This is a genomic window from Gemmata algarum (assembly GCF_034097035.1).
Taxonomy (GTDB): Bacteria; Planctomycetota; Planctomycetia; order Gemmatales; family Gemmataceae; genus Gemmata; species Gemmata algarum.
Genome location: NZ_JAXBLV010000189.1, coordinates 1 through 57,671, shown reverse-complemented (window position 1 = coordinate 57,671; position 57,671 = coordinate 1). Strand labels below are relative to the sequence as shown.

Below are 57,671 nucleotides of genomic sequence, written 5' to 3'. Positions count from 1 at the left end.
CGTGCCGAGTACGCCCGAATCATCGCCGAGTTGGCTACCGGTCAGCTTTCTGCTGGGGCGGTGCCCGCGGCCGGTCAGACCGTTGACCAAGTGATGCTGGCATTCTGGGAATGGGTGCAGCAGCGTTGCCGCCGGCCGGACGGTACCCAAACGAACGAGGTCGTTGAGTACAAGTACGCGCTGTGGCCGCTTCACGAGTTGTACGGCCCGTACCCAGACCGCCGAGTTCGGCCCGCTCGCGTTAAAGGCGGTTCGCACAAGAATGGTGGCGACCGGTTGGTGCCGGTCCGTCGTCAACGCTCGGGTGAACCGCCTCCGGCGCACGTTCAAGTTGGCCGCGTCGGAGCGGCTTGTTAGGCACGTGCCCGTCCGGATTTTTTGTGAAAGAGAAATGAAGGGGTGGGTTTGCGTCGGACGCTCATCCTGCGGTTCCTCTCCGCGATGTGTGAAACGATTCCACGCACCACTCGGTTTGGAGCCGCACCCAGTGAAGGCTGGGGGTAAGCGTAAAATTCTTCGGCTAAAGGGTTTCGATCGAGTGGGCAGTCCCGGGGTTGAACCGGGGACCTAGCGATTTTCAGTCGCTCGCTCTACCAACTGAGCTAACTGCCCGATGCTGACTGAGTTTTTATAAAAGCCCGGTGAAGGAACGTCAACAGGGCGGCTGCGTTCTTCACAAAACGAAGTGCCGGCCCTACTCAGCCTCAGACCGCAAGCTAACTAATAGATTCGCTGCACGGTGGCGTAGATTCGACGCAAGTTGCTGTAAAAATGAATTTACGGCGGATTTGCTGCTGTGGCTTTTCGATCGTTAAGTCAGATATGGCAAGAATTACGGGTACTTGTGCATCGACTCCAATGGACGGAGACTGCGACCGGATAGTTCGCCTTCTTGCCCAGAGGTCCGCCGCACTGCCGCGGAACGCCGACGGAGTGAGTTACCCTGCTTGGGTAAGGAAACGTTATCGAAGAGAGGCCCTCCAGGCTGGCGAACGTCTGGACGAGGTGAGTCCGTATCGCGTGCGGACGGCCTTTGCATCCAGGGACCCTGATAGACGAACTGGTGGAGGGCTTGCTCGTGATCGGTACTGGTGAGCCCCTCCGGCCGTGCGATGTGGCGGAAGAGCGGTGCGACAGACTTGCGCTCTCCTTCGAGCAGAAACTCCTGGAGGTAGGTTCAAGCGCAGAGGGGCGACTTGCGCTGGGGAGCTCGTTCGCGGACAGGGGCGCGGGCCACAGAGACGATCAAAGACCGCAGAACCGAGAGTTGGTGCGTCGGCCTTGATGCAACGTTATAGCTCCGAATCTCTTGAGGCGATTCCTTCCAGGTCATTCACGATAGTGTTCGTATGTTTAGGAGGCTCAAGGTGAAGAATCCTCGGGAAATTGAGAATTCCTGATTGAGGGCCAAGTCAGGTACCGCGCAAATATCTACCAATATCGAGCGATCGCTAGGTTCGCAAGTGGTTGCCTAACAATTACTTGTGTTGGTGCCGTGAATGACTTGGTCGATTCCCTCCCCCTAACGGAGTGGTATTAGCGCGCGATGGCGGCCACCACACAGGATGCACGCGACGCGCTTGGTGTTATCGCGAATGTGCCAGGAGTGGTGATAATCCCGGTCAGTTGACGGAACATGTCCGGCATCTGTCGTAGGCTGTTCATGTAGCTCACGCACCCATCCGATGAACTCGGAATCTATTGTGCGACGGATATGTTAATAAGTTTTGACATGTTAAGATATATCAATTTGAGGCCCTGTCGATCCTGTCAAAATCGATCGCTGTAACACACGGTCCGCGTAGGCCGAAACGGAGCCGCCGATTCGGCCACCGGGTTCCAATCTTGCGGAACAATCGGACCGGCGGCGGTGGCTGATGACTCAACCCGGGGCGATGCCTGCGCTCACGCACCGGCACTTGGGCTCAGCGTCGCGGGCTGCGCGATTCGCCGATTCGGGGCCGCGAACCGGCGCGCGTCTGGAACGTGCCCCGGATTTCCGGGTGCGGTCATTGCTTCCCGACGAGCGCGGGCTCTTTCGTGGGGCCGAAACCCACGTTCCACTCCGGTTCGACCCGCACCTCGGCCCCGGTGAACTTCAACCGGAGGGTCAGGACGAACGGGGTCTCGGTGAAGCACACCTTCGCCGTAAACGTGTCGTCTGCGGTCCACGCCCCGGCCGCAGCCGCCGGTTGTTCGGGCTGCCGGCCCCAGGCCACGCGCCCCGACTTCCACCCCGTGCTCGCGCACTCGATTCGCCGCTCGGCGCCCGCAACCTGAGCCACCAGCGTCACCTCGTCGCCTGCTCCGCGTTCGAGCGTCAGCGCCGCGAGCTTGCCGTCGTTGGCCGGGAACATGTACTTCTTGCCCGTCACCTTGGGACCCGGTCCCTTGCCCTCGGGCCGCCGGACCGAGAGGGCTTTCAGGGCGCCCGCGAGTTTCTGGGCGGCCCCTTCGTCGGCCGCGAGCGGAGCGTCTTTCAAGGCCGGGAGGAGCTTGTCCCACACCAGGTTCAGCACGGCCTGCATGTCGCGCACGCCGGCCGTGATGGCGACGACCGCGTCCTGTTCGGGCAGCACGATGCAGTACTGGCCGAACGCGCCGTCCCCGCGGTACGCGCCGTGCCGGCAGCGCCAGAACTGGTAGCCGTACCCTTGGTCCCAGTCGCTCTTGGGGTTGCTCCCGTTGGACGTTTGCCGGGCGGTCGCGGCCGAGACCCACGCTTCGGGCACGAGTTGCTTCCCGTTCCACTTCCCCTTCTGTAGGTACAACTGGCCGAACTTGGCGATGTCTTCGGTCCGGACGCTGAGCCCGTACCCGCCGGTCGAGATCCCCTGCGGGCTGAGCTCCCAGGTGGGGTTCGCGATCCCGAGCGGCTCGAACAGGCGCGGCTTGAGGTAGTCGAGGGTGGTCTGCCCGGTCGCCTTCTGCACCGCGGCCGAGAGCATGTAGGTGGCCGAGGTGTTGTACAGGAAGTGGGTGCCCGGCTTGAACGGCACCTGCTGCGCCAGGAACGTTTTGGCCCACGGCTCGGTCGGCTTGCGTGCCGGCTCGGCCTGTTGCCCGGTCGACATGCGGAGCAGGTCGCTCAGGCGCATCGCCTTCAGGTGGGCCGACGGGTCCGCCGGAGCGTCGTTCGGGAAGAACTGGAGCACCGGGTCATCGACGCTCAGCTTCCCCTCGGCCGCGGCCAGACCCACCGCCGTGGAGGTGAAGCTCTTGCTGAGCGAGAACAGCATGTGCGGCGCCCCGGCGGTGTACGGCGCCCACCAGCCCTCGGCGACGACGCGGCCGTGGCGCACGAGCATGAAGCTGTGCAGCGCGTCGATGTCCTTGTCGGCCGCTTCGACGAACGCTAGAACCGCCGGTGACGAGACGCCCTGGGCTTCGGGGGCACTTCGAGGCAGGTCGGCCCCGGCGGCGGTGGGCGCCACGAGAGCGAGTAACGTGAGTGACAGCGGTCTCATGGCCGGTCCTCTGGAAAATGGGACGTGGTCCAGAGGTCACGATAGCGTGTGGTGACGTGCCGACAAATCCTGTGTGGGGCCGAACCGCGACCGGAGACGGGTCGCGGGAAATGCCGGTTCGGCGACGGGCTTTTAGGACGGCGGGACAAACAAGGGTGTGATAATGAACGATGGGCCGGAGGACGACGATGAAGACCGCTACCGCCCGCGGGAGCGGCGCCGTGACGACGACCGCCGTGGCGGTCGCCGCCCGCGCCGGCGACCGCCGGCGGACGAATTCGAAGCGACCGAACTGATCATCCCGGGCGGCAGCGCGTACGCCATCATCTCACTGTACGCGGGGCTGATCGGGCTGTGCCTCCCGATCGTCGGACTGGTGTTCGCCGTCCCGGCGCTCGTCTGCGGCGTCGTCGCCGTCCGCCGGTGGAAGAAAACGGACACCTACGGGGGCGTCACGAGCAACCTCCGCGCGCTGTTCGGTCTGATCCTGAGCAGTCTGGCCGTCCTGCTTTGGGGAACCATCGCGATAATACTCGCCTTCAAGTGACGCCTAACCGCACTGCGCCTCGCGCCGCGGGGCGTACTCACGGCCGGGCCGATGGGGGCTCCATTCGGCCCCGGGGATTTGAAGGAGGATGGGCGCGGGCACTTCGATGTGAGGCATTCTTACCGGTTGCACGCGGCAGGTGCATGTAATCAGACGGAGGGCGAGCCTGTTCGGTCCGTGTGCTCACGTGTCGCGCGCGGGCGGGCCCTTCGGCCGGAACAGGTCGCTCTTCCAGCCGAACTTGTTGAGCCAGTAGCGGCCCACGGCGGTGAGCGTCTGGAGGCCGTACTTGGTGCTGCGCCGGAAGTTGATCTGGCTCGCCTCGTCGAAGTAGCGGACGGGAACGGGGATGTCGCCGAGGCGGAACCCGAAGTGGACCGCCTGAACCAGGAACTGCGTGTCGAACACGAAGTCGTTACTGTTCCGCTCGAACGGGATCGTTTCCAGCACGCTGCGGCGGTACACCCGGAAGCCCGAGTGGAACTCGCCCAGGTTCTGCCCCAGGAACAGGTTCTCGAACGCGGTCAGCCCGCGGTTGCTGACGTACTTCCACCACGGCATCCCGCACTTCAGCGCCTCGGCCCGGCTGCGGACGCGGTTCCCGAGGATCACGTCGCATATGCCCAGCTCGATCATCCCGACGGCGTGCGGGATCACCCGGGCGTCGTACTGGTAGTCCGGGTGGATCATCACCACCACGTCGGCGCCGTTGTCCAGGCAGTACTTGTAGCACGTCTTCTGGTTGCCGCCGTAGCCCGTGTTCTTCTCGTGGACGATGACCGTCAGCCCCATCTCGCGGGCGATGGCGACGGTGTTGTCCTTGCTCCCGTCGTCCACGAGCAGGATTTCGTCGACGCACCCCGCCGGGAAATCGGCGATCGTGGCCGCGAGCGTCTGTTCGGCGTTGTAGGCGGGCAGCACCGCAATGATCTTGTGCTTGCGCTGCGGCCCGGTTTCGCTCGGCCGCAGGACGCGATCGACGTGAAAGACCTCGTGAACGGGGTTCAGCGGCGGTTCGGCGAGCAGGGTGGAAGGCATGGTGTGGCGCACGGGGTGAATGGCGGAACCGACGGTCCGTTCAATATATGATGCAGAACCGGTCGCCAGATTCCCGAAATCCGGGCCGCTCAGCGGAGCCGGTACGGCACCTCCAGCCCGTGGCGCTCCATCAATTCCGGGTCCGCCAGGAGCTTTTCGGCGTGGCCGTCGGCCGCGATCCGGCCGGCGTCCAGCACCAGCACCCGCGGGCAAGTGTCCAGAACGAGGTCGAGGTCGTGGGTGGCGATGAGCTTCGTCCCGGGGAGGTCACGCACCAGCCCGATCAGCTCGCGCCGGCTGCGCGGGTCGAGGAACATGCTCGGCTCGTCGAGCAGCAGCACGGCGGGCCGCATCGCGAGCACACCGGCGAGCGCGGCCCGGCGCTTCTCCCCTCCGGAGAGCTGGAACGGCACCCGCTCACCGGCCCCGGACAGCCCGACCGCGCCGAGCGCGTCCGCCACCCGCGCCCGCACTTCCTCGGGCGGGTGGCCCATGTTCAGCGGGCCGAACGCCACGTCTTCGGCGACGGTGGGGCTGAAGAGCTGATCGTCGGGGTTCTGGAACACCACCCCGACCACCTCCGGCAACTTTTTCCGGTGTTCCGGGATCGCGGGGTCGAGCCCGCTGACGGACGCCTGCCCCGGTTTGCCGTTCAGCACGCCGCACAGCCGCAGGAACAGCGTCGTTTTGCCGGCGCCGTTCGGCCCGACGATGGCGACGCACGCCCCGGGCTCCAGATCGAACGAGACGCCTTCGAGTGCCGGGCGGCCGTCCGCGTATCGGTGTGACAGTACGGACGCGCGGAGTGCGGGGGGCAGAGCGCGAGGAGCCAAGCCGGCGGGGCGTTCGATCGTTTCGGTACGGGTAGCGAGTTCCGCGTTCCGCATTAAGCGCGGTCCCACAGCACAAGGGCGACGGCCGCGGCGACGAGGGCCGCAAAGGAGATGATATCGCTGGCGGTAGTACGAAATCCTAAAAGTGTGTGAAATGTGCCGTCGAACCCGCGGCACCGCATCGCGGCGGCCACGTGGTCGGCGCGATCGGCCCCGCGCACGAGCAGCGCCCCGGTCGCGTGCCCGAGCGCGCGGTAGCCGTGGCGGTCGGCGCTCACGCGGAACCCGCGGGTGCGCATGGCGACCCGGAGCCGGCGCAACTCGTCCGCCAGCAAGAAGGTGTAGCGGTAGGCCAGGACCGTGAGTTGAACCAGCAGCCCCGGCATCTTGAGCTTGTGCGCCGCGGCGAGCGTGTGGTGGAGCGGCGCGGTGCCCACCAGGAGAAGTGCGAGGCTGCCGATCGCGAGCCCCCGGCACAGCACCGCGAGCCCGACGAGCAGCCCGCGCTCGGAGACGTGGACCGGGCCGACATCCCAGCCGGCGCCGTCCAGGGTGAACGGCAGCACGAGGAGGAAGGGGAGGGCCGAGGCCGCGAAAACGAGCAACCGGGGGCGGACCCAGGAGCCCGGGAGCCGGGCCAGTGCGAGCAACCCCAACCCCAGCCCCAGCGCTGCGGCTGCGGGAGCCAGCCGGTCGAGCGCGGCGATTGCGGCCACGGTGAGCAGGACGGCGGCGAGCTTCCACCGGCCATCCCACCGGCTCAGCGGGGAGGGTGGGACCGGACGGTGGCGGAACGCGAGCGTCATCGGGGCTTTCGCGGCGACGGTTCAGGGTGCGGGCGGGCGGCGAACTCGGTCCGCAGTTCGGCCTCGGCCTCCATCCAGTTCTGTACGTCCTGACCGTGTGGGCGTCCCTTCCGGTCCCAGATTTCCGCCGCGCGGGCCGCGATCTTGTCGTGCGGAATGTCCACCGGTGCCGGATCGGTCAAGACGGCGGACGCAGCGGACTTGGCGAGCCGCCGCCTGATCCAGTTCAGCATGAGGCCGTCCTCCGGAAGGTGGAAGTCAGTTTAATATGCGTGCGATTCGGACGGAATTGCAGTAGGGGAGCAGCCTCTCACAGAATCTTCATCTGTCATCAACCATGCCCAGCAGGCCCCGGTACACGTGCGGGGCGGTGAAGGTACTTGTTGCCCCTCACCGCCCCCGCACGCGTACCGGCAAAATCACACTCTGAACGCTGATCAGTAGATGCGGCCGTGAATTCGCTCCGGCGTCGGCTCGCTCGGCCGGTCGTCGAACCAGAACCGGCGCCACTCGTTCTGGATCTGGTGGAGGTCACCACTTTCCGACCGGAACAACAGCCCGCTAGTATTCGGGTTAAACGTCCCCTTTGTTCTCGATTCTTCGCCCTCGATCACCGGCCGTACCGGCCCGGGTTTGGCTGGCGGGGCCATCGGGGGCACCCACGAGTCCTCACCGCTCGACGGGATCACCCGCGCGGGCGGGGCCGACGGGATCTGCTGCGGTGGGAGCAGGTCGCTGTTCGACGACGGGAGCGGTGGGGGGAACGCGGGTCCGGTGGCCGGGTACGCGCTTCCCGGGGGCGGTAAGAACCCTCCGGGGGCGGCGAGCGGTTGCCCGAGCGAGGAACCCGGGTTGCCCCCGACCGGCAACCCCGGCGGCGGGCCGTTCGGCACGAACGCCCTCGGCTCCGCCGGCATCTTGGTCGGTTTCGGTTTCGGCAACTTGTCCCCGGCGGCCTTGTACCGTCCGGCCATGTACCCGGCCGGTTGCGCGTCCAACCGGTCCGACGCCGACGGCATCCGCACGTTCCCGATCACCAGCGAGTCGCCGTAGGTGCGGAACGTCAGCGCGAGAGGCTTGTCTTCGAGGGACTTTTGCAGGTCGCCGAGCATCTCGAAGAACGGCTTCGAGTCGTCGGCCGGGAAGTCGCCCTCGAAGTTCACGTCCACGCTCGTGATGAGCCCCAGCGCGGTGATCCCGTCGCGGGTGAGGTGGTAATCGGCCGTGATGACGAGGCTGGCGGTCGAAACCTTGCCGTCCACCTCTTGCGCGTCGTGGACGGTGAGGGTGAGGTGGTCCGGGGTCACCTTCACTACGCACTGCTTACCCGCGATGTCGCGGTACCACGTCCCGACCGGCCCGGTCTTCGGTGCCGCCAGCGGGGCGACCGTGGCCTGTGTGGCGACGGAGTCGCAGGGGACGGTGTTCTGCGGGCAAGGTTCACACCGTCCCGAGGGCACCGTCACCCCGCCCGTGCCCGTGACCATCCCACCGGTTGGGCACACCACGCCGCTCTGTTGGAGTAGTTGGCCGAAAGCCTCCAGCGCCATCTGCTTGGTGCTGTCTTCCGAGACCCCCGGCTGGCGCGCCGGCGCGGGAGGCGGAACGGCCGGAACCGCTTGCGGACTGTACGGGTCCAGGCCCTTGATCTTCGTCAGGAACGGCGGCCCGAACGACGCAGCGTCAGTCGGCGTGGGGCACGCCGGAGGGGCGGGGGGCGCCTTCGCCGGCGGGGCGGCGCTGAAATCGACCCCGACGCGCTCGCCCGGTTCCAGCGACGGCGGATTTCCGAGCGCGGCACCCGTCGGCCGACCTATCAGGGCGCCAATGGCCGCCCCCAAAATCGGTTCCCCGCGAGCCTTGTCGGCCTTCGGCTTCAGCTTTGCGAGCGGGGGCACCTTGCCGTCCTTCGCGGACTTGAACAGCCCGCCGAACGCGACCTGGAACTCCTCGGACTCGCGCCGAGCCATCAATAGCCCGTATTTCAAGCCGCTCACCATCAGTCCAGCGGACGTTATCTTGGTGCGGCACGAGAAGGGCATGTCCGCGAGCCCTTGAACGGTCAGCGCCAGTTCGGCAAAGTCGGCGTCGGGTGAACCGGCTTTCGTGCCGCTCTTCGTACTCACATCGGCGCTGGTGACGACACCGAACACCAACCCATCCGGCGTGAGCGTGTAGTGTACGGTGGCGGTGACCGTGACCGTGTGCCCGTCCACGGTCTGGGTTGCACGCAACTTCAACTCGTCGGGTGCGAAGGTCGCGACCACTTGCAAACCCGCGGCGGGCACGTCGCGGTACCACGTTCCCAGGAGCGGGTTCGGGGCGATCTTCGGCAGCGGGCACGGGGGGCACGTCGGCGGCGTCATCACCGCGTCTTCGACGGCCGCAACGGTGCGAATCACGCCGGGCGGCGCCGGCGGAAGCGGCCGGAACGTGGGCACCACTTCGGCCGGAACGGAGGCCGCCTTATCACACGTTTTTTCTGACGGAGTTGCGTCCCTCTGGCTGCCGAACAGTCCCAGATGGCAGCCGAACAGTTGCCGGTGATCATACGGGTTTGTCGGCGGCGGCGGGGCCTGTATTCCCGGATCTGAGAACACCAGCACGTCTTCGGCCGGCGCGAGGTGGACCCGCCCCCCCGCGTCGTGGACCAACAGCACGCGCTGTGGGCCAGTAACAACGGACCGCGGAAGCAAGACCGCACAGTACGAACCGAAACCGCCTTTCGTGGCCCGGGGCAAGTTGCCCGTGCCGCAGGTCGCGGCCCGGGTCAGGAACTCGCTCCACGAACCAAACGCGCCGAGCACGTCTTCAGGTTCGAGTTCACGGTCGAGGGGCGGGAGGAGACACGCACAGTACGAGCCGAACCCGCCGGTCGTGATTTGCGCGAGGCTTGGGACGACCGGTTGGATCACCTGCGCGATGTCGTCCAGGGGCGCTGCGGCGGAGAATACGGTTGTTCCGCCCCAGCCGATCGAAAGCCGGGCGCCCCATTTCTGAGCCGCGTCTTCGTGCGGCACCCATTGCTCCCGCTCCGCAATGGCGCCAGCGACCAAGCTGCCCACGTGCCGGAACTTGGGTTGGCCGCGCTCAGCGGTCACGCGGGGCGACGGGCCGAACTGCAACCCCCTGGGGGCGCGTGTGCTTGGAGCGTTCTCGGGAGCCGGCACCACCCCCTTCGGCGGTCCGTCCTCCTGTTTCACTTGAAACTGGCTCGCGCAGTATGAGCCGAAACCGCCGGTTGTGACCCGCGACAGGTCCTTGCAAGCCGGAGTGATCGCCCGTGCCTGAATGATGAAGGCGTAATCACCGCTCTGGTAAACGCCACCGTCTCCGGCGCGCACGACAGTGCCCTCGCCGTTCGTGGTCCCGCTGTTGAGGGGCGTTTGAAACGGCTCTTGGGCCGCCGCGCCGCCGGCCGCTCCGACGAGCAGCGCGACCGCGAGTGTGAGCGTGGACGTTCTTCGACCCGACATGGACGCCTCCTGGGGGAAGTGGCGAACCGCGCCGGATCATGCCGTTGCGGGACCGAACGCACAACCCCAACGGCGGCTATGATGAGCGCATGTCAACCGCACTCACCGGCCGACTGGCCCCCTCGCCGACCGGCGCGCAGCACGTCGGGAACGCCCGCACGTACCTGGTCGCGTGGCTCGCGGCGCGGGCCGGCGGCGGAACCGTTCGGGTCCGCATCGAGGACATCGACTCGCCGCGGGTCAAGCCCGGCGCGGCGGAGCAGGCGCTCGACGACCTCCGCTGGCTCGGGCTCCACTGGGATGGTGAAGTTGTCACCCAGACGACGCGACTCCCGCTCTACGAAGCCGCGCTCGAAACCCTGAAGCAGGCCGAACGGGTTTACCCGTGTACCTGCACGCGGTCCGACATCGCGTCGGCGGCCAGTGCCCCACACGCCGGAGAAGAGGTCACCTACCCCGGGACGTGTGCGCACCGTTCTGCGATGGACGCGGTCGTACTCCAACGCGACGGCAAACCGTTCGCGTGGCGGTTTCGTGTCGCCGACAGCCCGGCGTTCACCGACCTGTTTGCGGGCGAACAGCACATCGACCTGAAGCACGCGGGCGGCGATTTCGTGGTGTGGAAAAGCGCCGGCACGCCGGCTTATCAGCTCGCGGTCGTGGTGGACGACGCCGCGATGGGCGTGACGGAAGTGGTGCGCGGCGACGACCTCATCCCGTCCACACCGCGGCAACTCCTGCTGTACCGCGCGCTGGGGCTGGCCCCGCCGGCGTTCGCCCACGTCCCGCTGGTGGTGGGTGCGGACGGACGACGGCTCGCCAAGCGCCACGGCGACACGCGGCTCGCGGCGCTGCGTTCCGCCGGCGTTAAACCGGACGCTCTGCTCGGGTTGCTGGGTTGGTCGTGCGGCTGGCTCGATCGGCCGGAACCGGTGCGCGCGCGCGATTTGATTGCGCGGTTCCGGCTGGAAACGATCCCGAAGCGCCCGTTCGTGCTGAGCGCCGAGTTGCTGCGCGCGATCGGGTACGCGGGCTGATGCCGAGACCCGTCCGCGCTTTTCAGGCGGATCGTAACGACATGGGATGCACGCCTCGTATATGAAGGCCGTTTTTGACAGGATCGACAGGATAAACAGGATGAAGACAGATCAATTTTAAATCCTGTTTATCCTGTCGATCCTGTCAAAAACGGCCTTCGCATCCCCATCGCGCGTTTGTACCCTGCTCCCGAGCGGCCGCGGCTCGTCAAGAAATGCGACACGACCACCGATCACGTGTATTTTGACAGGATCGACAGGATAAACAGGATGAAGACAGATCGGTTTTAAATCCTGTTTATCCTGTCGATCCTGTCAAAACTGCCTTCGCCCATCGCGATTAAGCGCCGCATGGCCCTCGCCCTGGGCGGGCAACGTCCCCCGAGAAGGCTTCATACCGCGGCGCGGTCTGGAGATTTCAGACGCCGGTAGTGCGTTCTTTCATCCGGTCGGTCCGGTCAGGCACTGCTACATGAACAGCGCCGCCTCGGCTACCAGCCCGGGGCCGAACCCGAGCGCGACGCAGGGCCGCGGGGCGCCGGCCGCGCGCAGCTTTTCGAGGATGAATAGCACGGTCGGGCTGGACATGTTGCCGTTCGACGCGAACACGCCGAGCGACGGCGCCAGCGCCTCGGCCGACAGCCCCAGGCACTCGCCGACGGCGCTGACGATCTTCGGCCCGCCCGGGTGGACCGCCCAACTCCCGACATCCGCGAGCGCGAGCCCGTTGTCGGCCAGCCACGCTTCGAGCCACGGCCGCAGGTGCGCCGCAATCTGCCCCGGGACGCGCCGCGACAGGGACATCTCGAACCCGTGATCGCCAACCGTCCAGCCCATATCGGCGGCCGAGTCCGGGATCAGGCAAGAACCCGACGCGACGAGCGTCAGTGGGAAAGGGCTTCCCCCCACGCTCCCTCCGACCACCGCCGCCGCGCCGTCCGCGAAGATCGCGTTCGCAATCAGCTTGTCCGCGGCGCTGCCGTAGTAGTAATGCAGGCTGCTCAGTTCCACCGCGCACACGAGCACGCGGGCGGCGGGGTCGGCGGTCGCGAAGGCGTTCGCCACGCGCAGCCCATTCAGCGCCCCGTGGCACCCCATGAAGCCGACGTGCGTTCGCGCCACCGTTGGCTTCAGCCCCAGCCCGGTCATGAGCGCGAAATCGACCCCTGGCGCGACGAAGCCGGTACACGACACCGTCACCAGGTGCGTGATCGATTCCGGCGCGAAGCCCGACTCCGCCAGTGCGCGCTGGGACGCGCGTAGGGCGAGTGGCCCGGCCTCGCGGGCGTAGATTGCCATCCGCTGACCGGTAGTCGGTCCGACGCCGTCGTTGGCGGTGGTGGGGAGAAAGGGCGAGTTCGTGTGCGTGGTGCCGTTCAGCACGTCGCGCACCACCGGCCCGCCGATCACCTGGAAGCGCTGCGTCACCCCGGAGTTCGCGTAGATCGGGCCGAGCCACGTCGAGGTGCGCACGTCCGGCCCCGCGAGGGCGCGTGCGAGCCCGAGCCCCTGGTCCGCGGTCACCGGGTCGGGCGGGTGCGCGGTGCCGAGGCCGTGAATCGCAAAGCTCATGCGGGTGTACCGTGAGGGCACGGGGCAGGGCGGTTCAAACCGCTTACGACCGGGCGGGACAGAAACGGGAACGCCCGCAACACGCGGACGGCGGCCGTCGTCAGTGCGGGCGAGCGCAGCACCTGCGACACGATTCGACAGGTGTGCTGCCGGCGCCCGACGGCACGCCGGTGCGCGGCTTCCCATTCGCGGACCAGGGAAGGGGACCAATGCAGCACGCCGCGTGCCGCGATGGGAGCGACCGCCGCCGCGGACGCGACCGCCCAAGCCATGCCTTCACCGGTGAACGGCTCCACGTAGCCGGCGGCGTCGCCGATGGCGAACCACCGCTCGCCCGCCAATCGCTCCGGGCGGCGGGTGAGCGCCGGGGTGCCCTTCCACGGAAGTTCCACCAGCCCGGGCGGGACCGGCCACCCGACCGCGCCCAGCACCGCCGCGGCTGCGGGGCCGAGTCCGCCCTGCGACTTCACGAACGACACGTCGAACGCCGCGGCCACGTCGAGTCGCCCGTCCTCGACGCGCACCAGCCCGACGTACCCGCCGCTTCCCGTGGCCATGAAGATGGTGCCGGGGGTGAAGAACGCCGGGGCCGCCTCCGCGGGCACGACCACTCCGGCACCGACGCGCGCCCCCGGTTCGGGGCGCGCGTCGCTACCCGTCAGCCCCGAGGCAACGATCGTGACCTTTGCGCCGACGCTCTCGGCCCCGAGGTACACTTCGCCCGCGGCGCCGGGTTTCGCGGTAACGCCTTCTGACAGCCGCGCGCCAGCCTTCTCGGCCTCGCGAATCAGGGCGACATCCAGAACCTCGCGCGACAGTGCCACCCCGCCGGGCAGGTTCACGACCGCGGCGCGTCGGTCGGCCCCGATGCGCACGTTTCGGAGCGGCACCCCGCGGCCCAGAACGTCCCCTAACCCGAGCCGCCGGAGCGTGCCGACCGCGGACCCGTTGAGACAGCACCCGCACACCTTCGGCCGCGGGAAGTGTGCCTTATCGACGAGCCGCACGGAGCAGCCGCGCCGGGCCAGTTCGCGCGCCGCGACTGCCCCGGCGGGACCGGCCCCGATGACAACGGCGTCGTAAGTCACTGGCGGCTCCATGACAGAAGGAACCGGGCGGGGAACCGGCCCCGCACAGTCACGCCGCTCAGCCCGGCGCGGCGGGCCAGAACGAGCGCCTCAGCGGGCGTGAAGGCCGACCGCACCGACGCCGGCCCGTCGAACCGCACCACCCGCGACCGGGTCAGCAGGTGGCACGCGAGCCACACCCCGCAGTAGTTGAACCGCGAGCGCGCGAGATCGTTCACCAGCACTAGGTGTTCGGCGACGTTTTCCATGTTCGCCAGTAAGGCGATCGCTTCGTCCTCGCTCAGGTGGTGGAGGAACAGCGAGCATGTCACCACGTCGAAGCCCGTCGGCAGCCGGGTGTGTAACGCATCGTGCCGGAAGAACCGGACGCCGGGCGCCTGTCGGGCGGCTTCGTCGAGCGCCGTGGGGCTGATGTCGCACCCGGCCATTTCGAGTCCCACGCCCGCTCGCTCCGCGCGCCGGAGCAACCCGCGGGGCACGTCGCCGCTTCCGGTCGCCACGTCCAGCACATTCACCGGTCGCCCGAGCCGGGCGGACAGTTCCGCGATGGCGGGCCACAACACGCCGGCGCTGTCGCTGGCCCGGTTCAGCCGACGTAACCCCTCCAGCGCGTGCCGGTGTTCGGCGGGGTCGATGGCGGGATCGTCCATCAGCTCCGGGATGCGGGCGCGGGCGCGGAGGCTGCTCAAAATCACGTGCGGCTCCGTAGGGCAGACGGGGCTTATTGTAGCGCCCGCGGTCGTTGTGGTCGCAAACCCGATGTGCTACGGTGCCGGCGGAATCGCCGACCGTTCACGGGACCGGAACCATGCTGCACCCCGAAGACCACGCCGCGTACCTCGCCCGTCACGACTTCTTCGTCCCGCCGGGGGAGTCGTTCACCCCCGCGGAGCGCGAACTGCTCACCAAGTACGGCCGGTGGATGGAGGCACTTGTTTCGGGTGCGATTCGGCCCACCACGCCGAGCCAGGAGCAGTTCGTCCGGGTCGCCCGGGGCGAGGGCGACCCGGCCAGCGACTTCGAGCGGGCGTGGGTCAAGGTGATGCGGGAGCGGGACGTTGCCGCGCTCGTGTCGGACCGGCTGCACGCGCTCCAGGCGGCCCGGGCGAAGTCGCTGCTGCTCGACGCCGAGTACCGCGACGCCCGGACCGCCGTGCTGGCCACCATCCGCGACCAACTCGACGAGGTGGACGCCGCGTTCGCGGAGCAGATCCAGGCCGCCAGTGCCGAGGCCGCGCAGGCGGAGCAGGAGCTGCGCGAGCTGGTGCTCTCGCTCGGCCGGAGCGTCGGCGCGGGAGCGATCAAAGTGACGTACCGCTCCCCGCCAGTGACCTGGGACAGTGACAAGCTCGCGGCTTACGCGGAGGAGCACCCCGAAATACTCGCGTTCCGCAAAACGGGTAAACCGTCGGTCGCCCTGCGCTACAGTGACGGTCTGCCCGCTCGGGGGACCGCGGCGAGCGAACTGAGCCCGCCAGAACCGGCCGTGCCATCAGCCGAGTAGCGACAAGACTTCGGACCGAGTTTTAGGGCGGTTGTCGGACGGTTCCGGTCTTCCGTATGGTCCGCTCGCTTCGCGGGCGGTCACGAAACCGTGTGGCAAAGGGAGTTGTGGTGTCCGGAGCAACGCCCGCTGACTCCGCGAGCAACGCGGAAGACCGGAACCGCCCGACAACCGACGGTACGCCGACTGGACATCGAGAGGCGGCTCGCTGCCCGTTCGCTACCGAATCACTGGGTGATCGCTACCACCGAAACCCGGGTCCCAAGACCCGGGCGCGGTTTCCGGTGCCAACCAAAACCCGTTGCGAGACGCACAAGTAGGGTGCGGTAAGTCATTTGGCGGAAATTACTTGTGATTCGATCGGCCTGTGTGATCGCGATTGGCGTTTCGGCTGACTACCCGGTTTCAGCGGCTTCGCATGGGTCAACGGAAGCGGCCTTTGGACTTCGAGAACTACCAAACGGCGGAAATGGGGCAGGGGAATACCTGATGTGCCAATTGCTCAACCATCGGCGCGACGCTGAACGGGAACGGGCCATTCCGTTTTGGCAACAGGTCGGGCGGCGCCGAACGCGCCGCGCAACCCCGCGAACCGGCTCAGGTGCTGGCGAGCGAGCGGGCGAAGTCCACGAACACGCCGTTGGTCCACCCGAACCCCTGCACCAGTCCGTACAACCCGTGTTCGGGTTCGGCGTGCGGGTCGGCCACGTTGTACTTCTCTGCCAGCGTGCCGGCTTTCGTGAACGCGTAGGTGCAGGTGTCGCACCACCGCCGCCGCACCTCGTTCGCCTCGGCCTTGAAGCCGTACCGCTCAAGGCCGGTCGCCGCGAGCCACTGGAGCGGCGCCCAGCCGTTCGGGTACGCCCACTGCCGCCCGGGGTGGGAGTCGAGCGCGGTCACCAGACCGCCCGGGAGGAGGAACTGCGGCAGCCACCGCTCGACGATCACCTCCGCCTGGCGCTGCGTCGCGAACCCGGCCCACAGCGGGTAGAACCCGGCCAGGGACGCGCACGGGGACCGGCGCTCGGCCTTCCAGTCGAAGTCGAAGAAGAACCCTTGGCCCTCGTCCCACATCAGCTCGTTCATGGTCGCGGCGCGCTCTTCCGCGGCCCGGTGCCAGTAGTCCGCCTCGGTGGCCGCGCCGAGCCTCGCGAACGCCCACGCGAAGTCCACCTCGCGGGCGTACAGGATGCTGTTCAGGCACACCGGCAGGAAGTCCATCCAGCGCCCGGCCTCGGCCCCCGGCTCGGTGCCGTCGCACCGCGTGGAGTGGTCCCACCCGCTCTCGCACGACGCCAGGAAGTGGCTGTAGTTGATGTCGTGGTACCGCGACAGCCCGCGGTACTTGCGGCGCTCGTGCGGGTGCTTCTCGCCCAGCCAGCACGTCTCGTGCTCGCGCACCCCGAGCCGGGTCATGTGGCGCAGGTACTCGTCGGCGTCGGCGTCGCCGCGGGCCGCCTTCAGCTCGTGCGCGAGCCGGTACATCTTGGTGAAGAACGGCGGCTGGCTCCGGGAGGTGAAGTAGTACCGCGTCCCGTTCGGGATGAACCCGAACCGCTCCACCAGCGCGGCCATGTTCTCGGCGAGGTCGAACACCAGCCACTCGTGCAGGGTGCCGACCAGCCCCAGCGCGCTGAAGTAGCTGTCCCAGTAGTACATCTCCTGGAACAGCGGGCGCACCGGGTCTACCGACGGCACCACGTAGGCCCGCGGCAGGCCGATCAGGGTGCCCTCGTCGTGCGGGTGGAACCGGAACAGCCGGTCCCAGAAGGCGGTGACGTACTGGAGCACCGGCCCGTAGGGGGACACGTCGGGCGCGGCCGTCGGTTCCTCGGACGCGCCCCGGTGCGGCGCGGGCGGTTCGGGCGGGGCGGCCGCCTGCCACGTGGCGGTGATGTGTGCGGGCATGGCCATCAGGTTACCGACTCCCATCGCGGCTCCTTACACCACGCGCCGGGCGGCCCGCAGCAGCGCGGCCACCTCCGCGGTCGGGGGCGCCTGGGGCCGCGTGCGGAGCACCGCCAGCGTGTGGTCCTTTAACTCGTACCGTTCCCCGCCCGCGAGCGTTACAGCCGGGGCACAGTCGTCGGCCGTGTCGAACAGCAGTTCCCACACGTGCTCGGGGTTCGTTGCCGGTAGCACGAACCGGACCGTTTTCGAGCTCGCGTTCATGATCACCAGCAGCGTATCGCCGCGGATGGGTTCGCCCCGCTCGTCGACCTCGCGGATGCAGTCGCCCGCCAGGCGCATCCCCACGCACTTGTGCGGCTCCTCCCACTCCGCGTCGGTCAGCTCGTGCCCGCTGGGGCGGAACCACGACACGTCCGCGACGCCCGCGCCGCGGATCGCACGGCCCTGGAAGAACGTCCGCCGCTTGAGAACGGGCTGGTCCCGCCAGATTTGCGCGACCGCCCGCGCGAACCGGAGGAATTCCCGGTCGGCCGCCTCCCAGTCGAGCCAGGTCAGCTCGTTGTCCTGGCAGTACGTGTTGTTGTTGCCCTGCTGCGTGTGGCCCAGCTCGTCGCCCGCCAGCACCATCGGCACGCCCTGGCTGAGCATCAGCGTGGCGAACATGTTGCGGCGCTGCCGGGCGCGGCGGGCGAGCACCTTGGTATCGTCGGTCGGCCCCTCGTGACCGCAGTTCCAGTTGTGGTTGTCGTTGCCGCCGTCCCGGTTGTCTTCCCCGTTCGCCCAGTTGTGCTTATGCTCGTAACTCACCAAGTCGCGCAGCGTGAACCCGTCGTGGCAGGTCACGAAGTTGATGCTCGCGTACGGGCGGCGGCCGGTGCGCTCGTACAGGTCGCCCGAGCCGGTGAGCCGGTGCGCCAGCGTCTTGGTGGGCACGTCCCGGCCCGCCCAGAAGGAGCGGGCCGCGTCCCGGTACTCGCCGTTCCACTCGGTCCACCCGACCGGGAAGTTGCCGACCATGTACCCGCCCGGGCCGATGTCCCACGGCTCGGCGATCAGCTTCACCCGCGACAGCACCGGGTCCTGGTGGATGATGTCGAAGAACGACCCGAGCTTGTCCACCTCGGCCAGCTCCCGCGCCAGGGTGGGGGCGAGGTCGAACCGGAACCCGTCGACCCGCATCTCCTCGACCCAGTACCGCAGGCTGTCCATGATGAGCTGGAGCACGCGCGGGTGCTGCATGTTGGGGCTGTTCCCGCACCCGGTGAAGTCCATGTAGTAGCGCGGGCTTTCCGGCGAGAGGAAGTAGTAGCTGGCGTTGTCCAGCCCGCGGAACGAGAGCGTCGGCCCCATCTGGTTGCCCTCGGCGGTGTGGTTGTACACCACGTCGAGGATCACCTCGATGCCGGCCGCGTGGAGCGACCGCACCATGCTCTTGAACTCGCGCACCGCGGCGCCCGGGTCGCCCGGGTCGGTGCTGAACCGCGGGTCCGGGGCGAAGAACCCCAGCGTGTTGTACCCCCAGTAGTTCGTGAGCCCCTTTTCCATCAGGTGCCGGTCGTCCACGCGGTAGTGGACCGGCAGCAGCTCGACCGCGGTGACGTTGAGCTGCCGCAGGTGGTCGAGCGCGGCCTCGGACGCGATGCCCGCGTAGGTGCCGCGCATGCGGTCCGGCACGCCGGGCATGCGCTGCGTGAAGCCCTTGACGTGAAGCTCGTAAATCAGCGTCTCGTGCCACGGGTGGTTGGGCCGGCGGTCGCTGTCCCAGGTGAACGCGCCGTCCACCACCGCGGCCAGCGGCGCGAACGCGGAGCTGTCACGGGCGTCGAGGGTCGTGTCGTCGCGGCCGATGGTGTAGCCGAACAGCGCGTCGTGCCACGTCAGCCCGCGGCCCACGGCCTTCGCGTACGGATCGAAGAGGAGCTTGTGAGGGTTGAACCGCAGCCCCTTTTCGGGCTCGAACGGCCCCGCCGCCCGGAACCCGTAAAGCTGCCCCGGGAGCGCGTCCGGGAGGTAGCAGTGCCACACTTGGTCGGTCCGCTCGCGGAGCGGGACGCGGGTCTCGACCAGTCCGGGGCCGTCGAACAGACACAAATCGATTTCAGTGGCTTGCTCGCTAAACACGGCGAAGTTCACACCCGCCCCGTCCCACGTCGCCCCCAGCGGATACGGGCGCCCCGGCCACACACGCATGAGTGTCTCCTGGTTGTCTCCGGCGCCTTTCCCGCGCCCCCGGCGCCCACCGATAGCGAATCTCGTACCGGGGGGCAAGATTCCGCACGGCGGTTCGGCGGCACGTCTCGTGCAAATGATGAGAGCGGCGCGAACATCGCGCGACTCAACGTTCCACCCTACACCCGGTGAGCAAACACATGGCAATCGAACAACTGAAAATGGAAGACGTGGCGGGCGTTCGTAGCCGCCTCTCGTGGCCCGCGATTCTGGCCGGGGCCATTTGCGCGGTCGCCACCAATCTGGTGCTCACCCTGTTCTTCGGGGCCATCGGGCTGACCATCGCGGAGGCCGGAGTGCGGGCCAACGCGATCGGCGTCGGGGCACTCGTCGCGGCCCTCCTGAGCATCATCGTCGCCCTGTTCGTGGGCGGCTGGGTGAGCACCCAACTCACCGCTGGTGAGAACGAACGCGAGGCGGTGCTGTACGGCATCCTCACCTGGGCGCTGGTGGTCGGTTTCTCGCTCGCGCTAGTGGGAATGGGCGCCCGCGCGGGGTACTTCGCGCTCGTGGGCGGGTCGATGGTCGCGTCGCAGAGCCCCGCGGCGCAGAACTGGGAACAATCGGCCCGCGATGCCGGCGTCTCGCAAGAGCGGATCGACGCGTGGAAGGCCAATTTGGACCCGAACAAGGCTCGGGAAGCGGCGGCCGATCCCGCCACCCGTGAGCGTGCCGAGCACGCCGCTATCGGAGCATCGTGGGCGGCACTGGTGGGGGTGATGCTGTCGATGGCGTCGGCCATCGGCGGCGCGATGGCGGGGCGCGGGGTGGCGTTCCGACTGCTGCCGACCGGCCGGGCCGTCTCGATCGAGCGGCGGGAAGTGGCCGTGTCGTGATTGGGAAGCGGGCGCGTCAGGTCCTCGGTTGTCCTGACGCTTTCGCCCGTTGGGGCGCACGGCACAACGGTTGCGAGTTGGCTGCGCCGCTATCGCCGCTCACCCTCTTTACACGCGCTATGACGAACGCTACCAGTTCCATTTGGTCCCTCGGCGACCCCTATCGCACTGCCGCACCGCTGGCCGGGAGTACCCGCTACGATGTGTGCGTCATTGGGGGCGGGATTGCCGGCCTTACAACCGCCTATTTGCTCGCGTCAGAAGGCAAGTCTGTAGCCGTTCTTGAGGGCAAACCCGTCGTCGCTGGTGGTGAAACCGAGTACACCACGGCACACCTCGCGTGGGTGATCGACGACCGGTTCACTCGGCTCGCGTCGGTCCGGGGGGACGAGGCAGCGCAACTCGCCGCGAAGAGCCATAAAGGCGCCATCAGCCTGATCGAACAGATCGCCCAGCGGGAGGGCATCGCGTGCGATTTCCGGCGCCTGGACGGCTACCTGTTTCCCGGCTCCGACGGCCCTCAAAAGGTACGCGAGGAGATGCTCACTCTGACCCGCCTCGGGCTGGAGTTCGAGCGCGTGGACCGCGTGCCGCTCCCCTCCCACAACACCGGGCCGGGGCTTCGGTGCCCCGATAACGGCCAGTTCCACCCGCTGAAGTACCTGAGCGGCTTGGCCCGCGCGATCCGACGCCACGGCGGTACGATTCACACCGACGCCTCGGTGGTTAAGGTCGAGAGCGGCAAGACCTGTGTGGCCCACACGAGGGGCGGGCAGCAGGTGACGGCCGACGCAATCGTGGTGGCGACGAACACGCCGTTCGATTCGGGCCTGTCGCTGCACTTCAAACTTGCGGCGTACACCACATACGCGGTCGCTCTGGAGGCCCCCGCCGGGACCGTCCCCGCGGCCCTCTTTTGGGACACGGAAGACCCGTACCACTACGTCCGCGGGGCTCGGGGCGCGGACGGAACCGAACTCCTGGTCGTGGGCGGTGAGGACCACAAGACCGGGCAGGCCCAAGACCAGCAACAGCGATGGGAGCGGCTCGAAGCCTGGACCCGCGCGCGGTTCCCGCACGCCGGTGCGGTGAAGCACCATTGGTCCGGGCAGGTGTTCGAAACGCCCGACGGGTTGGGGCTGATCGGCCGCGCCCCGGGACTCCGGGACAACCTTTACGTCATCACCGGCGATTCGGGGATGGGGATGACACATGGGACATTGGGCGCGCGGTTGGTGGCCGACCTCATCCTGGGGCGAACGAACGAGTTCGCCAGCCTGTACTCGCCGTCGCGGTGGATGCCGGCGGCGCTGAAGACGCTGCTCGAAGAGAACGTGAACCTCGCGGCCCAGTACGCGGACTGGCTCACCGGGGGCGAGGTCGCGTCGGCCGCAAGTGTTCCGCCTGGGCACGGCGCCGTCGTGCGGAAGGGGCTGAGCAAGCACGCGGTCTACAAGGACGAGAAGGGACAAGTGCATGAACTGTCGGCGGTGTGCCCGCACCTCGGCGGCGTCGTGCAATGGAACCCGGGCGAGAAGACGTGGGACTGCCCGTGCCACGGGTCGCGGTTCACCTGCACCGGCGCGGTGCAGCACGGGCCGGCGGTCGAAGGGCTGAAAGTGATCGAGAAGAAATAGCCCCGGCCGGGCGGAAGCGGGCCGGGATTTGGACCCTCAACAAGGAGCACGAGATGAGCAAGAAATCCGACGGCAAGGACCCTGAGAAGTCACTCGACCTACCGCCGTACGGCGCGCGGAACGCCGATCTGCTGACCGACCAGCCCGGATCGCACCCGATCGAGGCCGGGGTCGGTGCCGCGCTCGGCGGGGCCGCCAGCGGCGCGGCGGTCGGGATGGTGCTCGGTCCCCCCGGGGTGATCGCGGGTGCCGTCGTAGGTGCGGTCGCCGGCGGGCTGGCCGGTAAGGGCGTCGGCGAGTTGATCGATCCGACCACCCAGGACAACTGGATTCGCGAGTGGCTGGACCGGCGGGAGCACGAGAAGCAGGCGAGCGACGAGCACGCCGCGCTGGCGTACCGCTTCGGGTTGCAGTCGGAGTTCGAGCACCCGAACCGTACCTTCGACGACGTAGAGCCTGAATTACGAACCAAGTGGCACGATCGCTACGGCGCGGACGGCCCTGACTGGGACAACGTGCGGGGCTCGGCCCGCGCTGGGTACGAACGCATGCACACCTTCCGCACGCGGGCGTGAGCAAACGGCAACATCATAAGCGCGTCGGCCGCTCTCGCGCTCAATGCTGCGGCACAGATTGACTTCCTGTACCGCGGTATTGAGCGCCATGGCGGCCGTGCGGACACGGGTGCTGCATCTGGTTACGGCAGTACGATCTTGGGCGGCCCCGCCACGTAAACCGTGAATAGTTGCAGCGTCTCAAAAGGCACGCGGTTGGAATCGAAGCTGATTTCGGTCAGTTGCGTACCTCCAACGGTGACGGTTTCAGGTGAAACACGTTCCCAGTTCCCGGTCTTGATTACAATCGCCTCTCCGCCCGAGATCAGCGATGAGGGTGTGAGTGTGAAACCACCTATTGCAGGCGCTTGCACCTCACCTACTGTAACTGAGCCGGCTATGCCAGTATAGGTCGATTTGACATCCAAAGAGACAAGACCGTGTGGCACAAGCTTTGGAGCGAACTGGAATTTGAAACCCACTTCCACAGGCTGCGTCCTGGCCGTGTAGACCTTAACACCGTCTTCGGTCGCCGCCTGTACGCGAGTCACCACGTCCAACTTCTGGAGCGTTTTTGCGGCTCCCGTCTTCCCGTCCGCCACAACAAGTTGATGGCGAGATGCGACAATGCAGTTCCGCTCCGTGGCAAGGAGCCCTTTGAGCATCCGCACCTCACGCTGGCTCAGTTGCCACTGATCCATACCCGTCCCCGGTTTCAGGGGCGCGGTGCGTATCAGCCCGACTCGGTCGCAGAACCCGTCGGGTACGCGCACGCACACGGACTGGATCACCACCGACGGCACGGCCTTCGGGTCACGCTTCAGCGCCTCGACCGCGCGCTTGGCTAGCTCTTCGTCCTTCGCCCAATCGAGTCCGGTCACCTCGTCCGCGTTGGCAGTCGGCTTGGCCTCCGTCTCCTTCGCCAACTCTTTGACCGGGGCCGCCGGAGGCGTGAGCGCCACCCCCAGCGGCCCGTTGTTCGCCGCCACCGCCCCCAAGCCCACTGCTACCAGTGCCATTGCCGTCCACGTCAACTTCCGTGCGTGCATGCTCGTCGCAACTCCTTTCGCGAGGACGACCGGCAAAGAACCGCCGGTCACGAAATCGAACACAACACCCGAAGCGCCGAAGGTCAGTGCCGTTGCCAGACGATCTTGTGAGCCACCGATTGCGGCAAAGGTGCGCGACTTCCGAACGCCTCTTCACGATGAACTACAGCACGGACACAGCGGTGCCGATCAACCGCACAAGGTCACCGTCGCCAAACGTTACGGATTCGTGGGTGGCCCGAGCCCCGCTGGGTCGGATGGCATTTTCGGCGGTGAAGCGGGCAGGGCATTCGGATGAGGTCGCGTGATTTTGTCTTGCGGTCCAACTACATCGGCCGTCAGCAGCAGTAACACTTCATATGCCGAGCCGTTATGCTCTGGCAATTCGGTCAATGGGATGCCGCCGATGTTGACAGTGGTCTTTGAAAGGCTACCTTTGTGGCGAGTCCTCACAACAACCGCTCCCCCGTCAATCATCTCCACCAGGAGGTTTCTCCCGTGCAAATTTTCCCGCATCCATGAGGTCTCGTGGAAATTAGCAGGATCTAACAAAATCTCAAGATAGCCTTGGAAATGTTCCACCCTTGGTCCGGCAACCACAGTATTGGTTAACTTGACATCCAGAGATGCGGAGCCGCTGGGTAAAAACTTTGGAGCGAACTGGAGTTTGAGCCCCACTTCCACGGGCCGTGTCTTGGTGGTGTAAACCTTGGCCCCACCTTCGGTCGTCGTTTGCACGCTGGTGACCACGTCCAACTTCCGGAGAGATTCCGCGGAAGCCGTCTTACCGTCTGCCACGACGAGCTGATGGCGGTGAACGACGGAACCGTTCCGTTCCGTGGCGAGCAGGCTCTTGAGCATTCGCGCTTCACGCTGGTTTAACTGCCAGCAATCGCCTCCAGGACCCACCAGTGAGTTTTCGGTCAGCCCGGCCCGTTTGCAGAACCCGTCGGGTACGCGCACGCACACGGACTGGATCACCACCGATGGCGCCGCCTTCGGGTCACGCTTCAGCGCCTCCACCGTCCGCTTGGCCAACTCTTCGTCCTTTGCCCAGTCGAGGCCGGTCACCTCGTCCGCGCTGGTCGTCGGCTTGGCCTCCGACTCCTTCGCCAACTCTTTGACCGGGGGTGCCGGAGGCGTGAGCGTCGTCCCCGGCGGTCCGCTGTGTGCTGCCCCCATGCCCAGCCCCATTGCGCCGAGCGCTACCATCGCCATCGTCCACACCAGTTTCCGTCCGCTCATAGTCGCCGCAACTCCTTTCGCGAGCGCGACCGGTGGCGACGAGGGTGACGCACCACCGGCCAAGAAATCGCACACCAGACAGACCGCCCGGGTGTTCAGATCCGGAGGCACTGCCGTGACCGCCCCGCCACCACCGGACACCAGCGCCGCTGCCACCGCGGGCACCACGCCCCGACGTTCCAGCCGCGCCCGCAGCACCCCCTTGGCCCGGTCCAGGCGCCGGCGCAGGGTACGCGGGTCGCGCCCCAACTCGGCCGCGGCCTGCTCCTGCGTGTACCCCTGAAGCAGGCACAACACCACCGGCCCGCGCAACTCTTCCGGCAACCGCGTCAACTCCTCGTCGAGCGCCCGGATCTGATCTTCCAGGTCGGCCGCTCGGTTTTCCCAAGCGATGGGCCGTTCCTCTCCGGCCGCTTGTTCGTGCCGCAACCGGCGTGCGGCCATGCGCCGCATCTGTCGCGCGACCCGCCCGGCGACGCCGGCCAACCACCCGCCCAGGGCGCCGGCCGCCCGCGCCGCTCGCAGACGAGTCGCGAGCACCAAGAAGGTGGACTGGAACGCGTCGTCGGCGTCGGCCGGGCCGACCAACCGCCGGCAGATCCGGTACACCACCGGGCCGTGCCGCCGGACCAGTTCGGCGAACGCCGCTTCGTCGCGCGATCGGCCGAAGCGGTCGAGCAGTTCGGCGTCGGTCACCGGTGTGCCGGCCCGGCGGAGGAGCGTGAGGAGTGTGGCCATCCGTGACCCTTCATCGGGGGTGCGGTCGTTCCTGGTGAGATGTAATGTCCGGCCGCCGCGCCGGGCGGACAAGTTTTTTCCGCGTGGCCTCCTGAACTGTCTGGTCGGGAGCTTGGTTGTGGCTTCCATCGCCGGGCGCGAACTGGTACCCTCGTCCGTACCCGCCTGACGAGGTTCTTGTTATGCGCTTCTCCTACCTCGCGCCCATTCTGCTCGTCGCGACACACGCCCCCGCGTTTGGACAGTCGCAGAAAGAGGCGGTCGATTCTGATCACGCCGCGAAAATGGTGAAGGGCACCGAGCTGTTCAAGGCGAGCGTTCGCAATGTGCTCCAGGCCAAATGTGTGAAGTGCCACAGCGGTGAACGAGTCGAGGGCGAACTCGATATCAACACCCGCGAGTCCCTCCTGAAGGGCGGCGCACGCGGCCCAGGGGTCGTCAGCGGCGATCACAAGAAGAGCCTGCTGTACCAACTCTCGGCTCACCTCAAAGAGCCGCACATGCCGGAGAACGGGCGCAAGCTCCCGGACGCCGATCTCCAAAAGATTGCCGAGTGGATCGACCTTGGCGCGCCATACGACAAGCCGTTCGTCGCGGTGGACGAGACCGCGTGGACGAGGAAAACCGTTGCAGCCGCGGATAAGAAGCATTGGGCGTATCAGCCACTCGCTCGGGATATCCGCAACCCGAAACCCGATACCCGGAACCCGATCGACGGCTTCCTGCTCGACACGTTGGAGAAGGCCGGGCTCACGCCTAACCCGGCAGCGGACCGGCGCACGCTCATTCGTCGCGCGTACCTGGGACTGGTCGGGTTGCCCCCGACGCCCGAACAGGTCGATGCTTTCCTGAAAGACAACTCGCCGCGGGCTTACGAGAAGGTCGTCGATTCGCTTCTCGTGTCCCCCCACTTCGGTGAAAAGCAGGCGCGCCACTGGCTGGACCTCGTGCGGTTCGCCGAGAGCCACGGGTTCGAGCACGACTACGACCGCCCCACCGCCTATCACTACCGCGACTTCGTCATCAAGGCGCTCAACTCCGACCTGCCGTTCGACACCTTTACGAAGTGGCAACTCGCGGGCGACGAGGTCGCGCCGAACGATCCGCTCGCGCTGATGGCCACGGGCTACCTCGCGGCGGGCGTCCACAGCACGCAGATCACCAAGAACGAGGCCGAGAAGCACCGGTACGACGAACTCGACGACATCCTCGGCAACATCGGGACGACGTTCCTGGGGCTCACCACCGGGTGCGCGCGGTGCCACGACCACAAGTACGATGCGATCCCGGCGCGCGACTACTACCGGATGCTGTCGGCGTTTACCACGGTCGTCCGAACCGAGGTAGAACTCGACCTCGAACCCGAGAAGTACGCGAGCCAGAAGAAGGCGTTCGACGCCGCACACAAGCGGTTCACGGACGCTCTGGAGCAGTTCGAACGGGAACAACTGCCGACCCGCTTCGCGACGTGGGAAAAAGAGCAGAGCGGGAAGATGCTTTCCGCGGCGAGCTGGCTGCTGCCACGCATCGGGGCCAGTAAGTCGGCGGGTGGTGCCGCCATCACCGCTCAGCCCGACGGGAGCGTGCTGCTGTCGGGAAAGAACCCGACCACCGAAACGCTTACCTTCGAGCTGTTCACCGACCTGCAAGGCATCAAAGCCCTGCGGTTGGAGGCGTTGACGCACTCCGGACTTGTGAAGAACGGACCGGGCCGGGCCACCAACGGCAATTTCGCGCTGTCCGACCTGCGGGTGCTTGCGGAACCCGTTGAGCAGAAGGAGCCACGACCGCCGGTCCGGGTGAAGTTGATCGACCCGCGGGCCACGTTCGAGCAAAAGGGGCTCCCGGTGGCCGCGGCGGTTGACGACAACGCAACGAGCGCGTGGGCGGTGGACCCGCAGTTCGGGAAGGACCATGCGGCGGCGTTCACGTTCGAGAAGCCGGTGGGCTTCACGGGCGGTACCAAGCTTACCGTGACGCTGTCGTTCAACAACAACACCGGGCACGGGATCGGCCGACCGCGGTTCGCGGTCAGCGCGAGTGAGAAACCGGACCTGACCGCTCCCGCAACGAGCGAACTCGTTCAAGCCGCTTTGGCTCGCCCCGCGGGTGCGCGCACCCCGGAGCAAACGGCCGCACTCTTGAAGTGGTATGCCCCGCAAGATGCCGAGTACCGGAAGCTTCAGAAGGCCGAGCGGGATCACCTTGCGACCGCTCCGAGGCCGAACAAGGTGAAGGCGCTGGTTGCGAGCGAGAGACTCCCGGCGGTCAAGCTGCACACGCAAGCCGAAGCCGAGTTCCTGAAGGAAACGCACTTCCTCCGCCGCGGCGACCCAACACAGAAGAACGGCGTTGCGCAGGTGTCGTTCCTGCAAACCCTGATGCCCGACGCCGAAGCGCAAACCAAGTGGGTGAAGCCGGCCCCGGCGGGAGCACGCCTCAGCTACCAACGGACGGCGTTCGCCAACTGGCTCACCGACACGGAGAGCGGCGCCGGGAACCTGCTCGCACGGGTCGTCGTGAATCGGCTGTGGGCGCAGCACTTCGGGCGCGGGCTGGTGGCAACGGTGAGCGACTTCGGGGTGCGCGGTGACGCGCCTTCTCATCCCGAACTGCTCGATTACTTGGCGTCCGAGTTGGTCCGCGGCGGTTGGAAGCTGAAGCCGATTCACAAGCTGATCGTGACCAGCGCCGCGTACCAGCAGAGTTCGGTTCGCGATGAGGCGAAGGTGAAGCTCGACCCCGAGAACAAGCTGGTGTGGCGGCAGCCGGTGCGGCGGCTCCAGGCGGAGGTGATCCGCGACAGCATTCTGGCGGCGGGCGGGCGGCTCAACACCACCATGTACGGCCCGGGCACACTGAGCGAGGAGAGCACTCGGCGCAGCGTTTACTTCACGATGAAGCGGAGCAAGCTGATCCCGGCGCTGGTCGTGTTCGACGCCCCGGACGGCACCGTCGGCGTCGGCGACCGCCCGAACACGACCGTCGCGCCGCAGTCGCTCCACCTGATGAACAACCCGCACGTCCGCGCCGCGGCCTACGGGCTCGCGGTGCGTGCCGCCAACGGCGGCAAGGCAAGTGACCCGGATAGCATCGCCAATGCCTATCAGATCGCGCTGTGCCGCGCCCCCACCAAAGACGAACTGACGGACGGTATCGCGTTCTTGAAGGGCGCGACCGGTGCCGACCGCGAAGCGAAACTCGCCGACCTGTGCCAGGTGTTGTTCTGCCTGAACGAGTTCCTCTACGTGGAGTGACGGTTGAGCGACCCGGCAGCCGAATTCGACGGCCCTTGGAAAGAGGCCCTGGAACAGTACTTCCAGCCGTTCGCCGAACTGCTGTTCCCGGAGGTGGCCCGTGAGATCGACTGGGCGCGACCGATCGAGTTCCTTGACAAGGAACTTCAGCAACTCGCTCCCGACGCCGCAACCGGGCGCGGGACCGTGGACAAGCTCGCCCGGGTGTTCACTGCGCAGGGGCGTGAGGAGTGGGTGCTCGTTCATGTTGAAGTGCAGAGCCAGCAGGACGCGGACCTGTCGCAGCGCATGTATCGCTACAACCACCGGTTAGAGGACAAGTACGGTAAAATGCCGGTGAGCGTTGCCGTACTCGGCGATGCCAGTCGCTCGTGGCGCCCGATTGAATTCACCGCCGGACGCTGGGGCTGCGAGGTGCGGTTCACGTTCCCGGTCGCGAAGGTCATGGACTGGCGGGGCCGCGAGGAAGAGCTGGAGCAATCCCCGAACCCGTTCGCCCCGTTTGCGTTGGCGCATCTGAAAACGATCGAAACGAACAACAGCCCGGCGGACCGGCTAGCATGGAAGCTGCGGGTCGTGAAAGGGCTGTACGACCGCGGAACCGGTCCCGCGGAGATCGTTCGCCTGTTCCGGCTCGTCGACTGGATGATGTCGCTGCCCGCACCACAGGTCGCTCAATTCGATGCCGACCTCGACCGGTTCGAGAAGGAGAAACAGATGCCGGTGATCACCCCCCGCGAACAACGGCTGTTGGACGCAGGCACCGCCAAAGGGCTGCGCAACGGGATCGAGGCCGTTCTCGACCTGCGATTCCACGCGGACGGCACCTCGCTGATGCCGCGCGTCCAACAGATTACCGACGCTGAGACCCTGGAGCAACTCCTCCAGGCGGCCAAGTCCGCCCCCGACCTCGACGCGCTCCGCGCCCTGCTCCCGCCCGAACCACAGGCCTGACCCCGTCACCCGAGAGCCCGCCATGCACACGCTCCCTCGCCTGTTCGCCTCGCCCGATGCTGCCTACCGCACCCGGCGCGAGTTCCTCACCCGAGCCGGGTGCGGGTTCGGGATGCTCGCTTTGGCCGACCTCCTCCGCGCCGAGGAGAAGCGGGCCGAAGACCCGCTCGCGCCCCGGAAGCCGCACTTCGAGGGGAAGACGAAGGCCGTCATCTGGCTGTTCATGAACGGCGGCCCGAGTCACGTTGACACGTGGGACTACAAGCCCGAACTCGAAAAGCGCGACGGGCAGGAGCTGAAGGGCTTCGACCCCAACACCGGGTTCTTCAACGGTCAAGTCGGGCCGCTGATGAAGTCGCCGTTCAAGTTCGCCAAACACGGGCAGTGCGGGAAAATGGTCAGCGACCTGTTCCCACATATGGCGAAGCACGTCGACAAGATGGCGTTCATCCACTCGCTGTGGAGCGACTCGAACAACCACTCGCCGGCGCTGTTCAAGATGAACACCGGGATGGCCCGGATGGGGCACCCGTGCGTCGGGTCGTGGGTCACCTACGGACTGGGGAGCGAGAGCCGCAGCCTTCCGGCGTTCTGCGTGATGTACGACACACTGGGGCGCGGCATCCCGAAGGGGCACGCGCTGAACTGGGGCGCGGGCTTCTTGCCCACCGTGTTCCAGGGCACCGCGTTCAAGCCGCAGGGCGAGCCGATCGACAACCTCAGCCGCCCCAAAGACGTGACCGAGGAGCGGCAACGGAACCAGCTCGACCTGCTCGCCCGGCTGAACCAGAAGGGCGCCGAGAAGCACCCCGGCGAGCCCGACTGGGCCGCCCGCGTCGAGTCCTATGAACTCGCGTACCGGATGCAGATGGCCGCGCCCGAGGTGCTCGACCTCTCGAAAGAGACCGCCGAAACGAAGCGGCTGTACGGCCTCGACAACCCGAAAGCAACGCACTTCGCCAAGCAGTGCCTCACGGCCCGGCGCCTGGTGGAGAAGGGCGTGCGGTTCGTGCAGATCTACTCCGGCGGGATGGAAAACGACCTGTCGTGGGACGGGCACAACAACATCGCGAAGAACCACGGCGGGTTCGCGCAGGAGACCGACCAGCCGATCGCCGCGCTGCTCGAAGACCTCCAGCGCCGGGGGCTGCTGGAGAGCACGCTCGTCATCTGGGGCGGCGAGTTCGGGCGCCTACCGATCGTGCAGAAGGGGAACGCGGGCCGCGACCACAACCCGCACGCGATCACCTTCTGGCTCGCCGGCGGCGGTGCGAAGGGGGGCGTCAGCTACGGGGCGACGGACGAGATCGGCTTCAAGGCCGCCGAGAACCGCGTGAGCATCAACGATTTCCACGCCACTGTGCTGCACATGCTGGGGCTCGACCACAAGAAGCTGACGTACCGGCACAACGGCCGCGACTTCCGGCTGACGGACGTGGCCGGAACGGTGGTGAAAGACATCCTGGCGTGAAGTCAGAAGGAGAACGGCCGCGAGAGTGAAGGCCGAAGAGTATTGGCCGCAAAAAGCACAAAGGACACAAAAGAAGACAGCAGACAAGTAAGTTATTTTGAATGACTCGTTGCTTTTCTTGTGCTTATTTGTTTGTGTTTGCGGTGGTCGGGTCTACGCGGGGGGCAAACAGGTAGTACAGAACCGGGACGACGAAAAGCGTCAGTACAGTCGAACTGCACAAGCCCCAGACGATGACCGTGGCCAGCGGCCGCTGCACGTCTGAACCTAACCCGGTCGCAAGGGACGCGGGCAACAGGCCCAGGATCGCGACCAGCGACGCCAAGAGTATCGGTCGCAAACAATCCTGCGCGCCCTGGACGAGGGCCGCCCGCAGTTCCACACCGTCTTGTCGCAGGGCGGTCACCGCGCGGACGAGCAGCACGCCGTTCATGATTGACACGCCGAACAGGGCCGCGAACCCGACGCCCGTCGAGACGTTCATGTTCATCCCGCGCACCCACAGGGCCAGAACCCCGCCCAGGAACGCGAACGGCACCGACAGCAGCAGCACGAGCGCCGCGCGGAACGATCCGAACGTGATCATCAAGAGAGCGAAGATCAGCCCGACCGTGATGGGGATCACCAACAGGAAGTGCGCCCGGGCGCGTTCCAGGTTCGCGTACATGCCGAGCCAGCCGACCTTATACCCCGGAGGAACCGATGACGCAACCGCCCCGTCGAACGCGGCCTGAGCGTCTTTCACGAACCCGCCCTGGTCGCGGCCCACGATGTCGCACCGGACGGTCATCCGGCGGCGGCCGTTCTCGCGGGCGATGAGCGTCTGGCCGTCGGCCACTTCGATGTGCGCCACCGACGAGAGCAGCACGGCTTGCCCGTCGGCCGTGTACACGGGCAACCGGCCCACCGCCTGCGGCGACGCGGCCGTCGCGCGGTCGACCTTCGTCACGATGTCGAACCGGCGCTCGCCTTCGTACAGGGCCGCCACCGGTTCCCCGCCCAGCGCGGTGTTAATCATCTTCGCCACGTCCTCCATGCGGACGTTGTAGCGCGCACAGAGGCGGCGGTCCGGGGTGATTACCAGTTGTGGTTGCGGGCCTTCCTGCTCGACGTTGACGTCCTGTGCGCCCGGGACCGCCTTCAGGACGTCGACAGTTCGCCGGCTCAGGTCGAGCAACACGTCCGAATCCGGGCCGGAGAACTCGACCGCCAGGTTCGCGCTGGTGCCGTTGGTGTCCTCGGTCACGCTGTCGATGATCGGCTGAGTGAAGTTGAAGCGAGTCGTCGGGAACTCGGACCGGAGGCGCTTGCCCAGGGCCGCGACCAGTTCCTGTTTCGACGCGTACTGCTTCCACTGCGCCCGGGGCTTCGGCCCGATCATGATCTCCATGCGGCTCGGCGGGAACGGGTCGGTGCCCGAGTCGTTGCGCCCGGACTGCACCGAGATGAACCTCACGTCCTCGAACTCCAGCGCGACCTCGCGCACCCGCCGGCCGTACTCGTGGGTCTGCTCGATCGACGTCCCCTCCGGGAAGTTGGCCCGGACCCACACGACGCCCTCGTCCATGTACGGGAGGAACTCGATACCGATCGTCGGCACCACCCGGGCGCACACCACCGCGAGGGCGCACACCACCGCCGCGAGGGCCAGCCACCGGCCCGCGAGCACCCCCCGCAGGACGACCCCGTAGGCCGGCCGGGCGAGCTTGAGAGCCGGGTTCTCCCACTCGGAGTAGCCGTTGCGGAACAGGATCAACGCCAGCACCGGCACCACGAACAGTGAGAACAAAAGCGCCCCCCCGAGGGCGTACACCATCGTCAGCGCCATCGGCCGGAACAGCAGCCCCTCGATGCTCGTGAGCGACAAGAGCGGGAGGTACGCGACCACGATCATCAGGACCGAGAAGAACACCGGCCGTTCCATTTCGCGCGCCGCTCCCAGGACCACCCGGAACACGTCCGGCCTCGGAGCCTTGTGGGTCTCCTCTCCCAACCGCCGGGCGATGTGCTCGGCCATGATGATCGACCCGTCGACGATGATCCCGAAGTCGATCGCGCCGATCGAGAGCAACCCGATGGGGATACCGGTCAGGTACATGACGCCGAGCGCGAACAGCAGCGAGAACGGGACCGTCGCCGCGACCAGGAGGGCCGTTGCGGGCCGCCCGAGGAACAGCAGCAGCACCAGCACGATGAGGGTGATTCCGAGGAACACGCTGTGCGAGACGGTGTCCAGGGTCGCGTCCACCAGGTGCTGCCGGTCGTAGAACGGGGCCACTTTCACGCCCGGCGGCAGCTCCGCCTCGTTCAACTCTTTAACGGCCTTCTGGACCTCGCCGAGCACCCTCGAAGGGTTCTCCCCTCGACGCATCAGACAAATACCCTCGACCCCTTCCCCCTCGCGGTCCTTCGCGTACATGCCCGAGGGCGGCGGGGCGTCGAGGCCCACCGTCGCCAGGTCCTTGACGTAGATCGGCACCCCGCCCACCGACTTCACGAACACGCTCTCGAGTTGCGCCACCGTTTGAAGCGCGCCGCTGCCGCGGATCACGAACGACATGCTCCCCCGCGCCAGCACGCTCCCGCCGGCCGCCGTATTGTTGGACCGCACGGCGTCGGTCACGTCGGTGATGGTCAGGCCGTAGCGGTCCAGTTGGGCCGGGCGGAACGTCACCGTGAACTGCTTCAACCGCCCGCCGAAGTTCGACACCTCCGCGACCCCCGGGGCCCGCAGCAACCGGGGGATCACGACCCAATCGTTCAGCTCCCGGAGCCGCATCAGGTCCTGCGTGCCGTCGCCCTTGAGTTCGTAGCGGTAGATTTCGCCGTAGGCGGTCGCGAGCGGTCCCAGGTCCGACTTGGCCGCGTCCGGCAGCGGCAGCGCGGTGAGCTTCTCCTGGACGCGCTGCCGCGCCCAGTACCCGTCGGTCCCTTCCTCGAACACCAGTTGCACGACCGACAAGCCGAAGATGGTGCGGGACCGGATCACCTCGACCTTGGGCACGTTCCGCATGCCGATCTCGATGGGCACGGTGACCTGGCGCTCGACCTCTTCGGGCGCGCGGCCGGGGTACGTGGTGATGATCTGCACCATCTGCGACGAGATGTCCGGGTAGGCGTCCACGGGCTGCTGGCGGAACGCGTAAACCCCGAACGCGGCCACCGCGGCGGCCAGAGCCAGAACCGCCCAGCGGGCGTTCATCGCGGCTTCAATCAGGTACAAGATCACGGGCCACCCCCGTTGACCGTGGCGACCGCTTTCGCGATGACCGGCTTGAGCAGGATCGACCCCTGCCCCAACACGCGGTCGCCCGCGTTCAGCCCCCTTAGAACTTCGACCCGGCTGCCCCGCAGCTCGCCCACTTCGACCTGCGTCACCCGCCAGGCGCCGGCGGCCGGCGCGGCGACGAGCATGTAATCGGCGCGGCCCACATGCACGACCCCTTCCCCCGGCGCCAGGAGCGCGTCGCGGGCGTCGGTCCCGAGCCCGATCTCCGCGAACATGCCCGGCCGCAGTTGGTCCCTGAAGTCGTCCACGGTGAACAGCACCCGCAGCGAACGGCGGTCCCGGGCGAGCACCGGCGCGATGCTCTTCACGCGCCCGATGAACACCTGCTCGGGGACGCCAAAGAACCGTGCCTCGCACCCGTCCCCGACATTCACGCGCCCGAGAAACCCCTCCGGCACGTCGGCCATCACGAGGTCCACATCGGAGGTGACGGAACCGAGCAGCGATGGGTCCAGGCCGGCTTGCTGGAGCTGCCGGGCGGTCGCGCGTTCGGCGCGATCGGCGATGCGGATCGCCGTCTCCGCTTCGTAGATTTCTTTCTGCTCCTGGATCTCGTACTGGCGGAGCGTGGCCGCTTCAATGGCGAGCTGCTTCTTGGTCTCCGTCCCGCCCGCTTCCAGCCGGCGCGTGGTGGCGACGATCTCGCGCTGCGCGGCCGTCCGGGCGACGGCCGCCTCCCGCACCCGGAGCAGTTGCGTCGAGGCGAACGCGATGTCGGCCTTCGCCTTTTGCCAGTCGGTGTAGGTCGTCAGCACTTCGGCGGAGTTGAACTGCCAGTAATCACTCGGCCGCTGGAGCCACCGGCGCAGGGACGCCCACCCGCCCTTGTTACCGTTATCCCCCTTGCCGGGCCGCAGGCTCGCGACGACCGTGCCCGTAACGGTCAGTCCGGGCGCGGTGACCCGAGTGGGGTGAATTTCGGCGGTCTGGAGTTTGGCGGCCAGTGGCGTGTCGGGTGCAACCCGGATGAGCCACGGCCCCGCGAGCGTCACCGGTTCGTCGCCGGTGCCGCGGTCGTCGGGCGGCTCTTCCGGCTTCGGTGCCGGCGCGTTCAGGAGGTACACCAGCACCCCGACCGTGGCCGCGAGCGCGACGACGAACTGCCCGCCCGACCAGACCGCGGCCGCCCACGCGCGTCGCGTGGGCGGTGGGGACGATGGCGGCGGGGGCGTTAGGGGCGCCGGCGCGGGAAGGGGCGGGGGATCAGCCGGTGGCGGCGGGGGCGATTGGTTCATCGTGTTGTCTGTTGGCCGATGGCGGAGCGGTAGCGGTAAACGGCGCGCCAATACGCGGCCCGACTCGTGACGTAGGCTCGATAGGTGTCTCGGAAGTTCCGCTCGGCGTCGAGCAGGTCCACGAGCGGCCGGCCTCCGGCTTGGTACGCGGTCGTGATGGCGTCTAGCACTTCGCGGGCCAATTTGAGCTGATCGGCCGCAATGTCCTCGGCCGTAGCCCGGGCCGCGCGGTACTCGCGTGCGGCCGTTTCAACCTCGGCACGCACCGCGACCACCGAGGCCTGGTACTGGAACGCGTTTTGGGACACAACCGAGATGGCCTTGGCGCGGTTCCCCTGGTTCCGGTCGAACACGGGGAGTGTGATCGTCGCGGCGGCCGTCCACGAGTCCGCGTCCGGGAACCCGATGGCCTTCCGCTGGTACTGGCGCGTGTAACCGACCATCGGGGACACTTCCGGGTACGCTTTACGCTCCTCGGCGGTAACGCTCGCACGAGCCTGGACCGCCTTCCACCGGAGGGCGTTCAGGTCCGGACGGTTCTTGAGGGCCACTTCGAACCCGTCCTCCGGCGGGGGCAACAGCGCATTGAGCGGGGCGTCGAGCGAGCCGGCCACATCGAACGCGGGGTCCGCGTCGGTCCGGCCGAGCAGCGCCCGGAGCTTGGCTTTCGCGCTCACCACGCTCGTCTCGGCGTCGCGCACGAGCCGGCGTGATTGCGCGAGATCGAGGCGCAGGCGGTTGAGCTCCACCCGCGTCTTCCCGCCGGCTTCAACCGCCCTGTCCAGCGCGGCCTCGACCTTCTCCAAGTTGGCCACGTCCTGGCGGGCCAGTGCGAGCAGGGCGTGGGCTTCGAGAAGGTCGTAGTACCCGGTGGCGGCTTCTGCGACCCGCTGCCGAACGGTGTCCTCGAAGTCGGCCTCCGACACCTTCACTCCGTGAGCCGCAACGGCCATGTTCGCGGCCCGCTTCCCGAACAAGTACCAGTCGATCGGGTAGGTGATTTGCGCATCCTGCTGGGGCGGCCCACCTTGCCTGTCGACCGTAAATGGGCGCGTGAGGGGGAGCAACTGACCGTCGGTGAAGAGCGACGGGTTGGGTCGCAACGAGGCGGTCAGGGCGTCCGCATTGGCTTGGTTGATCGACTCGAACCCGGCCCGCAGTTTCGCGTCATTGAGGAGCATCGCGTTTATGATTTGATCCAGATTCGCTCGGACAGGCTCCTCATCCGGGCTCGAAGGAAGTTGCTTCGGCGGCGGCAACGGCTTCGCGGGCGTCGCACGGAAACCGGCCTGCTCGATCTCTACCGTGTCCCGACTGCGGGAAGGCGGTTGGCCGGACCGAGCGAGCGTTGAACTCGGCTCGCGTGACGGGGCTTGCGCGCCACCCAAAGTTCGACGGGCGGACACGACCGGCGCAGGACCGCTATTGGTCTCGTCGTGATTCCGCGAGGGAATTGCACACCCCGAGAGAGTGGTCGCAATTGCCCAGCCAATCACTGTGGTTGGCAACATGCGCACTCGCCCGCCCATTTGCACTCCCGATGAATCTGCGCAACTGGGCCGTTCCGCTCAAACGGCCCGCGCATCATCGGCACAGCCGCCACATCAGGATGAATTTTTTGCGGATCGACTCTCCGCGTGCAAAAGAGGTTGATCGCCGCGCGCTCGCGGTGATCGAACGGTGACCAGTGCTGTCGCCGAAACCATACGGCACTCCCACGGCTCCAGACGAGGCGACCACGTAATCGTGTTGCACCCGGTGGGGCTCGACCACAAGAAGCTGACGAAGCGTTGGCCGCTGAAACGAAGCCACGAGGCCGAAGCAGAGTAGCCACAAAAGGGCACAACGGAAGACGGAAGAGCAGTTCGGGACTGCTCTTCCGTCTTCCGTTGTGCCCTCTGTGCTCTTTTGCGGCTACTCCGCTTACTTCTTGGCTGTGATCAGGTTGGCCGCGAGTGCCTTTTCCGTCGGCTCGCGGATGTCCCACACCAATCCGACGGCGCCCAGCGCGCGGATGATGTAGTAGCTCACATCGACCTCCCACCACTTGAACCCCTGGCGGGCACAGCTCTGGTAGTGGTGGTGGTTGTTGTGCCAGCCCTCGCCCATCGTCAGGATCGCGGCCCACCAGCAGTTCTTGCTCTGGTCCGTCGTTTCGTACCGGCGGGTGCCGAACAGGTGGCACGCCGAGTTCACCAGGAACGTGGCGTGGTACAGGCACACCGTGCCCACCAGGAAACTCCACACCACCCCGCTCCACCCGGCCAGCAGGTAGCACAGCGCCGCGAGCGACAGCCCCGGCACCCAGGTGAAGGAGGAGTCCAGGACGCGCAACTCGGGGAACCGGGCGAAGTCCTTCATCTCCGGGGCGTTGGTGTACCGGCCCGAGATCACCCAGCCGATGTGAGCCCACCACACCGTCCGGACGATCGGCGAGTGCGGGTCGTCCTCTTGGTCGGAGTGCTTGTGGTGGTGGCGGTGGTGCCCGGCCCACCACAGCGGCCCCTTCTGCATCGCGGCGCAGCCGATCCACGCGAGCACGAACTGGAACCAGCGGCTCGTTTTGTACGCGCGGTGGGCGAAGTACCGGTGGTACACCCCGGTGATGCCGAACATCCGCAGGACGTAGAACAGCAGCCCCAACCCCGCCGCCTCCCAGGTGAACGGCACGAAGAACGGCGCCACCACCGCCGCGACGTGCAGCAGGATGAACGGAACGGTCCGCACGCGCGCGTACCAGCCCATTGCCGGCTCGGGCAGCTTGAGCGCGGGTAACTGCGGCAGTTCGGGAACGGGGATGACGGGCAGTACGCCCGATTTCGGTGCGGTGGCAGGAATAGCGGCGGCTCCGATGCACGTGCGCGTGAGGTACGGGCGTCCCGGATAAAATTAGGACCCTCAGGTCGCTAATGCTCGCACGAAATCCGAAATCCCGCAAGCCGTGTCCTTCGCGTTCGCCGCTTCGGGCTGTCCGTCGCGTGTCACGTAACTCCACCGTTTCCGCTCCGCACGCCAAAGGGAATCGCCAACTACTTCCGGCTGATGGCAAGCGGCCCCTGGCCCGCGCTCAATGTGCGCCAAACACTGCTGATACCAGCTCTTCGAGTGCCCTTTCGTGATTGGCACTTCCGGAAGTCCGAGTTCCGCGGCGTTGTGGTCGAGCAGGGGGCGCGTCATCAGGTGGTCGTCCGAGAGGCGAGGTCACTCGCTGACGATGGAGGATGACATAAATGCCATTCGGGAAAGGTCTTGAGCCGAAATTTATGACAAAAGCCGAGTGGGATTTAAATGTCACCGTCGGGATTTCGGGGCGGGTCTTCAGTGGTAGCGGCCACCCAGCGAATGGCCAGTTCGTGGCCAGCAGATTGGTAGCGGGTGTCCCGTCGGTGCCCCATCGGCGGTACCTGCTCGGCGCTGTAACGCTCGTTACAGTACCGCACCGGGAGAGGGCCGCACGAGCGCCGCGCTAACCCCGCTCGGCCCGGCGCTGTAACCCCCGTTACAGTACCGCCCAGGGCGAGGTGGAGTTGGTCCCGCCCGAACGCGGTTCGGGCACCGCTTGCCGGGTAGACGACGCCGCCAAAGCGAGTGCCACACAGTTGCCGTTCTCTGTGCAGTTCGCCCCTACTCGCTGACAGCCCTGTACCGTGTGCCATCTGGCAGCGTAACCCGACACCGGCTGATGGCAGGCGCCAGGGGCGGTGCCGCCGCTGCCAGACTTCGGGGTCAAGCCCGCGCAGGATATTGCCGGGTCTGGTGCCGCGCCGGGTTAATCGGTTCTTACGAGTTACCAGAACCGCCACCACGCCTTCCTGCCCTTGCTCACCCACAGCGACGCATCGAGCACCTGGGCGACGGACGGGTCAGCAGGGCCGTGGATCAATCCGAACCGTGCCGCCGTCAGCCGCATGGCGAACGCCGCTGCGTGGTCCGCTCGACCGCCGAAGGGCCGGAGTTGCTCCGCGAGCCACGCCTCCGCCCTGGTCGCATCCCGGTTGAATCCGTCGGGAGCACCGACATCCCCGAGCGGCACCGCCCCGTCCTCTGTCGGCCGCGCGGGGGAGGCCAACCCCAACTCCCACATGCACAGATCGATGTGCCCGAGAAACGCCGGGCTGTCGGCCGGGACCAGCGATCGTCCGTAGTGGCAGACGAACAGGCAGAACACCGGCGCGTGCATGTCTCCAAAGATGGTTGCAGCGGTCTTCCAGCCCTCGAGCCGCACATCAGGCCGGGGCGAATCCATCGCCTTGGCGTAGGCTCCGCTGAACCAATCGCGCCAGCCCTCGTGCGGTTGGTAGTGCCGCAGCAGGATATCGAGCGACAAGTCCGGGTTAACCCCTGCCATCACAGAAGCCCTCCGGTTGCCGAATCAGTAGTGCTAAATTGGTTTTAATATCAATCTTTAATTCTGTAGCCGGCATCAGTCAACGAATTTCAATTCTGGCAGAGCGTCCCAGCGGAGGATCTCGTAGGGGCAAGAGTTGTGGCGAAATCTCACGTGCATCGTTCCGCGTTGAATCGCACGTGATTTCGTGCCCCGAAGCTCTCACTCCGTCGGCACGTTCCGCGGGCCAACTCCCCAAAATGAAATTCGTTGTCAAGCCGTGACCGGATATGCCAAGGAATTAACTTGGCGCACTTGGTAAAACTAAGTAATAGTATGTTCGCGTTCCACTCATTCGCGCCGGCGGTTTCAGAAAGAGAACTCCGATGGAGCGTCCGAATCGTACCCGCGCCGCGTTTACGCTGATCGAGTTGCTGGTGGTGATCGCGATCATTGCGGTTCTCATCGGGCTCCTGCTGCCGGCGGTGCAGAAGGGGCGCGAGGCCCCCGCCCGGATGAGTAGCCAGAACAATCTAAACGCCTCGGCCACGTCCTGGCGCGGCCACCGGGGCGGGTCGTGGATCTGGGCCAACGCATCGGTCAACGGGTTCACCGCCGGTCTCGCCCCGAACAGCCCGGAGCCCGACTCGACCGCGCGCAGCAACTTCAGTGGCGGCGTCAACGTGTGCCTCGGCGACGGCAGCGTGCGGTTCGTGCGCGACGCGATCGCGCTCACCACTTGGCGGGCGCTCGCGACGCGCGCCGGCGGCGAAGTGGCCGGCGGCAACGACTTCTAACTCACCTCGGTCGGAGAACGTCCCATGTTTCCGCTGTTACTGCTCGCGGGTTGCGCCGGTGCCGACCCGACCCCGCCCGCCGACACGTGGCGGGGCTTCCGCAACGACGGGTCCAGTTGCACGACCGCCCGCGACCTGCCCCTGACCTGGGGGCCGAACGAGAACGTGGCGTGGCGCGCCGCGCTGCCGGGGTACGGGCAGTCGTCGCCGGTGGTGTGGAAGGGCCGCGTGTTCGTGACCGCCGTTGAGGGGCCGGAGAAGGAGAAGTTGCTGGTCGTCGCGGTGGACGCGCGGACCGGCGCGGTGGCCTGGAAGAAGGAGTTCGCGGCCTCCCAGAAGGGGAAGAACAACCCGATGATGAGCCGTGCCGGCTCCACCCCGGTGGCGGACGCCGAGGGCGTCTACTGCCTGTTCGAGAGCGGCGACCTGCTCGCGCTCACGCACGACGGCGGCACGCTGTGGCACCGGTCGCTCGCGAAGGAGTACGGCGAGATCAAGAACAACCACGGGTTGGGCAGTTCGCTCGCCCAGGCCGGGCGCGCGGTGTTCGTGCAGGTCGATCACGCCGGCCCGTCGTACCTGCTCGCGGTGTGCAAGGCCGACGGCAAGGAGCTGTGGAAAACGGAGCGGCCCGGGCGCACGTCGTGGACCTCGCCGGTCGTCACCACGTTCAACAACAAGGCCGCGGTTCTCGCCAGCGGGGGCGGCACGCTCACCGCCTACGACGCGGCGACCGGCAAGGAGTTGGCCGCGCTCGACGGCCTCACCGGGAACACCATCCCGTCGCCGACGGCCGCCGGCGATCTGATCGCGGTCGGCGCCGGCGAAAATCGCATGAAACCGGACCTCAAGGCGTCCGCCAAGTCGAACTGCCTGGTGCGGTTCGGCGCGCGGGACGGGAGGCCCGCGTTCGAGCCGGTTTGGAACGGCACGAAGGCGGTCAGCCACCACGCCAGCCCGGTCGTTCACCAGGGCCACGTGTACTTCGTCACCAAACTCGGGCTCGTCCACTGCCTCGACCTGAAGACCGGGGCGGAGCGGTACGCGGAGCGGCTCGACGACGAAACGTGGGCCACCCCGGTCGGGGCCGGGGACCGGGTCTACTTCTTCGGCAAGTCGGGCGTCACCACGGTGCTCAGGGCCGGCGGCGAGTTCGAGAAGCTGGCGGTCAACCGGCTGTGGTCGAAGGAGGACTACGCGGCGCGCCTGGACGCCGCGAAGAGGGCCGCGGCGGACGCGCTGCCGAAGCCGCCGGAGGGCAAGGGGCAGGGGGGCGGCCCGCCCGTGCCGAAGGCGGAACTCGAAGCGACCCGGTACTCGGCCGTGGGCGACGTGGTGTACGGCGTCGCGGCCGTGGACCGCGCGCTGTTCGTCCGCACCGGGACCGAACTCGTTTGCATCCGCCCGGCCAAGTGACACTTCCGAGAGGGGAACGAAAATGCGCTGCGCGCTGTGGTTCGTGCTGACGGCCGCACTCGGCGGGGCCGTCGCGGGAGGCGACGACAAGGCGCCCGCGAGGGCGAAGCCGCCGGCACCGATCGTCCGGCTGTTCGTTCAGGACATGAAGACGTGTTCGGTGAAGTGGGCCGACGTGCGGGTCGGTGCGGACCAGAAACTGGTGCTCGACCCGCTCGCCGATGTGGCCGGGTTCAAGAAGCTCGACCCGGCGAAGCAGAAGCTGGTCCAGATGCGCGAGTCCGGCAGCCTCGTGTGCGTCGGCGTCCGGGACGACGCCGACGGCGCGTTCGAGAGCGGGTGGGTGCTCATGCAGTCCGGCGTCGGGTACGCCGACCACGGGGACCACGGGCACTGGACGTACAAGACGGCGCCCGCGGTGATCGACAGCCGGCTCGACGCCAAGCAGGGGAACCCGGCCCACCTGTACCGCTACGACGGGTGGTTCTACCTCGCCAACGACAAGCTCAACGGGTACACCCGCATCGACCCCGAGGGGTACGCCACGAACGAAGCGCGGTCGCTGGGCAAGGGGAAGCCGCAGTTCGTGACCGGCGGGGGCGGGCACATCACCCTGGCGGTCGTCGACAACACGGTCGGGTACGCGTGCTGGATCGACGGCGGCGGGCCGAACAAGGGGCGCGTCGATGTGTCCCCGGTGGGCATCGGCGCGAGGCCCGAGCCGGCGTACTCGTTCGCGCTCCCGAGCGGCGGCATCCACGGGGCCGCCGCGTGCGCCGGGAAGGTGTTCTTCGCGCCGTCCGCGGGCGTCTGCTGGGCCGACGCCGACACCGGGCTCAAGCTCACGGGCGAGCGGGTGAAGGTGCGGCACATCGATCTCGGCACGGAGGGCGACAAGCCGCGCCGCACCGGGGCGTTCGTCACCCACGGGCACCACGTCCTGTTCGTCACCGGCAAGGAGGCGCCCAACTTGGCCGTGCTGGACGCCAAGAGCGCCGAGCCGAAGCCGGCGTTCCTCCCGCTCGCGGTCAAAAAGGGCACACACGCGGTTACGCCGGAGGTGGTCACGTCGGCGGACGGGAAGACCTACGCGCTGGTGTTCCACGACCGGGTGAAGGACAGCGACGCGGCCGACGCGCTGGAGGTCATCGCGCTCGACCCGAACGGGGACGGCGATTGCTCCGACATGAAGTCGGTGAAGGTGCTGGCGGTCGGGAGGAGCGCGGTCGAGGGGCACTTCGGGCACCACGACCTCGCGTTCGACGCGAACCGCAAGTACGGGTTCTTCACCAACCCCGGGGACGGCACGCTCTCGGTCCTGTCGCTCAAGACGCTCGACGTGGTCGCCACATTCACCGTCGGCGGCACCCCGACGGCGCTCGCCGCCCGCGGCGGTGAAGATCACGACGACTGACCCCCAACCCGCCCGAGACGAATCGCGGGCCTCGCTGATCGCGAATGGAGCGTGCTGGAGCACGCCGCTCAAAGTGGTCGCGGGCTGATCCCGAATGCCAACGGCGATGTCCGCATCTACGGGAACCCGGTCGGGGTGTGCCACCACCGGGCCGGGCACCTGCCGCAGCGCGGCGACATCGAGCGGTTCGTCCCGACCGGCCGGTGCGTCCACCTCGTGTAGTCCCGCGGACCCCAGACGCGGGGCCACGCGATCGTCACTGCGGCATTGCGGTTGTCATCAAAAACGCGAGTGCGATTGGTTGCCGCCGCGGTTGCCAATCGCACTCGCGCCGTGGTGTCCCGGTCCGCACACCTCGTTCCTGCTCGCGCTCGGATGGGCATTCACCGTACTCGCCCTGAACGCCGCGGCCGCGCCGGTCAGGGCCGCAAAACCGACAGCAGAACCATCAGCGCCAGCAGAAGCGCGGCGCACAGCACCGGAAGCTCCAGCAGCGGACTCGGGGGCTGGTCGCGAAAGCCGCTCATGGGACACGTTCCCGAGTGAAGGAAAGCCGATTGCCTTTGATGAGGTATAACAATATCATATTTGGTATCCGGAAGTAAATCTGGTCGATCCGAGTGGCTCGCCGGCAAGGTGGACGTTCATGACGACAGCTCCAGCGGCACTGCACACCCCGGTTTGGGATTACGCCGCGGTCGCCGCGTTCGACCGGAGCACGGAAGACGCCCTACTCATCGAACGGTCGCCGCTCCCGGAGGTCGCCGGCGCGATGCGCGCGGCCCGCGTCCACGACTGGCGCTCGAGCGTGAACGCCGCCGACATCAACGGTAAAGTCGCGGCGGGGCTGGCGGCGCTGGGCCTCGACTGCCCCCCGCTGGCGGCCGACATCGCGACCGTGGCCCGCAGCTTCCTGGCGCAGTTCGCCGCCCCCGCCGCGTCGCTGCGCATCGAAGTGGTGACCACGAGCACCTGCCCCAAGTTTCACTGCGACAACATCCGCGTCCGGGTGGTGGCGACGTACCACGGCCCGGGCACCGAGTACGTCGCCACCGCCGCGCCGGGCGACGTGCGCGCCGCGCCGACCGGCGCGCTGCTATTCCTGAAGGGCCACAAGCACCCGACCCACGCGGACGCAGTTCTTCACCGCTCGCCGACGGTGCCGGCCGGTGAGAAGCGGTTGTGCGTGGTGCTGGACATCTGACCCGAACGTGTGAGGCGAAGCCGTGAACCGGACCAGACGGGCGTTTCTGCGGGCGGCGGTCGTGTCGCCGGTGATCGCCGGCGCGTGGGTGGTGTGGGAGGCGGAAGCCGGGCGACTCAAGGTGCGGCAGAAGCCGGGCGCGTGCTGCGCGCCTGCCGGCGTCCCGAACCGCTCCTGCACCCACCTCGCGCCGCCGACCGCGAACCGGGGGGCGATGTGACGACCCGCCGCACTCGCACCGACCTGCGCCGCCGGGCGGTCGCGCTGCTCGACCAGCAGCTCTGGTGCTGGGGGCGGGATGTCGCGCGCCCGGAAGGCAACGTGCTCCTCGGGCTCGGGATGTGCCGCTACCGGTCGGCCGAACCGGGGCCGGACCGCACCGCGTACACCGGCCGCGTCGCTGGCGACGGGGTCGTGTGGCTGTGGGGTTTCGGACTGCTGTACTGCCTTCCCGACCTGGGTGGCGTGTTCCTGCGGCGGAGCGGGTTCGAGCCGCTGCTGCTCGACCGCCCGCCGGGGCGCCCGGTTCACCGCCCGGAACACGTCGGCCCGTGCGCGCGGCCGGTCACGGCGCGCCAGCGGGCGACGGCCGGCACACTGGTCCGGGCCGCGGCCGACTGGATCGCCGGGTACGAGCACTGGGTCGCCGAGACGTTTGGCGCCGCCTACCGCGAGGCGACGCTGGCCGCCCGCGACAAGGCGCCGGCGGTCCCGGCGCAGGACATGGCGAAGGCGTGGGGGCACCTAGCGAAGAAGGCGCTCCGCTTCGCCCCTCAAGCGCCGCCCGGCGGGGCGCGGGGAACGCTCCTCGCCAACGTGTGCCCTCTGATCCCCTCACCCCCGGCCCCGGCGCTTCCGCGGGAGCGCCGCGAAGTCGCCCGACAACAGAGGTACCGAACCGCATGACCACGATTCGCGAAGCGGGCCGGAGGCTGCCCGTCACCGTCTTGTCCGGCTTTCTCGGCGCGGGCAAGACGACGCTCCTCAACCACGTCCTCGCCAACCGCCAGGGGCTGAAGGTCGCGGTCATCGTCAACGACATGTCCGAGGTGAACGTCGATGCGGCGCTCGTCAAGGACGGGGCCGGCCTGTCGCGGACCGAGGAGAAGCTGGTCGAGATGCAGAACGGGTGCATCTGCTGCACGCTCCGCGAGGACCTGCTCAAGGAGGTGGGCAAACTGGCGGCGGACGGCCGGTTCGACTACCTGCTCATCGAATCGACCGGCGTCTCGGAGCCGCTCCCGGTGGCCGAGACGTTCACCTTCGCGGACGAAACCGGGGCGTCGCTCGGCGACGTGGCCCGGCTCGATACGATGGTCACGGTGGTGGACGCCCGCAACTTCCTCGACGACTTCCAGTCGCTGGACTCACTCACCGACCGCCGCCTGTCGCTCGGCGAAGAGGACGAGCGGGACGTGGTGAACCTGTTGGTCGATCAGGTCGAGTTCGCCGACGTGATCGTGGTGAACAAGATCGACGGCGTGCCGCGCGAGCGCCTCGACCAACTGTTCGCGATCCTCCGCCAGTTGAACGCGACGGCGAAGCTCGTCCCGGCGGCCTACGGCCGGATCGACCTGCGCGAGATTCTGGACACCAAGCGGTTCGACCTCGAGAAGGCGTCGGCCGCGCCGGGGTGGATGGCCGTGCTCCGCGGCGAGGAGCGGGCCGAAACGGCCGAGTACGGGATCACCAGCTTCGTGTACCGCGCGCGGGTGCCGTTCCACCCCGAGCGGCTCTACAAGTTTATGCTGAACAAGCCGCTGCTCGCGGGGCTGCTCCGGTCCAAGGGGTTCTGCTGGATCGTGACGCGCCCGAAGTGGGCCGCGCTGTGGTCGCACGCCGGGCGCGTCATGGAACTGTCGCCGAACGGCGTGTGGTGGGCCGACGTGCCGCGGGACCAGTGGCCGACCGACCCGGGCGAGCGGGCCGACGTACTCGCCGAGTTCGACGGCCCCCACGGCGACCGCCGGCAGGAACTCGTGTTCATCGGCCAGAAGATGGACGAGCCGGCGGTCCGCGCCGCGCTCGACGCCGCGCTGATGACCGACGCCGAAATGGCCGGCGGCCCGGCGGTCTGGTCGAAGATCCGCGACCCGCTCCCCGCGTGGCCCGACCCGGAGCACGCGCTGGCCGCCCGCGACCGCGAATGACCCCGCACCGAGCCGCACTCCACGGAGCCGAAATGATCCGCCATCGAAGGGCCGCGTTCACGCTGATCGAGTTACTGGTGGTGATCGCGATCATCGCGGTCCTCATCGGGCTGCTGCTGCCCGCGGTGCAGAAGGTGCGCGAGGCCGCCGCCCGGATGCAGTGCTCCAACAACCTGAAACAACTGGGCCTCGGGCTGCACAACTTCGAGAGCGCCCGCGGCGAGTTCCCGGTGAACCTCGGCACCGTGCGGAACCCCGGCCCGCGGCACCCGTGGACCGTGGTCATCCTGCCGTTCATCGAACAGGACAACCTGTTCAAGCTGATCCGCCTGGACGTGGCGTGGTTCGACCTGCCGAACCGCGACGCGATCAGGACCCCGGTGAAGATCTACCAGTGCCCGTCCGCGACCGCCCGCGAGCCGGCGTTCACCGAGGTGCTGGTGCCCACGGTCGGCGGCACCATGACCCGCATCGAGGGCGGGCGGTGGGATTACGGGCCGTTCAGCGGCGTCAACGTGGCGCTCCTCGGCCTGCCGTCCACGTTCGACGGCCGGGCGGTGTTCGACGGCGGCGGGAACCGGTGGTCGGACATGACCGACGGGCTGTCGAACACCGCGATGGTGTCCGAGTGCGCCAACCGGCAGCAGTTGTGGAAGCGGCGGACGCAGGTGACGGACACGGTGGCCGAGAACAACCCGTGCGGCGCCGGCGGGCCGGGGTGCGTGAACGGCGGCATCTGGGCCGACTGGAACAAGAACATGCGGATCGACGGCGCGACCGCCGACGGGAACGCGTCGAACGGGGGCGCGTGCGCGGTCAACTGCACCAACCAGTGGGAGGTGTACAGCACGCACACCGGCGGGGCGAACTGCCTGTTCGGCGACGGGTCGGTGCGGTTCCTCAAGGAGTCGCTCACCTACCCGACGCTGGCCGCGATGATCACCCGCGCCGGCGGCGAGGTCCCGGCGGGAGACAACTGATGCGTGCGACCGTCGCGGCACTGGTCATGGCCGGGGTGATGGGCTGCGGCGGCCCGAAGGCCGCCGACGCGCCGGGGCCGGTCCGGACGCACGGCCGCGCCGTCAGCGGGGGCAAACCGGCCGCGGGCGCGGTGCTGGTGTTCCATGCCGTCGGCGGCACCGGCGGAGGTCTGCCGCCCCGCGCCCGCGCCGGACCCGACGGCCGCTTCGCCGTCACCTCCGCAGACGGCGGCGACGGGATGCCCGAAGGAGAATACGCCGTGACCGTCGAGTGGCGAAGCGGGTCCGGCGAGAACGGCGACGACGGCCGTAGCCTGGTGAGCGAGAGGTACACCCGCCCGGCCACCACCCCGCTGAAGGTGACCGTCCGCCGCGGCCCGGACGGGCGTTGCGCGCTGCCCGATTTCATCCTCACACCCTGAGCGGATGGCCCCGCGATGGTCAACGCACACAGCACCGGCCCGAAGTCCGACGCGGTCACCCTCGACCGAATCCGGGGGTGGATGCGCGAGGTGCTCGGGCTGCCGGCCGACGCGGTCGTCCTGGTGTCCGAGCTGCGGTACGGCGAGCCGGACGGCCCGGACGCCGAGACCGTCATCGCGGTGGCGGGCGAGCCCGGCCGGGCGCGGCGCCACACGTTGCCCAAAGCGGCAGCCGATGTGACCCGCCTCGACGTGCTGTCCCTCGCGGCCCGTGGCACCCACGGCTGAGTGCTGTATACTAACGAAGTATATCCTGGTAACATTTGGTTAACGACAGAGGTTCGGCCATGTCCGCGACCAGCGACCGCGTGCCGGTGACCGTGCTGACCGGGTTCCTCGGGTCCGGCAAGACGACCCTCCTGAACCACATCCTGACCGCGAACCACGGCAAGCGGATCGCGGTCATCGAGAACGAGTTCGGTGAGGTCGGGATCGACCAGGATCTGGTGATCCGCGCGGAAGAGGAAGTCTTCGAGATGAACAACGGGTGCATCTGCTGCACCGTCCGCGGGGACCTGATCCGCATCCTCGGCAACCTGATGAAGCGGAAGGACAAGTTCGACTACATCGTGGTCGAGACCACCGGCATGGCCGACCCCGGGCCGGTCGCCCAGACGTTCTTCGTGGACGACGAGGTGGGGCGCAAGACCCGGCTCGACGGGATCGTCACGCTGATCGACGCCAAGCACGTCCACGACCACTGGGACTCGGACGAGGTGCGGACCCAGATCGCGTTCGCCGACGTGCTCCTGCTGAACAAGACCGACCTCGTCTCGGCTGGCGAGCAGGACGCGCTCGAGGCGCGCATCAGGGGCATGAACGGCGCGGCGAAACTGTACCGGACGCGGAACTCGGTCGTGGAGATGGACCGCATCCTGAACGTCGGCGGGTTCAACCTGGACCGGGCGCTGGAGGTGGACCCGCAGTTCCTCGAACCGGAGTACCCGTTCGAGTGGGGCGGCGTCTACGAGCTCGGGGCCGGGGAGTACGCGTTCGTTTGCGGCGACGGCCCGGACCCGGCGATGCACGTGGCGCTGCTGCCGTGCCCGTCGGCCGACGACGCGGGGCGGAAAGCGGCGGAGGCGGACGCGGTGCTGCTGTTCAGTGACGAGGCGCGCCCGGTCGCGCCGGGGGAACCTCTTCCCGCCGGCCAGCGGCTCTCGCAGCTCCAACTGCCGGAGGGCGGGCCGAAGCGGTTCCCCGTGCCGATCGCCGAAGCCGGGTGCTACGCGCTGTTCACCGAGCACGGGCCGGACGAGTTCGGGGCGGAACTGGTCGGACCGGCCGGCGCGCTCGCCCCGGCCGCGGCCCACGAGTACAAGCCGGACCACGAGCACGACGACGAGGTGTCGTCGGTCGGGATCACGGCCCCCGGCGACCTGGACATGGACCGGCTCAACGCCTGGATGAGCGAGCTGCTCCAGACGCGGGGGACGGACATCTTCCGCATGAAGGGCGTGCTGAGCATCAAGGGCGACAAGAACCGGTTCGTGTTCCAGGGCGTTCACATGCTGCTCGACGCCCGGCCGGACCGCCCGTGGGGGGCCGCGGCGCGCTCCAACAAGCTCATCTTCATCGGCCGCAACCTGGACCGGGCCGCGCTGACGGAAGGGTTCCAGTCATGCTTGGCGTGAGCGGCTGGTTCGGTGGGGTGAAACTCACCGAAGTCTGGCGGGGCGGGATCGAGGACCACGTGATTTCGCTCGCGTGGTCGCCCGACGACCGGTTCGTGGCCGTGGCCGGGGCCGCCGGGCCGGTCGTGGTTCTGGACGCCGGCACCGGTTCCGCGCGGCACCAGTGGCCCGGTCACCGGGGCGGCGCGACCACGGTGACGTGGGCGGACGAGGGCACGGTTGCCTCGGCCGGCCAGGACGGCCGGGTCCGCGTCTGGGACGCGACGACCGGGGCCGAGCGGTTCGCCCTCGACGCCGGGGCGCGGTGGGTGGAATCGGTGGCCGTGAGCCCGTGCGGAACGTACCTCGCGTCCGCGGCCGGCAAGAAGGTGCGGTTGTGGGGGCGCGACGGGTGCCTGTTGCGGGACTACCCGGACCACGCCAGTACCGTCACCGACCTCGCGTGGCGGCCCGGCGGGCGCGAACTGACCACGGCCGCTTACGGGGGCGTCACCCTCTGGACGCCCGACAGGCCCGATGCGGCCGGGCGGCTCGAGTGGAAAGGGTCGGTGCTGCGGCTGGCGTGGTCGCCGGACGCAAAGTTCCTCGCCACCGGCGACCAGGACTCGACCGTCCACTTCTGGGTCACCGCCACCGATACAGACTTGAAGATGTTCGGTTACCCGAAAAAGGTGACCCAACTGGCGTGGGACCACACGTCGCGGTTTCTGGCGACCGGCGGCGGGCACCGGGTCACCGTGTGGGACTGCTCCGGGTCCGGGCCGGCGAACACGCGCCCGCTCGTTCTGGACGCGCACGACGCGGCGAGCAAGGTATCGGCGCTGGCGTTCCAGCGTGCGGGACCGCTGCTCGCCTCGGGCGCGGACGACGGGCGGGTGCTGTTGTGGCACCCTGGCAGCGGGCGGCGCCCGCTGGCGGACGTGCGGTTCGAGACCGCCGTCACCCAGCTCGCGTGGTCCGCCGATGACGTGCGCCTCGTCGTCGGGACCGAAACAGGTGCGGTGGCCGTTTTCCGTGCCCGCTGACCCCGCTCTGCCCGCGACAGCCCCTTCTACCACATCGGGCGCTCGCCCCGCCGAACCAACTCTGGCGGGAATTCGTACTGGTCTGAAGAGGATAACTCAGTAATACTATTGCATACCGAGTTTGATTTGTCGCCACCGGGCCGTACAGGAACCTGCGGTGCCATCTCCATCGACGCGCTCGCGATTGCGGTGCTGGGTCGCCGGGATCGCGACCCATGACTTCTCCCCGGCCTTCAGCGCGAAGGTGCGGCGGACCCTGTACAACCCGCTCGGCATCCTGCTCGTCGCGGCGCTGGCGTCGCTCCTGTGTGGCTTTTTTTTGCACGCCCAGGGGTTCGTCTTGGCCGGCGGGATCGTCGCGGTCGTCGGCCTCGGTGTCGTTTGGCCCTGGCTGTCGCTCCGCGGGCTGACCGGTACCCTGGCGTTCGAGCGGACCCGCGTCGCGGAGGGCGAGCCGGTCGGGGTGCGGCTGACGCTCCGGAACCGGCTCCCGTGGGCCGCGTGGGGGCTGGCCGTGCGGGACGGGTTCGGCGGGGACGGGGGCGCACCCGCCGCGGCGGTCGCGTCCGCGCCGGGGCGGCGAACCGCCGCGTGCCGCTGGTCGTTCACCCCCACGCGACGAGGCGTGTTCCCGCTCGCGGTCCCGCGGATCGGCACCGGGTTCCCGTTCGGGCTGTGGGAAACCGCCCGCCGGGTCGCGGTCGAGGCGCCCCTGATCGTGTGGCCGAAGACCTTTCCGGTCGGCCCGGTGCCGCCGGTGAGCGGCGACCGGCAGGTGGAAGGGAACGTGTCGCGGAGCAAGGTCGGCACGACCGGGGACGTGCTCGGCGTGCGCCCGTACCGGCGCGGCGACTCGCCGCGCCGCATCCACTGGGGCCAGTCCGCCAAGCACGACCGGCTCGTCGTGTGCGAGCTCCAGTCGAACAGCCGGCCGGTGATTCAGCTCGTCCTCGACGCGGACCCGAGTGTTCACGCCGGGGCCGATGAGAGCGGCTCCCGCGAATGGGCCGTCCGCGTGGTGGCGAGTCTGGCCGAGGGGTGGCTCGGGGCCGGCGCGCAGGTGGGCCTCGCGTGGGCCGGGTTCGAGCTCCCGCCCGCGTCGGGGGTGGGGCAGGCGCACAAGATACTCGACGCGCTGGCGGCCCTGCCGGACGCGGTTTGCGGACCGCTCGCGGACGTGCTCGCGTGCCCGGTGTGCCGCGGGTTCCGCGACGGCCTCCAGGTGATCATCACCACCGACCGCGCGCACGCCCACGGCGCGTGCGGGGCGTGCGCGGCCGAAGACCAGCGGTGGGTGGTGCTGAGCGCGGGCGGGTTCGCGGACGCCGTTTCGATCGCGCCGCACGCCTGCGACCACAACCCGTGCGCCGAGCCGTGGCTGCGGATCGGATCGGCCGACGAGGTGCCGATCCGGCTCCGGGGCGGCTGGCGGGAGGCCCGGCATGGCTCCTGAAGACAAGAGGGGGTTGCAGGGGGAACCCGCGGGGGGGGGGCCCTCACAACCGGCCCGCCCGCTGCGCCGGGCCACGTTCGCGCTGGTCGCGCTGTCCGCGCTGGCGGTCGAGGTTGCGGCCGTGGACACGCGGCCGGTCCTTCAGAGCCTCGGCCTGGCGGGCGCGTGGGTCGCGGTCGCCGCGGCCCTCGCGCGGCTGGTCCCGGTTCCGGCAGACGCGCGCCGGAAACCGCCCGGGTGGGTGTTCCTCGTCGTCCTCGCGCTGATGGGCGCCCCGGTCGCGGCCGAGCCGCTCGTCCGGAGGTGGGCCGGCGGCGGGTACCCGCTCGAACTCCAGATGGTGTGCGGGCTGCGGAACGTGGGCCTCGGGCTGGCCGCGTGCGCCGGGTGGGTGCTGTGCCTGCGGGCCGCGTGCGTGGTCAGCCTGTTCCTGATGCTGTTCTCGGCCGCGATGACCAACCACCCGGCGGTGCTGGTGCTCCTCGGGCTGTACGCGGCGGTCGGGAGCGGGTGGCTCGTCCTCGTGTACTGGATCGGGCTGCGGGCCGCGTTCGTGACCGCGGAGCGGGCCGTCACCGTCGAGGTGGAGCCGACCCGGGTGGGGCTCCCGTGGGTCGGGCTGTGCGTGCTCGTGCTCGCGGTCGGCGGCGGGGCGGCGCTGGCGGTGGTCGGGCCGAAGCGGGCGACCGCGGCGCTGGGCGAGCTGGTGCCCACGTCCGGCGGAACGGGGGACACGGACCCGTTCGCCCGGTACGGCCTCGGCGACGGCCCGGAGGAGACCGCCGGGGACAACGCGAAGGCGGCCGGGATGGTCGAGACGGACAAGAGGATCGAGGACAACCGGAACGCGCTCATCGACGCGGTGAGCGACATGTACGGCCCGCCCCACAAGCCGCCCAAAGATCAGGAGCGGACGGTCGCGGCGGGGCTGGCGCAGGTGATCGAGAACCACGGGAAGCTGCCCGACAACCGCCGCCCGAGCCGCGACTTCGACACCGGCCGCAAAGGACCGAACGGGGACAAGAAGCCCGGCAGTCAGGGCGCCCGCGGGCTGTTCGAGGTCGAGGGCCGCACCCCGCTGCACGTCCGGCTCGTCGTGTACGAGCGGTACGACCCGGCCGCGCACCGGTGGCGCGGCGGCCGGCAGCCGAACAGCAAGCTGCTGGAACCCGACGGGGACTGCTGGATGCGGCTCGGCCACCTGCGCGCCGCGGACTGGTACGGCGCGGACGAGCGGCACGGGCTCAAGGCCGCCGACATGAAGGACAACCTGGTTCCCACGCCGGCGCTGCTGTCGCGGGTCCGGATCAACAAGGTGGACAAGCCGGACTACTACGAGTGGGACTACGACGGCGTGCTGGCGCTGGCCGGGCGGCGCAAGACCCCGCCGGGGGTGGTCGTTACCACCGACTGCCGCACGCTGGACCCGCGCCGGCTCCCGGACGGTGCCTTCGCGGCCGGCGGTTTGCCGCCGGTGCTGGGCGAGGTGCCGGACGCGCTCCGCCCGGAGGTCGCGCGAGTCGCCCGTGCGTGGGCCGGGGACCGGCCGCGCGGGTGGCCCCAGATCGAAGCCGTGCTGGCGAAGCTGCGCACCGAATACGTACACGACCGCGGGGCGTCGGCACCGCCCGACCACCCGGCGCCGGTGCTGTGGTTCCTGCTCGAGTCCCGGCGCGGCCCCGACTACCTGTTCGCCACCGCCGCGACGCTGCTGCTCCGCGCCCTCGATTACCCAGCCCGGGTGTGCCTCGGGTACTACGCGGACCCGGCCGCCTACGACCCGGAAACGGAGCACACGCCGGTCCGGGAGACGGACCTGCACGTCTGGGCCGAGGTGCCGCTCCGCGACGGGCACTGGCTGGTGGTCGAGCCGACCCCGGGGTACGAGGTACTCGAACCGCGCCTTCCCTTCTCCCAGCGGGTGCTGAATGCCCTCGCGGCGGGCGCTGCGTGGGCCGGGCGGAACCTGTTCGCGGTCCTGGCGGTCTCGGCCGGCGTGGCCGCCGTTGCCGTCCGCCGGCGGCACCTGATCGACGCGGCAGCAGTGCTCGCGTGGCGCTGGTTCCCCGGCCCGACGTGGCGCGACCAGGTGCGCCGGGCCGTGTCGGTGCTCGAGCGGCGGGCGCGGTGGGCGGGCGCGCCCCGCGCGGCGGGCCAGACCGTGACCGCGTGGGTCCGGGCCGCCGCGCCCGCGGGCCCGCCCGACCCGCACCTCGCCCGGATCGCCGGCCTCACCGAGTGGGCCGCGTACGCGCCCGACGGGCCGCCCCCGTGGACCGCCGACGAGGTCGCGGCGGTGTGCCGGGCCGCCCTCGCCGCCTGGACCCTGCGGCGGTGGCACGGCCCCCTTTCACCGACCGCCGGAGACCGCCCGTGACCCCGACACTGAACGGCCCGCCCGCACCGCCCGCCGACACCCGGTGCGACCGGATCGACCGGCTCCGCGCGGCCCTCAACCGCGCGCTGCGGGGCAAGCCGGGGGTCGTCGAGTACGTCCTCGCGGGCCTGCTGGCGCGCGGGCACCTGCTGCTCGAAGACCTGCCCGGGCTGGGCAAGACGACGCTCGCGAAGGCCGTCGCCGCGGCCGTCGGCGGGACGTTCGCGCGGGTGCAGTGTACGCCCGACCTGCTGCCCGGCGACATCACCGGGTTCAGCGTGTTCAACCAGAAGACCCGCGAGTTCGAGTTCCAGCCCGGCCCCGTGTTCGCCGAGGTGCTGCTGGCCGACGAGGTCAACCGCACCACCCCGCGCACGCAGAGCGCGCTGCTCGAGGCGATGGCCGAGCGGCAGGCGACCGTGGACAACGTGCGGCACCCGCTCGCGCCGACGTTCTTCGTGATCGCCACCCAGAACCCGGTGGAGCACCACGGCACCTACCCGCTCCCCGAGGCCCAGCTCGACCGGTTCGCGCTGAAGCTGTCCGTCGGCTACCCGGACCGGGCCGACGAACTGGACCTGCTCGCGGGCGCGATCGGCGACGTGTCCGACGCGCGCGCCGGCGCCCCGGTGCTGGCCCCCGGCGACCTCGCGGACCTGCAAGGGCGCGTCGCGCGGGTCGCGGTGCAGCCGAACGTGCGGGCGTACCTGGTCGATCTGGGCCGGGCGACCCGGGCGCACGCGGGCGTCACCCTCGGCCTGAGCCCGCGCGGGCTGCTGATCTGGCAGCGGGTGGCGCAGGCGTGGGCGTTCCTCAAGGGGCGCCCGTTCGTCACCCCGGACGACGTGCAGGAGGTCGCCCGGCCGGTCCTCGGGGTGCGCCTGGGGCTGGCCCCGGACGCGGCCCGGTTCGTTCTCGACCAGATCCTCGCGGGCGTCCCGGTCCCGGTCTGAGCACCTTTCACGCGGAGCCGAACCATCATGATCGAGAGCACCTTCTGGGGGTTCCTGCTGCGGTGCGGGCAGGGCGCGGTCGAGGCGGCGCTGACGCTCCTCGTGGGTGTCGTGGTGGCCGGGGTGTTCCGCCGGATGCTCGGCCCGGCCGGCACCCGCCGGCTGTTCGGGAGCGGGTTCAAGGGGCTGTTCCGCGGGTGGCTGGCGGGGATGCTCCTGCCGGTGTGCTCGCTCGGGGTGATCCCGGTGGCCCGCGAGATGCGCCGGGCCGGGGTGCCCGGGGGCACGGTGCTGGCGTTCGTGCTCGCGGCCCCGCTGCTGAACCCGCTCTCGTTCCTGTACGGGCTGACCCTCGCCGAGCCGGTCGTGATCGTCACGTTCGCCGCGCTGTCGCTGGTCCTGTCCACGCTCGCCGGGCTCCTCTGGGACCGCGTGTTCGCCCGCGCCACCGACGCGGCCGAGTCGGACGAGCTGGCGCGGCGGGCCGACGCGGAACCGCTCCCGCCGGTCGGGCTGAAGCGCGTCCTCGCCGTGTTCGTCACCGCGGCGCGGGAGCTGGCGGGCCGGGACCTCGCGTTCTACGCGGTCGGCATCGTCGGCTCGGCGGCGCTGTCGGCGGCGCTGCCGTTCGGCAGCCTGCAACACACCATGCACCACTCGGACAAGTCGTCCCCGCTGCTGATGACGGCGCTGGCGGTGCCGCTGTACTCGTCGCCGCTGCCCGGGATGATGAAGATCGGGCTGATGTTCGAGCACGGGAACTCGATCGGGGCCGCGTTCGTGCTGTTCGCGCTAGGCATCGGCACCAGCCTGGGCACCCTGGTGTGGCTGTTCACCGACTTCGGCCCGCGCCGGGCGGCCCGGTGGTTCGCGGCCTACGTCGGCATCATTCTGGCGATGGGGTACGCCAGCGAGCCGCTCCTGTACGACACCCGCAAGGCCGAGGCCGACCACACGCACGCGTTCGACGACTACTCGGCCCCGTTCCCGGCCGGCTCGGGCGGGCCGGCGGAGGTGCGGGCGAAACTGGCCGAGAAGTTCGGCCCGCTCGAACAGCCCGCCGGGTACGGGTTCCTGGCGCTCCTGGCGCTCGGGCTGGTCGCGCGCCGGGCCGACCGGGCCGGGCGGCTGGAGCGGTGGCTGACGGCCGCCCCGGCCCCCGACCGGGCGCGGTCGAGGTGGGACGTGGTGGTGCCCGGCCCGGTGCTGGGCGCGATCGCGCTCCTCGGGCTGGTCGCGTTCAGCGTGGTCGGCGCGTACCTGTACTACCCGGACCGCCGGCAGTGCTTTGAAGACATGAGGGCCGTTCACGCGGAAGCGGTCGTGGCCGCCCGCACGGGGAAGCGGGACGAGGCGATCCGGCACCTGGAACACTGGGACCTGCTCACCCGCAAGCTCCAGGTGGGCGTGTACATCCGCGACCTCGCGGTCACCGGGGAGCAGGCGAAGGCGTCCGACGACCTGCGCGAGGAGCTGGAAGAGGTGCGCGACGCGCTCATCGCCCGCGACACCGACGGCGCGCAGGCGCGGCTGCCGAAACTGGAGGCGGCGTACCGCGCCTGCCGGGACGCTTATGTGACGCCGTAGCGGCGGTCACTCGCCCAGGCGCCACAGGGCTTATCGCCGCGACCGAACAGCAGGCGCCCGCCCCGCCCGTAACGGTCGCAGGGCCGACGAACACGGCTT

Annotated in this window: 44 protein-coding genes, 1 tRNA gene and 2 pseudogenes; 27 read left to right on the top strand and 20 right to left on the bottom strand. The window is 68.5% G+C overall.

Translation table 11 applies throughout. The annotated features are described in order from the left end of the window. Positions 1-539: 539 nt before the first annotated feature. From R5W23_RS18590 to R5W23_RS18585, 3 genes and pseudogenes are all read right to left on the bottom strand, one after another. Positions 540-612 (bottom strand) — tRNA-Phe (locus R5W23_RS18590). A gap of 220 nt (positions 613-832) precedes the next feature. After that, positions 833-1,162 (bottom strand): annotated as a pseudogene (locus tag R5W23_RS32730) (hypothetical protein); the annotation flags it as partial. 847 nt (positions 1,163-2,009) lie between these two features. Further along, complete coding sequence (locus R5W23_RS18585; RefSeq protein WP_320687577.1) at positions 2,010-3,467, bottom strand: serine hydrolase domain-containing protein; 1,458 nt, start codon at positions 3,465-3,467, stop codon at positions 2,010-2,012. 163 nt (positions 3,468-3,630) lie between these two features. On the opposite strand from R5W23_RS18585, the gene R5W23_RS18580 reads away from it, so the two are divergent. Further along, positions 3,631-4,014, top strand: a complete 384-nt coding sequence (locus R5W23_RS18580; protein ID WP_320687576.1) for a hypothetical protein — start codon at positions 3,631-3,633, stop codon at positions 4,012-4,014. A gap of 183 nt (positions 4,015-4,197) precedes the next feature. Here the strand turns inward: R5W23_RS18580 and R5W23_RS18575 are convergent, their stop codons facing one another. The 5 genes from R5W23_RS18575 to R5W23_RS18555 all read right to left on the bottom strand — a co-directional run bounded on the left by R5W23_RS18575 (position 4,198) and on the right by R5W23_RS18555 (position 10,167). Then, a complete protein-coding gene (locus R5W23_RS18575) occupies positions 4,198-5,052 on the bottom strand; it encodes a glycosyltransferase family 2 protein (RefSeq protein ID WP_320687575.1) in 855 nt (284 codons plus the stop codon). An 89-nt stretch (positions 5,053-5,141) separates the two neighbouring features. Beyond that, on the bottom strand, positions 5,142-5,939 hold the full coding sequence (locus tag R5W23_RS18570) for an energy-coupling factor ABC transporter ATP-binding protein (RefSeq protein WP_320687574.1): 798 nt from the start codon (positions 5,937-5,939) through the stop codon (positions 5,142-5,144). Further along, entirely contained in the window at positions 5,939-6,691 is a 753-nt protein-coding gene (gene cbiQ / locus R5W23_RS18565) for a cobalt ECF transporter T component CbiQ (protein WP_320687573.1), read from the bottom strand. Before cbiQ ends, R5W23_RS18570 begins: the two co-directional genes overlap by 1 nt. After that, a complete protein-coding gene (locus tag R5W23_RS18560; RefSeq protein ID WP_261184334.1) occupies positions 6,688-6,924 on the bottom strand; it encodes a DUF2934 domain-containing protein in 237 nt (78 codons plus the stop codon). The genes cbiQ and R5W23_RS18560 overlap by 4 nt, the downstream gene beginning before the upstream one ends. Positions 6,925-7,128: 204 nt before the next feature. After that, entirely contained in the window at positions 7,129-10,167 is a 3,039-nt protein-coding gene (locus R5W23_RS18555; RefSeq protein ID WP_320687572.1) for a hypothetical protein, read from the bottom strand. Between the two features lie 89 nt (positions 10,168-10,256). On the opposite strand from R5W23_RS18555, the gene gluQRS reads away from it, so the two are divergent. Continuing rightward, positions 10,257-11,204, top strand: coding sequence for a tRNA glutamyl-Q(34) synthetase GluQRS (gene gluQRS, locus R5W23_RS18550; protein ID WP_320687571.1), 948 nt, complete (start codon positions 10,257-10,259; stop codon positions 11,202-11,204). A 468-nt stretch (positions 11,205-11,672) separates the two neighbouring features. Here gluQRS and R5W23_RS18545 read toward each other — a convergent pair whose 3' ends face one another. The 3 genes from R5W23_RS18545 to R5W23_RS18535 are packed head-to-tail and all read right to left on the bottom strand — an operon-like array spanning position 11,673 to position 14,559. Next, positions 11,673-12,776: a type III polyketide synthase gene (locus R5W23_RS18545; RefSeq protein WP_320687570.1), complete on the bottom strand. Its 1,104-nt coding sequence runs from the start codon at positions 12,774-12,776 to the stop codon at positions 11,673-11,675. Further along, positions 12,773-13,864: an NAD(P)/FAD-dependent oxidoreductase gene (locus R5W23_RS18540; RefSeq protein WP_320687569.1), complete on the bottom strand. Its 1,092-nt coding sequence runs from the start codon at positions 13,862-13,864 to the stop codon at positions 12,773-12,775. The genes R5W23_RS18545 and R5W23_RS18540 overlap by 4 nt, the downstream gene beginning before the upstream one ends. Continuing rightward, positions 13,861-14,559, bottom strand: a complete 699-nt coding sequence (locus R5W23_RS18535; protein WP_320687568.1) for a methyltransferase domain-containing protein — start codon at positions 14,557-14,559, stop codon at positions 13,861-13,863. The genes R5W23_RS18540 and R5W23_RS18535 overlap by 4 nt, the downstream gene beginning before the upstream one ends. Positions 14,560-14,672: 113 nt before the next feature. Between R5W23_RS18535 and maoP the strand changes: the two genes are divergently transcribed. Further along, a complete protein-coding gene (gene maoP, locus R5W23_RS18530) occupies positions 14,673-15,368 on the top strand; it encodes a DUF413 domain-containing protein (RefSeq protein WP_320687567.1) in 696 nt (231 codons plus the stop codon). Positions 15,369-15,965: 597 nt separating this feature from the next. Here maoP and R5W23_RS18525 read toward each other — a convergent pair. Further along, the gene (locus R5W23_RS18525; RefSeq protein WP_320687566.1) at positions 15,966-17,300 is read right to left on the bottom strand and encodes a trehalase family glycosidase; all 1,335 of its coding nucleotides are present in this window, start codon (positions 17,298-17,300) and stop codon (positions 15,966-15,968) included. 9 nt (positions 17,301-17,309) lie between these two features. Then, entirely contained in the window at positions 17,310-19,469 is a 2,160-nt protein-coding gene (glgX, locus tag R5W23_RS18520) for a glycogen debranching protein GlgX (protein WP_320687565.1), read from the bottom strand. Between the two features lie 179 nt (positions 19,470-19,648). Here glgX and R5W23_RS18515 point away from each other — a divergent pair, with 179 nt between their 5' ends. From R5W23_RS18515 to R5W23_RS18505, 3 genes are all read left to right on the top strand, one after another. Further along, the gene (locus R5W23_RS18515) at positions 19,649-20,344 is read left to right on the top strand and encodes a hypothetical protein (RefSeq protein ID WP_320687564.1); all 696 of its coding nucleotides are present in this window, start codon (positions 19,649-19,651) and stop codon (positions 20,342-20,344) included. 248 nt (positions 20,345-20,592) lie between these two features. After that, positions 20,593-21,981, top strand: coding sequence for an FAD-dependent oxidoreductase (locus R5W23_RS18510; RefSeq protein ID WP_407936148.1), 1,389 nt, complete (start codon positions 20,593-20,595; stop codon positions 21,979-21,981). A gap of 53 nt (positions 21,982-22,034) precedes the next feature. Next, on the top strand, positions 22,035-22,556 hold the full coding sequence (locus R5W23_RS18505) for a hypothetical protein (RefSeq protein ID WP_320687563.1): 522 nt from the start codon (positions 22,035-22,037) through the stop codon (positions 22,554-22,556). Positions 22,557-22,678: 122 nt separating this feature from the next. On the opposite strand, the gene R5W23_RS18500 is transcribed toward R5W23_RS18505, so the two are convergent. Further along, positions 22,679-23,554, bottom strand: coding sequence for a hypothetical protein (locus tag R5W23_RS18500; protein ID WP_320687562.1), 876 nt, complete (start codon positions 23,552-23,554; stop codon positions 22,679-22,681). Between the two features lie 249 nt (positions 23,555-23,803). Next, entirely contained in the window at positions 23,804-25,525 is a 1,722-nt protein-coding gene (locus R5W23_RS18495) for a sigma-70 family RNA polymerase sigma factor (RefSeq protein WP_320687561.1), read from the bottom strand. Positions 25,526-25,749: 224 nt separating this feature from the next. Between R5W23_RS18495 and R5W23_RS18490 the strand changes: the two genes are divergently transcribed. From R5W23_RS18490 to R5W23_RS18480, 3 genes are read left to right on the top strand one after another with little or no spacing between them, the layout of a single operon-like run. After that, entirely contained in the window at positions 25,750-28,824 is a 3,075-nt protein-coding gene (locus R5W23_RS18490; RefSeq protein ID WP_320687560.1) for a PSD1 and planctomycete cytochrome C domain-containing protein, read from the top strand. Between the two features lie 3 nt (positions 28,825-28,827). After that, a complete protein-coding gene (locus tag R5W23_RS18485) occupies positions 28,828-29,778 on the top strand; it encodes an RpnC/YadD family protein (RefSeq protein ID WP_320687559.1) in 951 nt (316 codons plus the stop codon). 22 nt (positions 29,779-29,800) lie between these two features. After that, positions 29,801-31,249 carry a DUF1501 domain-containing protein gene (locus R5W23_RS18480; RefSeq protein WP_320687558.1) on the top strand — a complete coding sequence of 483 codons (1,449 nt, stop codon included), beginning with the start codon at positions 29,801-29,803 and terminating at the stop codon, positions 31,247-31,249. A 124-nt stretch (positions 31,250-31,373) separates the two neighbouring features. Here R5W23_RS18480 and R5W23_RS18475 read toward each other — a convergent pair whose 3' ends face one another. The 5 genes from R5W23_RS18475 to R5W23_RS18455 all read right to left on the bottom strand — a co-directional run bounded on the left by R5W23_RS18475 (position 31,374) and on the right by R5W23_RS18455 (position 40,121). Then, a complete protein-coding gene (locus R5W23_RS18475) occupies positions 31,374-34,478 on the bottom strand; it encodes an efflux RND transporter permease subunit (RefSeq protein WP_320687557.1) in 3,105 nt (1,034 codons plus the stop codon). Next, on the bottom strand, positions 34,475-35,773 hold the full coding sequence (locus R5W23_RS18470; RefSeq protein WP_320687556.1) for an efflux RND transporter periplasmic adaptor subunit: 1,299 nt from the start codon (positions 35,771-35,773) through the stop codon (positions 34,475-34,477). Before R5W23_RS18470 ends, R5W23_RS18475 begins: the two co-directional genes overlap by 4 nt. Beyond that, positions 35,770-37,284, bottom strand: a complete 1,515-nt coding sequence (locus R5W23_RS18465) for a TolC family protein (RefSeq protein ID WP_320687555.1) — start codon at positions 37,282-37,284, stop codon at positions 35,770-35,772. Before R5W23_RS18465 ends, R5W23_RS18470 begins: the two co-directional genes overlap by 4 nt. Positions 37,285-37,696: 412 nt before the next feature. Continuing rightward, on the bottom strand, positions 37,697-38,518 hold the full coding sequence (locus R5W23_RS18460; RefSeq protein WP_261184317.1) for an acyl-CoA desaturase: 822 nt from the start codon (positions 38,516-38,518) through the stop codon (positions 37,697-37,699). A 1,042-nt stretch (positions 38,519-39,560) separates the two neighbouring features. Further along, complete coding sequence (locus R5W23_RS18455) at positions 39,561-40,121, bottom strand: hypothetical protein (RefSeq protein WP_320687554.1); 561 nt, start codon at positions 40,119-40,121, stop codon at positions 39,561-39,563. 365 nt (positions 40,122-40,486) lie between these two features. Between R5W23_RS18455 and R5W23_RS18450 the strand changes: the two are divergent. The 18 genes and pseudogenes from R5W23_RS18450 to R5W23_RS18365 form a co-directional block, all read left to right on the top strand. Further along, a pseudogene (locus tag R5W23_RS18450) lies at positions 40,487-40,637 on the top strand (type II secretion system protein); the annotation flags it as partial. Further along, positions 40,616-40,897, top strand: a complete 282-nt coding sequence (locus R5W23_RS18445; RefSeq protein ID WP_320687675.1) for an H-X9-DG-CTERM domain-containing protein — start codon at positions 40,616-40,618, stop codon at positions 40,895-40,897. The pseudogene R5W23_RS18450 and the gene R5W23_RS18445, both read left to right, overlap by 22 nt. 24 nt (positions 40,898-40,921) lie before the next feature. Further along, entirely contained in the window at positions 40,922-42,313 is a 1,392-nt protein-coding gene (locus R5W23_RS18440) for an outer membrane protein assembly factor BamB family protein (RefSeq protein ID WP_320687553.1), read from the top strand. Positions 42,314-42,335: 22 nt separating this feature from the next. Further along, complete coding sequence (locus R5W23_RS18435) at positions 42,336-43,727, top strand: YncE family protein (protein ID WP_320687552.1); 1,392 nt, start codon at positions 42,336-42,338, stop codon at positions 43,725-43,727. A 51-nt stretch (positions 43,728-43,778) separates the two neighbouring features. Continuing rightward, positions 43,779-43,949 carry a hypothetical protein gene (locus R5W23_RS18430; protein WP_320687551.1) on the top strand — a complete coding sequence of 57 codons (171 nt, stop codon included), beginning with the start codon at positions 43,779-43,781 and terminating at the stop codon, positions 43,947-43,949. Between the two features lie 424 nt (positions 43,950-44,373). Further along, positions 44,374-44,931: a DUF1826 domain-containing protein gene (locus R5W23_RS18425; RefSeq protein WP_320687550.1), complete on the top strand. Its 558-nt coding sequence runs from the start codon at positions 44,374-44,376 to the stop codon at positions 44,929-44,931. A 22-nt stretch (positions 44,932-44,953) separates the two neighbouring features. After that, complete coding sequence (locus R5W23_RS18420) at positions 44,954-45,151, top strand: hypothetical protein (protein ID WP_320687549.1); 198 nt, start codon at positions 44,954-44,956, stop codon at positions 45,149-45,151. After that, positions 45,148-45,837, top strand: a complete 690-nt coding sequence (locus R5W23_RS18415) for a hypothetical protein (protein WP_320687548.1) — start codon at positions 45,148-45,150, stop codon at positions 45,835-45,837. Before R5W23_RS18420 ends, R5W23_RS18415 begins: the two co-directional genes overlap by 4 nt. Beyond that, a complete protein-coding gene (zigA, locus tag R5W23_RS18410) occupies positions 45,834-47,081 on the top strand; it encodes a zinc metallochaperone GTPase ZigA (protein WP_320687547.1) in 1,248 nt (415 codons plus the stop codon). Before R5W23_RS18415 ends, zigA begins: the two co-directional genes overlap by 4 nt. 32 nt (positions 47,082-47,113) lie before the next feature. After that, positions 47,114-48,061 (top strand): DUF1559 domain-containing protein, encoded by a 948-nt coding sequence (locus R5W23_RS18405; RefSeq protein WP_320687546.1) that lies wholly within the window; start codon positions 47,114-47,116, stop codon positions 48,059-48,061. Next, positions 48,061-48,483: a hypothetical protein gene (locus tag R5W23_RS18400; RefSeq protein ID WP_320687545.1), complete on the top strand. Its 423-nt coding sequence runs from the start codon at positions 48,061-48,063 to the stop codon at positions 48,481-48,483. The genes R5W23_RS18405 and R5W23_RS18400 overlap by 1 nt, the downstream gene beginning before the upstream one ends. 15 nt (positions 48,484-48,498) lie before the next feature. Then, a complete protein-coding gene (locus tag R5W23_RS18395; protein ID WP_320687544.1) occupies positions 48,499-48,771 on the top strand; it encodes a hypothetical protein in 273 nt (90 codons plus the stop codon). 59 nt (positions 48,772-48,830) lie between these two features. Further along, positions 48,831-50,177, top strand: coding sequence for a CobW family GTP-binding protein (locus tag R5W23_RS18390; RefSeq protein WP_320687543.1), 1,347 nt, complete (start codon positions 48,831-48,833; stop codon positions 50,175-50,177). Beyond that, on the top strand, positions 50,165-51,202 hold the full coding sequence (locus tag R5W23_RS18385; protein ID WP_320687542.1) for a WD40 repeat domain-containing protein: 1,038 nt from the start codon (positions 50,165-50,167) through the stop codon (positions 51,200-51,202). Before R5W23_RS18390 ends, R5W23_RS18385 begins: the two co-directional genes overlap by 13 nt. Positions 51,203-51,359: 157 nt before the next feature. Next, positions 51,360-52,655 (top strand): DUF58 domain-containing protein, encoded by a 1,296-nt coding sequence (locus R5W23_RS18380; RefSeq protein ID WP_320687541.1) that lies wholly within the window; start codon positions 51,360-51,362, stop codon positions 52,653-52,655. Then, positions 52,645-55,032, top strand: a complete 2,388-nt coding sequence (locus R5W23_RS18375) for a transglutaminase-like domain-containing protein (RefSeq protein WP_320687540.1) — start codon at positions 52,645-52,647, stop codon at positions 55,030-55,032. Before R5W23_RS18380 ends, R5W23_RS18375 begins: the two co-directional genes overlap by 11 nt. Further along, positions 55,029-55,985, top strand: a complete 957-nt coding sequence (locus tag R5W23_RS18370; protein WP_320687539.1) for an AAA family ATPase — start codon at positions 55,029-55,031, stop codon at positions 55,983-55,985. The genes R5W23_RS18375 and R5W23_RS18370 overlap by 4 nt, the downstream gene beginning before the upstream one ends. A 27-nt stretch (positions 55,986-56,012) precedes the next feature. Next, on the top strand, positions 56,013-57,572 hold the full coding sequence (locus tag R5W23_RS18365) for a permease (protein WP_320687538.1): 1,560 nt from the start codon (positions 56,013-56,015) through the stop codon (positions 57,570-57,572). The last annotated feature ends 99 nt before the right edge of the window (positions 57,573-57,671 follow it).

Bases quoted from the DNA above. Each gene is read 5' to 3' on its own strand.
- cbiQ (WP_320687573.1), bottom strand. From the start codon at position 6,691: ATGACGCTCGCGTTCCGCCACCGTCCGGTCCCACCCTCCCCGCTGAGC.
- R5W23_RS18505 (WP_320687563.1), top strand. From the start codon at position 22,035: ATGAGCAAGAAATCCGACGGCAAGGACCCTGAGAAGTCACTCGACCTA.
- R5W23_RS18445 (WP_320687675.1), top strand. From the start codon at position 40,616: ATGAGTAGCCAGAACAATCTAAACGCCTCGGCCACGTCCTGGCGCGGC.
- R5W23_RS18525 (WP_320687566.1), bottom strand. From the start codon at position 17,300: ATGGGAGTCGGTAACCTGATGGCCATGCCCGCACACATCACCGCCACG.
- gluQRS (WP_320687571.1), top strand. From the start codon at position 10,257: ATGTCAACCGCACTCACCGGCCGACTGGCCCCCTCGCCGACCGGCGCG.
- R5W23_RS18375 (WP_320687540.1), top strand. From the start codon at position 52,645: ATGGCTCCTGAAGACAAGAGGGGGTTGCAGGGGGAACCCGCGGGGGGG.
- R5W23_RS18570 (WP_320687574.1), bottom strand. From the start codon at position 5,939: ATGCGGAACGCGGAACTCGCTACCCGTACCGAAACGATCGAACGCCCC.
- R5W23_RS18545 (WP_320687570.1), bottom strand. From the start codon at position 12,776: ATGAGCTTTGCGATTCACGGCCTCGGCACCGCGCACCCGCCCGACCCG.
- R5W23_RS18395 (WP_320687544.1), top strand. From the start codon at position 48,499: ATGGTCAACGCACACAGCACCGGCCCGAAGTCCGACGCGGTCACCCTC.
- R5W23_RS18465 (WP_320687555.1), bottom strand. From the start codon at position 37,284: ATGTTGCCAACCACAGTGATTGGCTGGGCAATTGCGACCACTCTCTCG.
- R5W23_RS18440 (WP_320687553.1), top strand. From the start codon at position 40,922: ATGTTTCCGCTGTTACTGCTCGCGGGTTGCGCCGGTGCCGACCCGACC.
- R5W23_RS18575 (WP_320687575.1), bottom strand. From the start codon at position 5,052: ATGCCTTCCACCCTGCTCGCCGAACCGCCGCTGAACCCCGTTCACGAG.
- R5W23_RS18500 (WP_320687562.1), bottom strand. From the start codon at position 23,554: ATGGCACTGGTAGCAGTGGGCTTGGGGGCGGTGGCGGCGAACAACGGG.
- R5W23_RS18460 (WP_261184317.1), bottom strand. From the start codon at position 38,518: ATGGGCTGGTACGCGCGCGTGCGGACCGTTCCGTTCATCCTGCTGCAC.
- R5W23_RS18400 (WP_320687545.1), top strand. From the start codon at position 48,061: ATGCGTGCGACCGTCGCGGCACTGGTCATGGCCGGGGTGATGGGCTGC.
- R5W23_RS18470 (WP_320687556.1), bottom strand. From the start codon at position 35,773: ATGAACCAATCGCCCCCGCCGCCACCGGCTGATCCCCCGCCCCTTCCC.
- R5W23_RS18490 (WP_320687560.1), top strand. From the start codon at position 25,750: ATGCGCTTCTCCTACCTCGCGCCCATTCTGCTCGTCGCGACACACGCC.
- R5W23_RS18385 (WP_320687542.1), top strand. From the start codon at position 50,165: ATGCTTGGCGTGAGCGGCTGGTTCGGTGGGGTGAAACTCACCGAAGTC.
- zigA (WP_320687547.1), top strand. From the start codon at position 45,834: ATGACCACGATTCGCGAAGCGGGCCGGAGGCTGCCCGTCACCGTCTTG.
- maoP (WP_320687567.1), top strand. From the start codon at position 14,673: ATGCTGCACCCCGAAGACCACGCCGCGTACCTCGCCCGTCACGACTTC.
- R5W23_RS18365 (WP_320687538.1), top strand. From the start codon at position 56,013: ATGATCGAGAGCACCTTCTGGGGGTTCCTGCTGCGGTGCGGGCAGGGC.
- R5W23_RS18580 (WP_320687576.1), top strand. From the start codon at position 3,631: ATGAACGATGGGCCGGAGGACGACGATGAAGACCGCTACCGCCCGCGG.
- R5W23_RS18390 (WP_320687543.1), top strand. From the start codon at position 48,831: ATGTCCGCGACCAGCGACCGCGTGCCGGTGACCGTGCTGACCGGGTTC.
- R5W23_RS18435 (WP_320687552.1), top strand. From the start codon at position 42,336: ATGCGCTGCGCGCTGTGGTTCGTGCTGACGGCCGCACTCGGCGGGGCC.
- glgX (WP_320687565.1), bottom strand. From the start codon at position 19,469: ATGCGTGTGTGGCCGGGGCGCCCGTATCCGCTGGGGGCGACGTGGGAC.
- R5W23_RS18425 (WP_320687550.1), top strand. From the start codon at position 44,374: ATGACGACAGCTCCAGCGGCACTGCACACCCCGGTTTGGGATTACGCC.
- R5W23_RS18480 (WP_320687558.1), top strand. From the start codon at position 29,801: ATGCACACGCTCCCTCGCCTGTTCGCCTCGCCCGATGCTGCCTACCGC.
- R5W23_RS18560 (WP_261184334.1), bottom strand. From the start codon at position 6,924: ATGCTGAACTGGATCAGGCGGCGGCTCGCCAAGTCCGCTGCGTCCGCC.
- R5W23_RS18515 (WP_320687564.1), top strand. From the start codon at position 19,649: ATGGCAATCGAACAACTGAAAATGGAAGACGTGGCGGGCGTTCGTAGC.
- R5W23_RS18405 (WP_320687546.1), top strand. From the start codon at position 47,114: ATGATCCGCCATCGAAGGGCCGCGTTCACGCTGATCGAGTTACTGGTG.
- R5W23_RS18555 (WP_320687572.1), bottom strand. From the start codon at position 10,167: ATGTCGGGTCGAAGAACGTCCACGCTCACACTCGCGGTCGCGCTGCTC.
- R5W23_RS18585 (WP_320687577.1), bottom strand. From the start codon at position 3,467: ATGAGACCGCTGTCACTCACGTTACTCGCTCTCGTGGCGCCCACCGCC.
- R5W23_RS18455 (WP_320687554.1), bottom strand. From the start codon at position 40,121: ATGGCAGGGGTTAACCCGGACTTGTCGCTCGATATCCTGCTGCGGCAC.